The sequence below is a fragment of the Photobacterium galatheae genome, from assembly GCF_000695255.1.
GTDB lineage: Bacteria > Pseudomonadota > Gammaproteobacteria > Enterobacterales > Vibrionaceae > Photobacterium > Photobacterium galatheae.
In genome coordinates, this window is the sequence record NZ_JMIB01000004.1 from 287,175 (window position 1) to 339,038 (window position 51,864).

Genomic DNA, 51,864 nt, shown 5'->3' on the forward strand with positions numbered 1-51,864 from the left:
GGTTCATGTTTCGCTGTCGGGTGGCAGTACGCCGAAACAATTGTTTTCTGCGTTGGCGCAAGCGCCTTATGCCGAAGGGGTAAACTGGAAAAATCTGCATTTCTGGTGGGGGGACGAGCGTTGCGTCGCCCCGGATGATGCAGAAAGTAACTATGGCTGTGCGCAGTCACTGCTGTTTGATCATGTCGCCATTCCTGCAGAAAACATTCACCGTATCCGGGGTGAGGATGACCCTCAGGCGGAAGCCAAGCGCTTTGCCGAAGAGATGCTGGCTGTGATTCCGTCTGAACACGGCCTGCCAGTGTTTGACTGGATTCTGCTGGGTGTCGGTGATGATGGTCATACCGCATCTCTGTTCCCGGGACAGACAAATTACGATGAGCCTGCACTGAGTTTGGTGGCACCTCATCCGCAAAGTGGTCAGTTACGTGTGAGTAAATCTGCACGTGTGCTGGAAGCCGCAAAACGAATTTCTTATCTGGTCATTGGTGCAGGGAAAACTGACATTGTGGAAGAAATCCACACACAACCTGCCGAGACCTTGCCTTACCCGGCCGCAAAAATTCAGGCCCGTAACGGTAAAACAGAATGGTATTTGGATGCAGTAGCAGCCAGTAAGTTAGCGATTGGAGAATAAAAGAATGAAAGGTGATATTGGTGTAATCGGCCTTGCCGTGATGGGCCAGAACCTGATCCTGAACATGGATGACCATGGTTTTAAGGTCGTTGCGCATAACCGTACAGCTGCCAAAGTCGACGAATTTCTGAACGGACCTGCAAAAGGCACCAAGATTGAAGGTGCTTATAGCCTGCAGGAGCTGGTGGACAAACTGGAAGCGCCACGCAAAATCATGCTGATGGTGCGTGCCGGTGACGTGGTTGACAGCTTCATTGAGCAACTGATTCCGCTGCTGGATAAAGGCGATATCATCATTGATGGTGGTAACTCGAACTATCCGGACAGCATCCGCCGTGTGGATTATCTGAAAGAGAAAGGTCTGCGTTTCATCGGTGCTGGTGTTTCCGGTGGTGAAGAGGGTGCGCGTTTCGGACCTTCCATCATGCCTGGTGGTGATGCAGAAGCTTGGCCGTTCGTGAAGCCGATTTTCCAGGCGATTGCTGCCAAGACAGAACAAGGTGAGCCTTGCTGTGACTGGGTTGGCGAATCTGGTGCTGGTCATTTCGTGAAGATGGTACACAACGGGATTGAATACGGTGATATGCAGCTGATCAGCGAAGCTTATCACTTCATGAAGACCGGTCTGGGCATGACTCATGAAGAAATGGAACAAGCGTTCCGTGACTGGAATGCGACTGAACTGAACAGCTACCTGATCGAAATCACAGCCGATATCCTGGCTTACCGTGATGAAGATGGTGAGCCGCTGGTTGAGAAAATCATGGACTCAGCTGGCCAGAAAGGGACAGGTAAATGGACAGGCATCAATGCACTGGACATGGGTATCCCACTGACGCTGATCACTGAGTCTGTCTTTGCTCGTTGCCTGTCTTCTCTGAAAGACCAGCGTGAAGACGCCGAGAAGCTGTTCAACAAGACGGTTGAGCCAGTGGAAGGTGACAAGGCTGAGTGGCTGGAAGCGGTTCGTCAGGCGCTGCTGGCGTCGAAGATTATCTCTTACGCACAAGGCTTCATGCTGATGCGTCAGGCTTCTGAGGAGAATAACTGGAACCTGAATTACGGTAATGTTGCGCTGATGTGGCGTGGCGGCTGTATTATTCGTTCTGCATTCCTGGGCAACATCCGCGATGCTTTCGATAATGCTCCTTCACTGGCGTTCCTGGGCTCCGATCCATACTTCAAAGCGATTCTGGATAACAGCATGAAGTCATGGCGTAAAGTGGCAGCGAAATCTCTGGAAATCGGCCTGCCAATGCCATGCCTGACATCAGCACTGACCTTCCTGGATGGTTACACCACTGCACGTCTGCCAGCAAACATGTTGCAGGCTCAGCGTGACTACTTCGGTGCGCACACCTATGAGCGTATCGACCAGCCTCGTGGCCAGTACTTCCACACCAACTGGACCGGTACAGGTGGTGACACGGCATCAACAACTTACGACGTGTAAGTTGAACAATCTTCAGTGATGACAAAAGGAGCCCGCGAGGCTCCTTTTTTGTACTTGTACTTGTACTTGCACTTGTTGTACATGTACTTTGCTTTTGGAAATCGCTGTCTGGGGTTCAGAGAACGTACTGAGATGCAGGAAAAGAGAAAGGGGCCTTCCTGGCCCCTTTGAGGTTGCCTTCGCATGCGGAGATAAGGCAAGCAAAGACGGACGCGCTCTTGGATGGAGTAACGCTCGGTCTTAAGCCTTCTGATAGGCTTCGTTGTGGACGGCTGCAACGGCGCGACCTGATGGGTCTACACTGTTCTTAAAGCTTTCGTCCCACTCAATCGCCTTGGCAGAAGAACAGGCAATTGAAGGGCCACCCGGGACACATTTTGCTGCGTCTTCCAGCGGGAACAGCTCCTCAAAGATTTCACGATATACGTATGCTTCCTTGGTTGTTGGCGTGTTATACGGGAAACGGAAGCGGGCTGTTTCCAGTTGTTGATCCGTCACTTTCGCAGCAGCCACTTCTTTCAGGGTGTCAATCCAGCTATAGCCAACACCATCAGAGAACTGTTCTTTCTGGCGCCACGCGACTGACTCTGGCAGCAGGTCGCCGAAACACTCGCGAATGATGTGTTTTTCCATTTTCCCGTTACCGCACATTTTGTCCTGTGGGTTGATGCTCATCGCGACTTCCAGGAATTCTTTATCCAGGAATGGGACACGCGCTTCGATACCCCAGGCCGCCATGGATTTGTTTGCACGGGCACAGTCGAACATGTTCAGCGCCAGTAGCTTACGGACTGTTTCTTCATGAAACTCCTGAGCGTCTGGTGCTTTATGGAAGTACAGATAACCGCCGAAGACTTCGTCAGCACCTTCACCAGACAGAACCATTTTGATCCCCATCGCGCGGATTTTACGGGACATCAGGTACATAGGGGTTGATGCACGGATGGTTGTCACATCATATGTTTCGATGTGGTAAATCACATCCCGGATGGCGTCCAGACCTTCCTGAATAGTGTAAGTGAGTTCATGGTGGACAGTGCCAATATGATCGGCCACCTTCCGAGCGGCTTTCAGATCTGGCGCACCTTCCAGGCCAACTGCGAATGAGTGCAGGGTTGGCCACCAGGCATCCGATTGTTCGTTGTCTTCAATACGACGTGATGCAAATTGCTTGGTAATCGCAGAAATCACGGATGAATCAAGGCCGCCAGACAGTAATACACCGTAAGGAACATCGGTCATCAGCTGGCGCTTCACGGCACTTTCCAGTGCTGATTTCAGTTTTTCTTTGTTTGTTTCAGCATCGGTGACAGCGTCAAAGCTCATCCAGTCACGTTTGTAGTAACGAACAGGCTCACCTTTTTTGCTCCACAGGAAATGGCCGGGAGGAAACTCGCTAATCGTTTTACAAACAGGGACCAGCGCTTTCATCTCAGAAGCGACATAGTAGTTTCCATGTTCATCGTGGCCATGATAGAGCGGAATGATACCGATATGGTCACGACCAATCAGATAGGCATCTTCTTCGGCATCGTACAGAATGAAGCCAAAAATACCGTTCAGGTAGTCCAGTAGCTCCGGGCCTTTTTCTTTGTAAAGTGCCAGGATGATTTCACAGTCAGATTCAGTTTGAAACGGATAGTCAGCGGCCAGTTCTGCTTGCAAATCTTTATGGTTGTATATTTCGCCGTTGACGGCCAGCACATGCGTACGGTCGGCGTTGTACAGAGGCTGTTCACCGCTGTTCAGGTCGACAATGGCCAAACGCTCATGGGCAAGGATGGCTTTATCAGATGAATAAATGCCAGACCAGTCTGGTCCACGGTGACGCATTTTCTTCGACATGGCCAGCGCGGTTTCACGCAGGGCCGTTGGGTCGCTTTTAATATCTAGAATCCCGAATACTGAGCACATACTGACTACTCCAACACTTGGTTAAATTGGGTGAAACAAAGCCTGAATGAAGAAAGGGTATTGTTATTGTCCCTCAGCTTTTGTTCCGTTCTGATTGTTAAAATTGCGTATTCAACAAACAAAAGCAACCCAAAACCGCCAATCAATGTAAAAAACACGCCTTTGGTGAATAAATTCTAATAAATTTCGGGTATGCTGAATTTTATTTAGAATCGGTTGGTTTTTTGGGCAGAATTCCGAACGGCCGCTGTACGGCCATTCGGAGAATTCTGAGGATTGGAAAGTATCTGAGAGGTTAAAAGGATTGAATGTCTGCGGTGACTGATTCACAAACATGCCGGGCGAAGCCGTTGCCTGCTTCCCGATAGATGTTGAAAGCTGCATCAACACCCAGTTCGAGGAGTGCCGCTTCTTCATCTTCATATCGGGCAATCGCAGCAATTTTTCCCTTATAGCCAAGTTGGCGGATTTGCTCCAAAGCAAAGGTGTTCGCCTGACTGTGAGGCATTGCCAACAGGATCAGGCGGGTCTGGTGACGGGAAATGACCCGAGCCCAGAAGTCTGGATCGGTTGCATCTCCAAGGATGACGTGGCGGCCTTCTTGAACATGTTGTTCCACAGCTTCTTCGCGGTTTTCGATACCGACCACTTGAGGGCCGAAGCGACGAACCATTTCTTCATAAGCGCCGGTGCCGATCCTGCCCATTCCAAGGATAAGCACTTGCTTTTGGCCGAGATCAATCAGCCGGTCATTCGGGTTGAGTTTTTCTGGCTCAAATTCTTTTAACCAACGTGTGCTTTCCCGGTAGATACGGTGGCTCAGGCTGTTCAAAGGCGCTGACAACAAGAAAGACAGTGAAACGGCGATTGCAATCGCGACCAGAAAGTCGCCTGGTAACCACCCTTGTTGATAGGCAAGTCCGGCAACAATCAGGCCAAACTCACTGTAGTTGAACAGGGTCAGCGTGCCGAGTAATGAGGTCCGGACCCGGAAATGAAAATGGTGGAACACCAGATAGTACAGCAGGCCCTTCAGTGGCAGCAGTAACAGGAGTAGTAGTGCTAGCAGGAACCCTTCCCAGGTGGGGGATTCGGCAAGTCCGATATTGAGGAAAAAGAAAACCAGCAATAATTCTTTTAAGTTAAAGAGCGATTTCGACAGTTCCGATGATTTGGGGTGTGCAGCCAGCAACATGCCCAACACGAGAGCGCCGAGATCAGCCTTCATGCCAACCAGGCTAAAGAGCCCGGCTCCGGCAACCAGAGCCAGAAAAATGCCATAAAGGACCAGCATTTCACCATGTCCGGCTTTATCCAGAATTCTGAACAGAGAAGGACGGAGCAACGGTAAGGCAAACAGGGCCAGTGCGGTGATTTCAGGTAATTTACCCGTTGATGCGGTCAGGAAAACGACAGCGAAAATATCCTGCATGACGAGAACGCCAATGGCGAGTGTGCCATAGGTTGCATTGAGTTCGCCTTTTTCCTGTAACGCCTTGATTGCAAAAACAGTACTGGAAAAGGAGAGCGCGAAGCCAAGTAAGGCCAATTGCGTGAATTCAAGACTGTCGAGGATACCCAGCCCCAATGATTTGAGAGCAAATAGGGCAAAGGTAAAAACAGAGGTCGTCAGAATGTTGTGTATTGTTGCGCCGGCCCAGACTTCTTTTTGCAAAAGGGTTTTAATGTCCAGCTTCAGGCCAATACAAAAGAGCAGAATGGTGACCCCGAGATCTGCAATGGCTGTGATCGTGGGGGTTGTTGAATAGCCGAAAGAGTTCAGAACAAATCCCGCGACCAGGAATCCGACTAACGGGGGGAGTTTGCTTCTAAGTGCTAAATAACCTGCCAGAAAAGCGGCAATGATATAAATCAGGTCCATAATAAAGCTTCGTATCCAGAGCAATAAGAAATGAAATCATTTCAATTGGTTGCATTTATTGGGCCGAATATAACACAGGGTATGCCCTAAAAAAGACATACCCTGTCAACATAATCGTTTTCTAATTGTAACTGTTTTTAATCTTCAAGCAGGCGCTGCAGCAGTACCCCGTTGAGCATTGCCCGTTTGATCATCGAAAATGCACCAATGGTGGGCTGGGTATATAACTGGGATTCCACAATCGGTAAGGACTGATGGAAAGTCGAAAGAGATTGCGTTTCGATACAGCGTCGGATTGCTGGGAAGACGATGTCTTTCGCGAGCGTGATATTTCCGGCCACAACAATCTTTTGCGGGTTAAACAGGTTGATCGTCATCGCCAGGGCTTTGCCTAACTGGTAACCCACTTTCACTAAGGCTTGTGTGGCCAGTTCATCGCCCTGATTTGCCGCTTCACAAATCGCAGGCATGGTCACATCTTCCAGCTTTTGCAAGCTGCTTGGATAGCCTTGATCAAGCAGCGCTTTAACGTGACGAATAATCGCAGGGTCGGCAGCGACGGTTTCCAGGCATCCGAAATTGCCGCATTGGCACTTATCTCCCAGTGGATCAATTTGAATATGGCCAATTTCGCCCACATTCCGGTTATAACCCAGGAATACCTGGCCATTGACGATGATCCCAGCGCCTGTTCCACGGTGAACACTGACAAGAATTGAGTCTCTGCAATCCTGACTTGCGCCAAAGTAGTGTTCGGCCAGCGCCAAACCCCGGATATCATTCCCGACAAAACACGACACACCATATTTGTCTGTAATGATATCGGCCAGCGCCAGGGGAGACTCAATTGTAATATTCGGCATGTACTCGACAATCCCTTTTTCCGGATCGATGAGCCCCGGGAGGGTAATGCCAAATGCGATGAGTTCTTTGAGGATGGACTGATTTGCGCCGATGAATTGGCGGATATGCTCCAAGAGTCCATCAATGAGTTCTTGCTGATTTGAGTAAGGAAAGTGATGTGCCGTACCGGCCAGACTTTTACCGCTTAAATCGTAAAGGGTCATTTCGATATAATCGCGACCCAGCCGGACTGCAATGGAGTGAAAAGGCGCTGACTCTGTGGTGAGTGAAATTGCGCGGCGTCCCCCGGTTGAAGCCTGCTGCGCGACCTCTTTAATGAGGCCGCGTTCAAGCAATTGGCGGGTAATCTTTGTCACACTGGCTGGCGCTAATTGACTGACGTCTGCCACTTGGATTCGAGATATAGGGCCTTGCAAGTCAATGAGCCGGTAAACAGCTGCACTATTTAGCTGTTTTACCAGGTCGACATTACCGATTTGTCCGCCAGTCATAGTTAAGTTTGCTCGTATTTTCCGTTAACCACTGTCGCCCTGACACGGAAATCACGATCAAAAATAGCCAGGTTAGCCACCATGCCTTTTTTGACAGCCCCCAGTTTCTTGTCCACACCAATGGCACGGGCAGGGTAAAGGGTAGCCATACGAATCGCTTCGTCCAGGGCGATACCTACATGTTCAACACTGTTCTGAACGGCTTCAATCATCGTCAGTGCTGAACCGCCAAGTGTGCCGTTTTCATCAACACACTTACCATTTCGGTAATATACTTTCTTACCAACAAAAATAAAGTGATCTATGTCTGCTCCTGCTGGCGCTGTCGCATCCGTCACAAGAATCAGCTTTTCCCTTTTAATTCTGTGAGCTATACGAATATTGGCATAGTCAACGTGGAAGCCATCAGCAATGATGCCTGTGTATACCTCAGGCGTATCGTAAATGGCGCCTACCATTCCCGGCTCACGACCGGCAATGGGAGTCATTGCATTGAACAAGTGGGTGCTAAAGGTGATACCAGCGGCAAAACCTTTGCGAGCTTCTACGTAGGTGGCGTTCGTATGGCCTGCTGAAACCACAATACCGGCATGAGCCAGTTTCTCGATATGTGTCTCGGGTGTTTGTTCAGGTGCCAGGGTCACTTTGGTGATGATGTCTGCGTTTTCACACAGGAAATCAATCATGTCATCATCTGACCTGCGGATGTGCTCCACACTGTGGATGCCTTTTTTCATCACGTTCAGATAGGGCCCTTCAAGGTGAAGGCCTAATGAATGATTTTGATAGCTTTCTTCATATTCACGGGCAGCAAAAACAGCAGCTCTCATGTCTTCATCAGATGAGGTGATCAGTGTCGGAAGGAAGCTGGTGCAACCTGATTGGAGGTTGGCTTTGTGCATGGTGTGGATGGTCTCTGCTGTGATTTCATCGTTGAACATCACACCACCACAGCCATTCAACTGAAGATCAATAAAGCCAGGAGACAGATTTGCTCCATCCAGATCCTGGACAGTAATATCAGCAGGTAGCTTTGCCTCAGGGCATACAGCGTGAATGTTCACTCCGTCAATAATAACAGCGTGGTTATCCAGCACATCGCTCCCGGTAAAAATGCGGCAGTTGGTCAGCGCGTACATGAACATTTCCTATTGATTAAAGGTGTTTGATATTTTCAGCTTCGAGTTCCTGAAAATAGCGGACTGTTTTGACTTTCAGCTCCTGCGTTGCAGGCTCGTCACAGACAATCAGTGACTTCGGATGTAATTGCAGGGCTGAGACCGTCCAGAGGTGGTTCACACAGCCTTCAACAGCAGCTTCAAGTGCCAGGGCTTTGTTGTGGCCAGTGACCAGAATCATGATCTCTTCAGCATCCAGCAGTGTGCCCACGCCAATGGTCAAGGCGTATTTAGGAACTTGCGTCATATCCCCATCAAAGAAACGAGAGTTTGCGATACGCGTGTCTTCGGTCAGGGTCTTAATTCGGGTGCGTGATGCCAGCGAAGAGGCGGGTTCATTGAAAGCGATATGGCCATCATTACCAACACCCCCCATGAACAGATGGATTTTTCCGTAAGATTTAATCTTCTCTTCATAACGCTTGCACTCTGCTGCGTGATCATCTGTATTGCCGTTCAGCAGATTAATATTTTCTTCTTGAATATCAATGTGATTGAAGAAGTTGTTATACATGAAACTGCGGTAAGATTCAGGATGATCTGAAGGCAGACCGACGTATTCATCCATGTTAAATGTGACCACATGCTTAAAACTTACTTCACCTGCATTATAAAGCTCAATCAGGCGCTTGTAAGTTGCCAGAGGCGTACCGCCGGTAGGTAGGCCAAGTACGAAAGGACGATCAGCGGTTGGTTTAAATTTGTTAATACGATCAACAATATAACGTGCTGACCACAAACCAACTTCTCGTGCATTGTTCAGTGGGATAAGTCTCACGGTAACACCTCGTTGCGTTAAAAGAATACTTGAGAATTTTAGCTTTATATCTGATTTTTTTCGAATGGTAAAATAAGTTTTATGACCGAGCTAGCAAAATCGGGTAAACACTGCAAGTGCTGGTGATTAGGATCACAAATGATAACGTTTTAATTTGCGGGGCGAAATTAAAGGCATAAACTGCAACTAACTTAATCGGGTAACTAAAATAAGTTATCTAAACCGCATCTAAGAAAACCATAGGGGGAACTAAGGGTGAATATTCTTGGATACTTTCAAAAAGTAGGTAAGGCGTTGATGGTGCCAGTCGCCACGCTGCCTGCCGCCGCAATACTCATGGGTATCGGTTACTGGATTGATCCAAATGGCTGGGGGGCAAACAGTGCTCTCGCAGCTTTTTTGATCAAAGCTGGTGGGGCAATTATTGAAAATATGTCAGTGCTGTTTGCTGTTGGTGTGGCTTACGGTATGTCGAAAGATAAAGATGGTGCAGCGGCATTGTCAGGCTTCGTTGGCTACCTTGTTGTCACCACTCTTTGTTCTCCAGCGGCCGTTGCTCAAATTCAGGGCATTGACCCAAGCGCAGTTCCTGCGGCATTTGGCAAAATTCAAAATCAGTTCGTTGGTATCTTAGTCGGTATCGTTTCTGCTGAATTGTACAACCGTTATTCAGGTGTTGAGCTGCACAAAGCACTGGCTTTCTTCAGTGGTAAGCGTCTGGTTCCGATTCTGACTTCTGTTGCTGGTATCTTCCTGGCATTCATTCTGATGTACGTATGGCCGCATGTTTATGGTGGTCTGGTTCACTTCGGTGAAGGTATTCAGGGGCTGGGTGATGTTGGCGCGGGTATCTATGCATTCTTCAACCGCTTGCTGATCCCTGTTGGTCTGCACCATGCGTTGAACTCAGTCTTCTGGTTCGATGTTGCTGGTATCAATGACCTGCCTAACTTCCTGGGTGGCGCGAAGTCTATCGCTGATGGTGTGGCGGTTCCGGGGCAAACCGGTATTTACATGGGCGGTTTCTTCCCAATTATGATGTTCGGCCTGCCTGGTGCAGCTCTTGCGATGTACCACACAGCGAAGCCTGAAAACAAAGAGAAAGTCGCTTCTATCATGATTGCAGCTGCTTTCGCATCTTTCTTCACTGGTGTGACTGAGCCGCTGGAATTTGCTTTCATGTTCCTGGCGCCTGCGCTGTACGTTGTTCACGCAGTCCTGACTGGTATCTCCGTTTATATTGCAGCAAGCATGCAGTGGATTTCAGGCTTCGGTTTCTCTGCAGGTATGGTCGATATGGTTCTGCAATCTAAAAACCCGCTGGCGACACAGTGGTATATGCTGATTGTTCAGGGTCTGGTCTTCTTCGCGCTTTACTATGCAATCTTCCGCTTCGCTATCGTGAAGTTCAACCTGAAGACGCCAGGCCGTGAAGATGCTGATTCTGATGAAGTGCTTGGTGCAGGTTCACAAGAAACCGGTGAGCTGGCGAAACAGTACCTGAAAGCGTTGGGTGGTCACGGTAACCTGGAAAATATCGATGCCTGTATCACCCGTCTGCGTCTGACGCTGAAAGACAGCAGCCTGGCTGACGAGAAGACACTGAAAGCACTGGGTGCAATGGGTGTTGTGAAACTGGGTTCAAATAATCTGCAGGTTATTCTTGGTCCTCTGGCTGAAATTGTCGCTGGTGAGATGAAGAAAATTCCGGCATCAGAAGACCTGTCTGCGGTAAAACTGCCTTAACAGACGGCTCATCTGAGCAAAAAACAAGTGAAAAGTGAGGCCGGCCCAAATGGGCCGGTTTTTTTTCACTCTGATCATGAATCAATGCATACTAATTGTTGAGTCATGGCCTGTATTTGTGGATCATTACAGGTTTGAAGATCCTGTTCGCACACGAGGTGTTATTGATGAGTGAATCTGAAGCTCGTCCAAGCAATTTTATCCGTCAAATTATTGATGCGGATTTAGCCAGTGGTAAGCACACCAGCGTCCACACACGTTTTCCGCCTGAACCGAATGGTTATTTGCACATCGGTCACGCGAAGTCTATTTGTCTGAACTTTGGTATCGCTCAGGATTACCAAGGACAATGTAACCTGCGTTTTGATGATACGAACCCGGAAAAAGAAGACATCGAATACGTAGAGTCAATCAAGAAAGACGTAAACTGGCTGGGCTTTGAGTGGAGCGGTGAGATTTGCTACTCATCTAACTACTTTGATCAGCTCTATGCGTACGCTCTGGAGCTGATTCAGAAAGGACTGGCTTACGTTGATGAACTGACGCCTGAGCAGATGCGTGAATATCGCGGTACGCTGACTGAGCCGGGTAAAGCAAGCCCTTACCGTGATCGTCCGGTTGAAGAAAACCTGGCACTGTTTGATCAAATGAAGAACGGCGAAGTCGAAGAAGGCAAGATGTCTCTTCGCGCGAAGATCGACATGGCGTCGCCATTTATGGTCATGCGCGATCCTGTGCTGTACCGTGTTCGTTTTGCAACGCATCATCAAACGGGTGACAAGTGGTGCATTTACCCAATGTACGATTTCACGCACTGTATCTCTGATGCGCTGGAAAATATTACGCACTCATTGTGTACGCTGGAATTCCAGGATAACCGTCGTTTGTATGACTGGGTGTTGGATAACATCACCATTGAAAGTCGCCCGCGTCAGTATGAATTCAGCCGTCTGAATCTTGAATATACGGTGATGTCTAAGCGTAAGCTGAACCAGTTGGTCACAGAGAATCTGGTTTCTGGCTGGGATGATCCGCGTATGCCAACCATCTCAGGCTTACGTCGCCGTGGCTTCACATCAGCTTCGATTCGTGAGTTCTGTAAGCGTATTGGTGTAACGAAGCAGGAAAACACCATTGAAATGGGCTCTCTGGAATCCTGTATTCGGGATGATCTGAACGAAAATGCACCGCGCGCGATGGCTGTTTTGGATCCAGTGAAAATTGTCATTGAAAACTTCGGTGACACGGAAATTCTGAAAGTCGGGAATCACCCGAATAACCCAGAGATGGGTGAGCGTTACGTGCCATTCAGTCGTGAATTGTATATCGAACGTGAGGACTTCCGTGAGGAAGCCAACAAGAAGTACAAGCGACTGGTACTGGGTAAAGAAGTTCGTCTGCGTGGCGCTTATGTGATTAAGGCCGAGCGTGTTGAAAAAGATGCGGAAGACAATATCACGACAATCTTCTGTACTTATGATCCTGCGACGCTGGGTAAAAACCCTGAAGATGGTCGCAAGGTGAAAGGTGTGATTCACTGGGTTTCTGCTGAACAGGCTGTGCCAGCTGAAATTCGTTTGTACGATCGTTTGTTCAACGTGCCAAATCCAGGTGCTGCTGACGATTTTGCTGCGACGATTAATCCGGAGTCACTGGTTGTGATGCAAGGCTATGTTGAGCCAAGTCTGGTCAATGCTGAGCCTGAATGTGCTTTCCAGTTTGAGCGTATGGGTTATTTCTGCGCAGATAATAAAGACTCTTCTGCAGAGCATCTGGTGTTCAACCGTACTGTGGGTCTGCGTGATTCGTGGGCGAAAATTGCGGATTGATGCATTTCAGGCTGGCTCTGTCAGCCTGAATTTGCGTGTAATAAAAAACCAGCCTTCAAGGCTGGTTTTTTTAATTGGTGCTGAGACGGTTACTTCTTCTCGTTGTGAAGACTTTCATCTTTGTTGCAATCACCCGCAGTGCAATGACCATACAGATATAAACTGTGGTTTGTCAGGCGAATATTGTAGCTTTCAGCAATCTGCTTTTGTCGTTCTTCGATGAGATCATCAGAAAATTCAATGACTTTTCCACAGTCCAGGCATACAAGGTGATCATGGTGATGTTGGGTCGACAGTTCAAAAACTGACTTGCCGCCTTCAAAGTGGTGCCGAGTGACAATGCCTGCATCATCAAACTGGTTCAGTACGCGGTAAACAGTGGCCAGGCCAATCTCTTCACCAATATCGATCAACTTCTTGTACAAATCTTCAGCACTGATGTGTTGACATTCAGGATTCTGAAGTACTTCCAAAATTTTCAGGCGCGGAAGTGTGACTTTGAGTCCTGCTTGTTTAAGTGCTTGGTTGTTATCTGACATTCGAGTTTCCTTTGGCTAGCCGTAACATTGAAAATGGAGGGTTACGGTAGTCTTTCGCATATCTGTTCATTATAAGTGACGACAGCACAACAATAAACCTTAATGCCGAATGGGTCTAGGAAACTTGTGACTTTTATTCGCTTGATATAAATGTTAAAAAAGTGATCTATACTCATCGTACCAGATCATAAGGAAGTGAACGTGTGAATCGATTCTACAAGCCGGGCATTGTGAAATTTGCCCTGAATATTTGGCCACCTTTCTGGGGGGCAGGCATCCGCATCCGCCATATCAGTGAGGACTTTCGGCATGTAGAGATTTGCCTCAAGCTTCGCTGGTGGAATAAAAATGCAAACCGAACACAGTATGGCGGAAGTATCTTCTCGCTGACCGATCCTGTTTATGCATTGATGCTTATGGGAATTCTCGGAAAAGAATACTATGTCTGGGATAAGCAGGCAGAAGTGAATTTTCTGAAACCGGGCCAGACAGATTTAACGGCTGTGTTTACCATTTCAGATCAGTATGTCGATGAAATCAGACGTTCGACGGCGTCTGGTGAAAAGTTTTTCCCTGAGTTTATTGTGCATGTCATGGATGCCAAAGAGGAGGTCGTAGCTCAGGTGAAGCGGGTACTTTACGTAAGAAAAAAACCGCAATATCGGGGAGATGAGTCCGAAACGGCACAGGATAGAAATGAGACTCTGGTGAACGAATAATAAAAAACGCGCATCAGCGCGTTTTTTGAATTTGACGAATGTGTTGTTTAGTCAGCAAGTTCTGCCAGACACATTTCTTCGTAGATTTGTTTCACCCACTTTTCAACACGCTCATCCGTTAGTTCGGGCTGACGATCTTCATCAATACACAGACCGACGAAGTGACTGTCGTCGACCAAGGCTTTTGAAGCTTCAAATTCATAGCCTTCAGTTGGGAAATGACCCACAATCACGGCACCACGTCCTTCCACGATGTCACGAACTGTACCCATCGCATCACAGAAGTACTCGGCGTAATCTTCCTGATCACCACAGCCAAAAATTGCGACCAGTTTATTTTCGAAATCAATGCCTTCCAGCTCAGGGAAGAAGTCATCCCAGTCGCATTGTGCTTCACCGTAGTACCAGGTCGGGATGCCTAGCAGCAGCAGGTCGAAGTTTTCAATATCTTCTTTGCTGCTCTTAGCAATGTCTTTGACTTCAACCAGGTTTTTACCCAGCTGTTTTTGGATCATTTTAGCGACGGCTTCAGTGTTACCTGTGTCGCTACCAAAGAAGAGTCCTACACTCGCCATAGTAGAGATTACCCGTGTTTAAGTTGTTGGCCGCCAGCTATGGCTAACGGCATCAGAAAATGAACAGGCTGTCGGTCACTGTGGTGTTTATTACGCGCCTGAATTGATTCGTTGCAGCGATAGTGGCGTCGATTTTTGATGAACCAGAGTGATGACACTTTCATGTTTCGCTTTAGCTGAAGAAAGCAAGAAACGTTCGGTATTTAACCGATGCCGACGCCTTCCATCGTGAATTGAATCACACCTTTAGATATGAATCCGAAGCACCCTAAAAACAAGACCAGCCAGACGATTTTACGACCAAACGGAGGCACGTTGCCTTGCTTGAGGACATCTTTGATTGCCATACCAATGAAAAAGAAGATAGCAGCGAACAATAAATCCAGTCCAACTGATTCCAGCAGGTCCATGTGCTCGTATAACATCTGTTTCTCCTTCGCAAGTATCAATCTTGCATCCGGCGCGCACTATAGCATAGTGTGCTGGGCGTGTTAATTCTTAAGGCCTTGTAAAAAGCTCAGAATGATACGGTTCACGGTTTCTGGTTTTTCTGCATGCAGCCAGTGGCCAGTATTGGCAACCATGTGGGCTTTGGCATTCGGAAACTGACACGTAATGGCTTCTCTGTGTTCAGTCTGAATGTATTCGGAGTTTTGCCCTTTGATAAACAGCGTCGGGCCTGGAAATGGAGAAACGGGTTCCCAGCCCATGATGGTGCTGTAATTGGCAATCAGTGCGTCGACATGAAAGCGCCATTGGAAGCCTGTCTCCGTTTTATAAAGTGATTTGAGCAGGAACTGACGAACACCAGCTTCCTCAACATGCAGAGAAAGATAGTGTTCAGCATCTTTGCGGCTGGTCACAGTATGATGGTTGACGGCTTGCAGTCCGGCGAAGACATTTTCGTGGCGATGGACATGGTAAGCAACAGGCGCCATATCGAGAACAATCAGACTACTGAGGCGATGGGCTGCCAGTGTTGTCATGGCCATGGCGACTTTTCCGCCCATGGAATGGCCGATCACTGTGAAATTTTCAATATCCAGTTGGTTCAGCAGGTCAATAATATCTTGCGCCATTTCTGGGTAAGTAAAGTGCTCACTATGAGGGGAGCGACCATGGTTACGCAGATCAACACTGATAACCTGATAGGTGTCTTTCAGTGTTCGGGCCAGAATGCCAAGATTATCAGCGCTGCCAAAAAGACCATGGATGAGCACGACAGTCTGGCCTTGCCCCTGAATTTGATAATGAAGATTCACAGACTATTTCTCTTGTAGTTAACGCTTTGGCGTAGAGTATACCTTCGCTTCACGTTATAATCTCCCGGTGATTTTTTAACGGAACGATAATGAACACTACGATGAAAACTATTGAGGTTGACGAAGAGCTATATCGTTATATTGCCAGCCAGACTCGGCACATCGGTGAAAGTGCGTCAGATATTCTGCGTCGATTACTGAAGGTGGATGAGGCAAATCATCATCAGCCGGTCATGCCAGTTCGTCCTAAATCAGCGCAAGGTATTGTGGTTAGCAAAGATGCTGGCAATCTGCCACAGTCTGAAGACAGGGTCAAAGCGATGCGCTCTTTGCTGATTTCAGACGAATTTGCCAGCCAGGAGAAAGCTATTGGCCGCTTCATGCTGGTGCTTACGACACTCTATCGTATCGATTCTCAGGCTTTCACCGACGCGACAGCAATCAAGGGTCGTACTCGCGTTTATTTCGCTGATAGTGAAGAAAAACTATTGAACAGTGGTAAAACGACCAAACCGAAAGCCATTCCTGATACGCCATTTTGGGTGATCACCAATACGAATACTGATCGTAAACGTCAGATGATTGAGCAGTTGATGCAAAAAATGCAGTTTACTCAGGACATCATCGACAAAGTTTGCGGTGAAATTTAACCGCTGCTGATACAGCTTAAAACGTGCACAAGGGATAGGTTCATGGCGATTCATCCTCGGGCTGGGCAACGTGCTCAGCAAGAAGACATGCATAATATTCCGGCCTTGGTGGCCAATTATTTTTTGATCGAGCCGGATGCAGCTGATTCAGCTCAGCGTGTCGCATTTGGTACTTCAGGCCATCGCGGCAGTGCCGACAAAGGTACATTTAACCAATGCCATATCTGGGCGATTGCGCAGGCTGTGGCTGATGTGCGTCGGGAACAAGGGATTACAGGTCCGCTGTTTCTGGGAAAAGATACGCATGCGTTGTCTGAACCTGCATTATTTTCTGCTTTGGAAGTCTTGGTTGCCAATGATGTTCAAGTGATTGTTCAGGCTGAACAAGGCTATACACCAACACCTGGAATCTCTCATGCCATTCTGTCTTATAACCGCGAACACGCGAAAAAAGCGGATGGTATTGTGATTACGCCGTCACACAACCCACCACAGGACGGGGGGATTAAGTACAATCCGCCACATGGTGGTCCTGCTGAAGGTGCGATCACAACTGCGATTGAAAATCGCGCAAACCAGTTGATTGCGGAAGGTCTGATCGGGGTGAAACGTATCCCTGTTTCAGATGCATTGTTGAGTGAACTTGTTTCTGAGCAGGATTTAGTGTCGCCTTATGTGGCTGACCTGATTCACGTCATTGATATGACTGCGATTCAGCAGGCGAACCTGAAACTTGCTGTGGATCCGCTTGGCGGTTCCGGGATTGAATACTGGCGTGCGGTTGGCCGTCACTACGACTTGGATCTAACGCTGGTGGATGAGTCTATCGATCCGGCTTTCCGGTTTATGAGTCTGGATAAAGACGGCGTCGTTCGCATGGACTGCTCATCTCCATATGCGATGGCAGGACTGCTTGCGCATAAAGATCATTATGATCTGGCATTTGGGAACGATCCTGACTTTGATCGCCATGGCATTGTAACTCCAGCAGGACTGATGAATCCGAATCACTTCCTGGCCGTGTGTATTGATTACCTTTATCGTCACCGTCCGGAATGGAAAGAAAGTGTTGCCGTTGGTAAAACACTGGTTTCCAGTGCAATTATTGATCGAGTTGTTTCAGACCTGGGCCGTGAATTATGTGAAGTCCCTGTTGGCTTTAAATGGTTCGTTGATGGTTTGTACAGCGGCAAACTGGGCTTTGGTGGTGAAGAAAGTGCCGGAGCTTCTTTCCTGCGTAAAGATGGTACACCTTGGTCAACCGATAAAGATGGTATTTTACTTTGCTTGCTGGCGGCGGAGATCACCGCAGTCACGGGCATGAACCCGCAACAATATTACCAGGCTTTAACCGAAAAACATGGTGAATGTTGTTATAGCCGCTTACAGGCTGTGGCAAACAGCACGCAAAAAGCTGTGCTCAGCAAATTGTCGCCGGAAATGGTGAAAGCTGACATGCTGGCGGGTGATGAGATTACTGCTCGTCTGACGCATGCGCCTGGCAATGGCGCAGCGATTGGTGGACTGAAAATTACCACCCAGAATGGTTGGTTTACAGCGCGTCCTTCGGGAACAGAAGAAATCTACAAGATCTACTGTGAAAGCTTCAAAGGTGAGGAACATTTGCGCCAGATTGAAGCGGAAGCCCAGAAAATTGTCAGTCAAGTTTTTGCTGATGCAGGCCTGTAGCCTTCTGGTGAAGTGTGACCATGAAACCCGCAGATGACTGCGGGTTTTTTTATGGTTTTTGTATCGGACTGACAGCTGCGTTGCGGTGTTTATCTCGGTTATGCAATGGCCAGTGATCGGGCACAATGAACCAAACGCGATTGTTGTCATCGACACCCTGAGTGGGCACTGTGATCGCACTTGCATCCATTTCAAGTGATTGTGGAACAAAGGCTGGTGGCGTCAGCCACTCTCGTTTGGACAGTGCTCTTAAAGCAAGTGTGCTGGCCTGTGATTGGAAACACCATAAACCTTTGTTGACATGAGGGTTGATGGGTAAATCTGAACCTGACTCTTTATCCTGAAAGTGGTCAAAAAGCCTCCCTTGAACAATCAGGCGCTGGCAGACCGGCTGACCCAGGGTTTCCGCATACTGGTTTCGATAGGCTTGATGGCTCGTCATTGCCAGTTGATGGTCGATCATCCTGTTGATTTTTCGGTCTAGGTTGTCCGCTGAATTGGGGCCCAACCAGCGCTGCTGGTAAGCCAGATAAAATTTGATGGCTACTTCCCAGTGTTCCAGTTGATTCAGGGTCTTGTTGAAGACCAGAAAATCAATTGCGCCGAGCGTGCGTTTATTTTCATGAAGCTGCAACTCTTCAGCGACAAGTTCGTAGTCAGGGTGGTGAGTGATTAACTGCTGCCACAACCACTGATAATAAAATCCCAGTCGCTGATTTCCCGCGTACAGTACGTGAGCCGGAATGACAGCCCGGTCTCTGAAATCGGATAGCCAGCGATCATCAATCTGGTGATGAAGACCCTGAGTAAGGACAGGGATGGTCAGGACACGCTGAAAATCTCTGAAATGGATATCATGTTCTTTACTTTCAGTTTTTATGAAATTTGTCATCAATATCTGTCTGAATTCGGTTGTTTACCAGTTTTTAACAAGAATAAAACAAAATAAAAGTAGTAAAATTTCAAAAACGCGCTAAAGTGTAGAGGTATGACCAGTTACAGAATCAGGAGGCAATGATGTTTACACCTTTATCCACTCAACAAATTATCCTGCGCCGGGCTTTTGTTGTGATCGCGGGCGTGCTGAGCTTTCCGATTTTGATGTTGATGCCGACCTCTCTTAAGTCGCGAGTTTACAGCTATTTACATAAGGTCTGGTTGAAAACCAGCACAAAACCTGTTTGGCTGAAGCAGTCAGAGCATGGCGCTCAGGAACTCTACTAAGCATACCAGCATACTGGTGTTGTTGTTGAAATGCTGCCTTGGGCAGCATTTTTTATGACAAAGTGTAATATGACGAAGTTCCAGCGTGGTCATGACTGGTTCTATCCCGACTGAGTTGGTTAAAATGAATGTATCCGTTCTAAAGGAAGCACGCATGAACAACCTTAAACTTGAGTCAATTCTGAATACTTTACTGAGCCCACATTTGATCAGGGATTACTGTCCAAATGGATTACAGGTTGAAGGCAGAAGTGACGTTCAAACCATCGTGACTGGCGTGACAGCTTGTCAGGCATTGATTGATCGGGCAATCGAGATGAAAGCCGATGCGCTGTTAGTCCATCACGGATACTTCTGGAAAAATGAACCTGCAGAAATCCGTGGCATGAAATACCGTCGTATCAAGGCTCTGATTGAACATGGAATCAACTTGTATGCGTATCATCTACCTTTGGATGTGCATCAGGAACTCGGGAATAACGCTCAACTGGCAGAGTTGCTGGGGATCAAATATTTAGGTGGGATGGAGCCGGGAAATCCTCATCCTGTTGCCGTTTATGGCGAGTTACCGACCCCACTCACCGGCGAGCAACTGGCTACCCGGATTGAAAAAGCATTACACCGGAAACCGCTTCATATCAGCGAAAGTGGGCCAGCAGAAATTAAAACCGTTGGCTGGTGTACCGGAGGTGGCCAGGATTTCATTGATCAGGCGGTTGCGATGGGGTTAGATGCTTACATCACGGGTGAAGTTTCTGAACGAACGGTCCATACAGCCCGAGAGCAGGGGATTCATTTTTACAGTGCAGGGCACCATGCCACTGAACGTTATGGTATTGATGCTTTGGGCGAGTGGCTTGCTGACGAGCATCACCTGGATGTCACTTTCATCGATATTGATAATCCGGTATAAGCTCGAGAGCTGACGGGTCAAAATCATAAAAAAGGGAAGCGCAATGCTTCCCTCTTCTTTTATCTCAAGCCAATCAACGGGTTTTACTCACGCTCATGTAGCGGTTGGAAGTCACGCTGCTGATGGCCAGTATATAGCTGACGCGGGCGACCAATACGGTTGTTTGGATCGCTATGCATTTCGTTCCAGTGTGCTATCCAGCCAATGGTACGAGACATTGCAAAGATAACGGTGAACATAGAGATAGGAATACCAATGGCTTTCAGAATGATGCCAGAGTAGAAGTCTACGTTCGGATACAGTTTCTTATCAATGAAGTACTCATCAGACAGTGCAATTCGTTCAAGTTCCATCGCCACATCCAGCAGTGGATCCTCGATTTTCAGCTCTTGCAGCACTTCATGACATGCTTCACGCATGACCGTTGCACGTGGGTCGTAGTTCTTGTAGACACGGTGACCAAAGCCCATCAGGCGGAACGGGTCGTCTTTATCCTTCGCACGTTCAATGTACTCAGGAATATTTTCAACACTGCCGATCTCTTCCAGCATACGCAAACATGCTTCGTTTGCTCCACCATGTGCAGGACCCCACAAAGATGCGATACCAGCGGCAATACAGGCAAATGGGTTTGCACCCGAAGAACCTGCAAGACGCACGGTCGACGTTGAAGCATTTTGCTCGTGGTCAGCATGCAAGGTGAAGATCTTGTCCATTGCTTTCGCAACAACCGGGCTCACTTCGTACTCTTCACAAGGTGTTGCGAACATCATGTGTAAGAAGTTTTCTGCGTAGTCCAGATCGTTACGAGGGTAGATAAACGGCTGGCCAATGGAGTACTTGTAACACATGGAAGCCAGGGTTGGCATTTTAGACAGCAGGCGGAATGCAGTGATTTCGCGGTGCTCGTCGTTATTAATGTCCAGTGAATCGTGGTAGAAAGCTGCAAGTGCACCAACAACACCACACATCACGGCCATTGGGTGAGCATCACGGCGGAAGCCATGGAAGAAGCTGGCGATTTGCTCATGAACCATTGTATGGCGAGTGACCGTTTTACGGAAGTGCTCGTACTGGGCGCGGGTAGGAACTTCGCCATACAGCAAGATGTAACAGACTTCTAAATAATCAGCGTTATTAGCCAATTGGTCGATCGGATAGCCACGGTGAAGCAGCACACCTTTCGCACCATCAATGTACGTAATTTGAGATTCACATGATGCAGTAGCTAAGAAACCAGGGTCGAAGGTAAAGTAGCCAGATGCACCGAGTTTACGCACATCCAGTACTTCCGGACCTAGTGAGCCCCCGAGAATCGGCAGTTCGACCGGTGCTTTCCCTTCAATATGAAGAGTAGCTTTCTTGTCTGCCATAACAATCTCCTTTGTTATTTTATAATCCTCACCCGAAATCGGATGTGCCGTCTTTGTACAGCTCGGATATGTTGTTGTCAATTCCTCTTCATGGGAGTGTGCGCTTGTTAATAACTTTAAGTAAAAGCGGGCGAATATCTCAAACCGTGTTAGAGGTCATGTAACAGGGTTTGTAATTGATTGTTGCGAGGCGTATACTCGGCCGCAGGTCTCTGGTTCTGCCATCGCCAGAAACAATGATAAAGTTATTAGTAATATTAGCGACTTAAGCTGAAACGACTTTTGCTTTGCTGTACATAGACTTGTGCTAATTAAGTGTAGCGCAGTTGTTGTGCCTTTGTTGCGCTGTTTTGGCGTACGCATGCCGGAGGTTTTATAAAAATAAAACGCTTCTATGGAGCTGAGTGGGCAAAGACCGTGAAAGTTAACAAGACAAGACCTGTCAACCTCGACCTACAGACGATTCGCTTTCCGCTGACAGCGATCTCGTCTATCCTGCACCGTGTATCGGGCGTGATCACTTTTATTTCCCTTGCCATCCTGCTATGGCTGCTAAACCTCTCTTTATCTTCTCCTCAGGGATTTGCGGAAGCTGCTGATATCGTCGATAGCTTCTTTGTCAAATTTGTCCTGTGGGGTGTCCTGACAGCACTGTTCTATCACATCGTGCTGGGGATTCGTCACCTCATCATGGACATGGGATATTTTGAAGAGCTTGAATCCGGCACAACAAGCGCGAAAATCAGTTTTGCAATTGTGGCGGTTCTGGCCGTATTTGCAGGAGGCCTGGTATGGTAAGCAACGTTTCCACTGTCGGACGTAATGGTGTTCACGACTTTATCCTTGTCCGTGCAACCGCGATTATCCTCACTCTTTACACCATCTATATGGTGTGCTTTTTCGCTTTTGGCCCTGAGCTGAACTATGAAACCTGGACAGCGTTCTTTTCACAACTGAGCACCAAAGTCTTCACGATGCTAGCTTTAGTATCTGTGCTGATTCATGGTTGGATCGGTATGTGGCAAGTGCTGACAGATTACATCAAGCCTGCACTTTTACGTGCTGGTCTGCTGCTCGCGATTGTCGCTGTGCTATTTGGTTATCTGTTTTCTGGTTTCTTTATTTTGTGGGGTGCGTAAGTGAGCATTGCAGTTCGAGAGTTTGATGCCGTTGTAATCGGTGCTGGTGGTGCGGGCATGCGTGCAGCACTACAAATTTCTGAGCAGGGCCTGAAATGTGCGCTGCTGTCTAAAGTTTTCCCAACCCGTTCTCATACAGTATCGGCACAGGGTGGTATTACCGTCGCACTTGGTAACTCACATCCGGATAACTGGGAATGGCACATGTACGATACAGTCAAAGGTTCTGACTATATCGGTGACCAGAATGCGATTGAGTACATGTGTAAAAATGGTCCTCAATCCGTGATTGAACTGGAAAAAATGGGACTACCTTTCTCCCGTTTTGATAATGGTCGTATTTATCAGCGTCCATTTGGTGGCCAATCAAAAGAGTTTGGTGGTGAGCAGGCTGCGCGCACGGCAGCAGCAGCTGACCGTACTGGCCATGCGCTGTTGCACACGCTGTATCAGCAAAATATTAAGCACAAAACAACGATTTTCTCTGAGTGGTATGCCCTGGATCTGGTGAAAAACCAAGATGGCGCAATCCTGGGTTGTACAGCACTGTGCATGGAAACCGGCGAGATTTGTTATTTCAAATCCAAATCCACGATTCTGGCAACGGGTGGTGCAGGTCGTATTTATCAGTCAACCACGAACGCCCACATTAACACCGGTGATGGCGTGGGTATGGCACTGCGTGCAGGTGTTCCTGTTCAGGACATCGAAATGTGGCAGTTCCACCCAACCGGTATCGCAGGCGCTGGTGTTCTGGTAACTGAGGGTTGCCGTGGTGAAGGGGGTTACCTGCTAAATAAAGACGGTGAGCGCTTCATGGAGCGTTATGCGCCGAATGCGAAAGATTTGGCAGGCCGTGACGTGGTTGCACGTTCGATGATGGTTGAGATTCGTGAAGGTCGTGGTTGCGATGGCCCATGGGGTCCGCATATTAAGCTGAAACTGGATCATCTGGGTAAAGATGTTCTGGAATCTCGTCTGCCGGGTATCCTGGAGCTGTCTCGTACTTTTGCACACGTTGATCCAGTGAAAGAGCCGATTCCGGTGATTCCAACCTGTCACTATATGATGGGTGGTGTACCGACTCAGGTTTCTGGTCAGGCGATTAAGCAAGATGCAAACGGTCAGGATGTTGAGGTTCAGGGTTTGTTTGCCTGTGGTGAGATTGCCTCTGTTTCTGTTCACGGTGCGAACCGTTTGGGCGGTAACTCCCTGCTTGACCTGGTGGTCTTCGGCCGTGCAACTGGTCTGCACTTGGGTGAGACACTGGCTGCACAAGCAGAAGCGCGTCCGGCAACTGAATCTGACATTGAAGCCTCTCTGTCACGCCTCAACCGTTGGAACAATACGCAAAAAGGTGAAGATCCAGTTCAAATCCGTAAAGACCTGCAATCTTGCATGCAGAATAACTTCTCGGTCTTCCGTGAAGGTGAAGCAATGGCAGACGGTCTGAATCAGCTGAAAGAAATCCGTGAGCGTCTGAAAGAAGCGCGTCTGGATGATACGTCTTCTGAGTTCAATACACAGCGTATCGAATGTCTGGAGCTGGATAACCTGATGGAAACAGCTTACGCAACAGCTGTTGCAGCAAACTATCGTACTGAAAGTCGTGGTGCGCATGCTCGTTTCGACTTCCCTGAGCGTGATGATGCCAACTGGCTGTGTCACTCGATTTACAACCCTGAGACAGAGCAGATGTCTAAGCGTGATGTAAATATGACCCCAGTTCATCGTGAAGCATTTCCGCCGAAAGCGCGGACATACTAAGGGAGGTAAACAACATGAAACTGAATTTTTCTATTTACCGTTACAACCCTGACGTAGACAACGCGCCTCACATGAAAGGGTACACGCTGGAAGTGCCAGATGGCTCGGACATGATGGTTCTGGATGCACTCATCCTGTTGAAAGAGCAAGATCCAACACTGGCGTTCCGTCGTTCATGTCGTGAAGGTGTTTGTGGTTCTGACGGCATTAATATGAACGGTAAGAACGGGCTGGCCTGTATCACGCCGCTGTCGGCACTGACGGATAAGAAAACGATTGTGATTCGTCCGCTGCCAGGTCTGCCTGTTATTCGTGACTTGATCATCGATATGGATCAGTTCTATACCAACTATGCCAAGGTGAAGCCGTTCTTAATTAATGAGAGTGAGCATCCACCGGCACGTGAAAACCTGCAATCGCCGGAAGAACGTGCACATCTGGATGGTTTGTATGAATGTATCATGTGTGCGTGCTGCTCAACATCGTGCCCATCTTTCTGGTGGAACCCAGATAAGTTCATTGGTCCTGCAGGTCTTCTGGCGGCTTACCGTTGGTTGATTGACAGTCGTGATACAGCGACAAATGAACGCCTTTCGGATCTGGATGACGCATTCAGTGTCTTCCGTTGTCACAGTATTATGAACTGTGTCAGCGTTTGTCCGAAAGGGCTTAATCCGACGAAAGCAATTGGTAATATCCGATCCATGTTGCTTAAGCGTTCGGTGTAATTGAATAGAATTATCGATATGCCGGCCAAGACAGTTGGCTGGCTTTTCAGCCCGGTGAACGACCGGTGCAAGTGGCGATAACAAGTGGTTAAGGGAAAACAATGCAGAACGGCGTTATGAAGGCTTGGCTCGAGTCTTCACATCTGGCTGGCGCCAACGCAACTTATGTAGAAGACCTCTACGAGTTGTATCTAAGCGACCCAGAATTAGTTGGCGAAGAATGGCGTCACGTTTTTAGTGAATTGCCTGTTGTGAATGGTGTTGCTGTCGAACAGCCACATTCACGTGTTCGTGATTACTTCCGGCGTTTAGCGAAAGAAACGACCTTTTTAAGTGCTAACGTCAGCGATCCTGATGTTGATGCCAAACAGGTGAAGGTATTGCAGTTGATTAACGCATACCGTTTCCGTGGTCATCAGCATGCAAACCTGGACCCGCTGGGATTATGGCAACAGGAACGAGTTCCAGACCTGGATCCTGCTTTCCATAACCTCACAGCGGAAGATTTTGATCAAAGCTTCAATGTCGGTTCGTTTGCCGTAGGCAAAGAGACAATGAAGCTTTCTGAGATCTATGAGGCGCTGAAAAAAACCTACTGTGGTTCGATTGGTGCTGAGTACATGCACATTACCGACACGGAAGAAAAACGCTGGATTCAACAGCGTCTGGAATCTGTGATTGGTCAGGGCACATTTTCGCAGGAAGAGAAACTCACTTTCCTGGACGAACTGACTGCCGCTGAAGGCCTGGAACGTTACCTGGGTGCTAAATTCCCGGGCGCAAAACGTTTCTCGCTGGAAGGTGGTGATGCACTGATCCCGATGATGAAAGAACTGATCCGTAGCGCTGGTAACAGTGGTGTGCGTGAAGTTGTGATCGGGATGGCCCACCGGGGTCGTTTGAACATGCTGGTGAACGTTCTGGGTAAAAAGCCGCAGGATTTGTTTGATGAGTTTGCAGGCAAGCATGGTGAGTCCTGGGGGACTGGCGATGTGAAATACCATCAGGGTTTCTCTGCAGATTTCGCGACGCCTGGCGGTGATGTACACCTGGCACTGGCCTTTAACCCGTCTCACCTGGAAATCGTCAACCCTGTCGTTGTGGGTTCTGTTCGTGCCCGTCAGGATCGCTTGGGTGATAAAGATGGTTCTATGGTGCTGCCAATCACCATTCATGGTGACTCTGCAATTGCGGGTCAGGGTGTCGTAGCTGAGACCTTTAACATGTCTCAATCACGCGGCTACCGTGTTGGCGGTACGATCCGTATTGTGGTGAATAATCAGATTGGTTTCACAACATCAAACCCTTACGATACCCGCTCCACCCAGTACTGTACGGATATCGCGAAGATGGTTCAGTCACCAATCTTCCACGTGAATGCAGACGATCCGGAAGCGGTGGCGTTTGTGACCCGTCTGGCGCTGGATTTCCGCAATGAGTTCAAGCGTGACGTTGTGATTGATTTGGTGTGTTATCGCCGTCATGGTCACAACGAAGCGGATGAGCCGAACGCAACCCAGCCGTTGATGTACCAGAAAATCAAAAAACATCCGACACCACGGAAGATCTATGCAGATGCTCTGGTCGATGAAGCTGGCATTCAAGCTGAAACTGCCACGGCATTGGTCAATGAATATCGTGATGCACTGGATCGCGGTGAGTGCGTTGTGAAAGAGTGGCGTCCGATGACCCTGCATTCCGTCGATTGGTCTCCTTATCTGGGCCATGACTGGACGAAAGAATGGGCCAATAAAGTCGGCAGTCAGCGTCTGCATGAGCTGGGCCAGCGTATTTGCCAGTATCCTGAAAGCCATAAACTGCAAAGCCGTGTTCAGAAACTGTACAACGATCGCCAGTCGATGGTTGCCGGTGAGAAAGACGTCGACTGGGGTATGGCTGAAACGTTGGCCTATGCCACGTTGGTTGATGAAGGTCACCGTATCCGTATTACGGGACAGGATTCTGGTCGTGGTACCTTCTTCCACCGTCATGCAGTCTTGCATAACCAAACGGATGCCAGTACTTATATGCCACTGGCGAATATCCACGACAAACAAGGACCATTTCAGGTTTTCGACTCCGTCCTGTCGGAAGAAGCTGTATTGGCCTTTGAATATGGTTACGCAACAGCCGAGCCGGGCGGTCTGACAATCTGGGAAGCGCAGTTTGGTGATTTTGCCAATGGTGCGCAGGTTGTGATTGACCAGTTCATCAGTTCCGGTGAGCAGAAGTGGGGCCGTATGTGCGGTCTGACCATGCTGTTGCCTCATGGTTATGAGGGGCAGGGTCCAGAGCACTCTTCTGCACGTCTGGAGCGTTATCTGCAGCTTTGTGCTGAACAGAACATGCAGGTTGTGATCCCTTCAACGCCAGCACAGGTTTACCACATGATCCGTCGTCAGGTGCTTCGTCCGATGCGCCGTCCGTTGATTGTGATGTCACCGAAGTCGCTGCTGCGTCATCCGCTGTGTACATCGACGATGGATGATCTGTCTGACGGTAATTTCCAGCCGGCGATTGGCGAAATTGATGCGTTGGATCCGAAACAAGTGAAACGTGTTGTCCTGTGTTCAGGCAAGGTGTATTACGATCTGCTGGAACAACGTCGTAAGCGTGAGCAGACGGATGTTGCCATTATCCGAATTGAGCAACTTTATCCATTCCCGAAAGAAGATGTGGAAGCTGCTCTGGCTGATTATCAGCATGTGACTGACTTCGCATGGTGTCAGGAAGAGCCGCAAAACCAGGGGGCCTGGTACAGCAGTCAGCATAACTTCCGTGCCGCTCTGCCTGAAGGTGCGCAATTAGAATATACCGGCCGTCCAGCGTCAGCTTCACCTGCCGTTGGTTATATGTCAGTACACTTGAAACAACAGAAAGCGTTGATTGACGACGCGCTGAACACAGAACAATAAGCCCAGAGCTGGAACAAAAAGGACAAACTGAGATGACAATCGAAATTCTGGTTCCTGATTTACCTGAATCAGTAGCAGACGCAACCGTAGCAACTTGGCACAAGAAGCCGGGTGATGCAGTCAGCCGTGACGAAGTTCTGGTCGATATCGAAACGGATAAAGTTGTGCTGGAAGTGCCAGCCCCTGAAGATGGTATTCTGGAAGCCATCATTGAGGAAGAAGGCACAACAGTACTGACGAAGCAGCTGCTGGGTAAACTGAAAGCCGGTGCTGTCGCTGGTGAACCAACGAAAGATGTACCTGCCAGTGCTGAAGCTTCTCCAACCAAACGCACAACCGCATCGCTGACAGAAGAAACCAATGATGCACTGAGTCCAGCGGTTCGCCGTCTGATCAGTGAGCACGGCATTGATGCTTCTGCAGTGAAAGGGACTGGTGTGGGTGGCCGAATTACCCGTGAAGACGTTGAAGCTTTTGTGAAAGGCGGCAAATCTGCCTCAGCAGCTGTACCGGCGGCTGAAGCGAAGGTTGAAGCACCTCTGGCTCATCGCAGCGAAAAACGTGTTCCGATGACACGTCTGCGTAAGCGTATCGCAGAGCGTCTGCTGGAAGCGAAAAACAGCACAGCGATGCTGACAACGTTCAACGAAGTCAACATGAAACCTATCATGGATCTGCGTAAGCAGTACAAAGACATCTTTGAAGAGCGTCACGGTATTCGTCTGGGCTTCATGTCTTTCTACGTGAAAGCTGTCGTTGAGGCGCTGAAGCGTTTCCCTGAAGTGAATGCGTCAATTGATGGCGATGATGTTGTTTACCACAACTTCTTCGATGTCAGCATTGCAGTATCAACACCGCGTGGTCTGGTGACGCCAGTTCTGCGTGACTGTGACAAGCTGAGCCTGGCAGAAATCGAGAAAGGTATCCGTGAACTGGCGATTAAAGGCCGTGACGGTAAGCTGACTGTTGATGAGCTGACCGGTGGTAACTTCACCATCACAAACGGTGGTGTCTTCGGTTCCCTGATGTCTACGCCAATTATTAACCCGCCACAGGCTGCAATTCTGGGGATGCATAAGATCCAGGATCGTCCAATGGCGGTAAACGGTCAGGTTGAAATCCTGCCAATGATGTATCTGGCTCTGTCTTACGATCACCGTCTGATTGATGGGAAAGAGTCTGTCGGTTATCTGGTAACCATTAAAGAGCTTCTTGAAGACCCAACACGTCTGCTTCTGGACGTGTAATTACTGTGCTTTACCTGCCGCCACCCTTTTGGGTGGCGGTGTGTGAAGCCAGAATGACTGAAGAAGAAATGCCCAAGAGCATTTCAATGGATATAACACGTCCCACAGGGATTAGAGAACGGATAGAACATAATGAATCTGCACGAATATCAGGCAAAACAACTGTTTGCTGAGTATGGCCTGCCAGTTCCTGAAGGCTATGCATGTGATACCCCACAAGAAGCTGCTGAAGCAGCCGGTAAAATCAGTGGCAACAAATGGGTTGTCAAATGTCAGGTCCATGCAGGTGGCCGCGGTAAAGCGGGCGGTGTAGAACTGCATGACACCAAAGACGGCGTCAAAGAATTTGCACAGAAGTGGCTGGGTAAAAACCTGGTCACTTATCAGACAGATGCCAATGGCCAGCCTGTCACTAAGATTCTGGTTGAAGAAGCATCGAATATTGCCAATGAACTGTACCTGGGTGCAGTTGTTGACCGCGCAACACGTCGTATCGTTTTCATGGCATCGACTGAAGGTGGTGTTGAAATCGAGAAAGTTGCAGAAGAAACACCGGAACTGATTCATAAAGCGGCGATCGATCCACTGGTTGGCCCACAGGCTTATCAAGGCCGTGAGCTGGCGTTCAAACTGGGTCTGCAAGGCGACCAAATCAAGCAGTTCGTCAAAATCTTTATGGGTCTGGGTGAGATGTTCGCTCAGTACGATCTGGCGCTGCTGGAAATCAACCCGCTGGTCATCACCGGTGAAGGCAACCTGCTGTGCCTGGACGGTAAGATCAACATCGACTCAAATGCGCTGTACCGTCAGCCAAAACTGCGTGAAATGCACGATCCTTCTCAGGAAGATGCCCGTGAAGCACACGCAGCACAGTGGGAACTGAACTACGTCGCACTCGATGGTAACGTCGGTTGTATGGTGAACGGCGCAGGTCTGGCCATGGGTACGATGGACATCGTGAACCTGCATGGCGGCAAACCAGCAAACTTCCTGGATGTTGGTGGCGGTGCGACCAAAGAACGTGTGGCAGAAGCATTCAAGATCATTCTGTCTGACGACAACGTGAAAGCGGTACTGGTAAATATCTTCGGTGGTATTGTCCGTTGTGACATGATCGCAGAAGGGATCATCGGCGCAGTTAAAGAAGTCGGTGTGACTGTCCCTGTTGTTGTACGTCTTGAAGGTACGAACGCTGACTTGGGTCGCGAAGTACTGGCTAAATCTGGTCTGGATATCATTGCTGCTGAGTCGCTCACTGACGCAGCTCAGAAAGTTGTTGCTGCTGCGGAGGGCAAATAAGAATGTCTGTATTAATTAACAAAGACACCAAAGTTATCTGTCAGGGTTTCACTGGCGGTCAGGGTACTTTCCACTCTGAGCAGGCAATTGCTTACGGAACGCAAATGGTTGGTGGTGTATCTCCGGGTAAAGGCGGCACAACGCACCTGGGTCTGCCAGTATTTAATACCGTTCGTGAAGCCGTTGAAGCGACAGGTGCAACAGCATCTGTGATTTATGTTCCGGCACCTTTCTGTAAAGATGCAATTCTGGAAGCAATCGACGCGGGTATTCAACTGATCGTGACGATTACTGAAGGCATCCCAACCACAGACATGATCGACGTGAAAGTGAAGTTGGAAGAAACCGGTGTTCGCATGATCGGTCCAAACTGTCCGGGTGTGATCACGCCAGATGAATGTAAGATTGGCATCATGCCTGGTCACATTCACAAGAAAGGTAAAGTGGGTATTGTTTCACGTTCAGGGACACTGACCTATGAAGCGGTAAAACAAACCACGGATGAAGGTTTCGGCCAGTCAACTTGTGTTGGTATCGGTGGTGACCCAATCCCAGGCTCTAACTTCATTGATATCCTGAAACTGTTCCAGGAAGATCCTGAAACAGAAGCGATCGTCATGATCGGTGAGATCGGTGGTACGGCTGAAGAAGATGCAGCTGCATTCATCAAAGAAAACGTGACTAAGCCTGTGGTTTCTTACATTGCGGGTGTGACTGCACCTCCAGGTAAGCGTATGGGCCACGCGGGTGCGATTATCTCTGGTGGTAAGGGAACAGCGGATGAGAAATTTGCTGCTCTGGAATCTGCGGGTGTGAAGACTGTGAAGAGTCTGGCCGAGATTGGTAAAGCGCTGCGTGAAGTTACTGGCTGGTAATTAGCTGAGAGCTTTAGACAGATGGAACCCGCCTGATGGCGGGTTTTTTCTTTCTGTCTTCGCTCAGAATCTGACTTCGGTTCAGAAACAGTACGTTCCGAAACGAAAAGACTCAGCCTGAGGCTGAGTCTTTGAAAAGGGGGGGACTGCGCTCTTTTAGTATTTGAAGCGAGTAGTCAGCATGATTTGATCGCCGTAGACATCGTTGATACGGCCTTCTGCACCAACAGAGAACAGTTCGGTCGCATGGAAACGGCCATAAACGGAACCAAACGTTTCTTCAATTCGATGAACGTTCACATGACCAATTTTTGCACCAACTTCCAGTTGTGGACCTAACCATTGACGGACACCCAGGTTCACTTCCATGCCGGTTTTACCCACGGTCTCATCAAAACGGTCTCTGTTTTTGATGTTGCGAGCTTTCAGCTCACCGGTTAGATCGGCCCAGTTGTTGATTGGTGCGTGGAAGCCAACACCCAAAGCGATATCCCAGTCGTTTTCGAACTCAGAATCTACGTGGCCAGTTAAATGAGCATTTGGGTGGATAGACTTACTGAAGCCTGCACCATAGGTCAGCGGGCTCATACCAATGCGCACTTCAGTGTAGTCATAGCTGAAGTTGCTCATTGTGTTTGCCGGATTAGCTTGTGCTGCAGAAACACATGACAGCATCAGGGCAGCAGCGGTTAACGTTTTACGCATGAATCTTGATCCAAAGAACAAAAAAGAATTGGATTATTTTAATCAACTCGTCCCTGCAATAACAGGTTGGTATAGGCATAAGTGCTGTATTCCAGGGACAATAGCGTAAAAATGTAGCAAAAATCACATATTTGTGATCGTTGACAAATTTTTTATGTTCATAAATACAGGCACTGTTGCCAGTGTTTTTATTGTATGAGCTCGTTGCCCGATGTTTCCCCGTGCGCAAACTGACTGAGATTTGAGAGCGTCGTATCGGCAATATTTGCCAGAGCCTCTTCGGTCAGGAAGGCCTGATGCCCTGTAAATAGTACGTTGTGGCATGAAGACAGCCGACGGAAAACATCATCCTGAATCACATCATTAGATTTATCTTCGAAGAACAAATCTTTTTCGTTTTCGTAAACATCGACACCCAGAGCGCCAATTTTCTGGCTTTTCAGTGCTTCAATGGCATCTTTGGAATGGATCAGCTCACCTCGGCTGGTGTTTATGATCATCACCCCGTCTTTCATTTTGCCAAAAGAATTCGCATTGAGCATATGATAGTTCTCTTTGCTCATCGGGCAATGGAGGGTGATGACATCTGCTTTGCTGTAGATGTCTTCAAGCGTGGTATAGGTAGCCCCCAGTTTTAAAGCTTCCGGATTCTCGAATGGGTCATAGGCAAGAATGTTCATGCCAAGTCCTTTCAGAATGTGCATGGTGGCGATACCAATTCGGCCAGTGCCGATGACCCCAACGGTTTTGCCATAGAAGTTAAAGCCGGTCAGGCCATCTAGCGAGAAATTCGCATCCCGGGTACGTTGGTAAGCGCGGTGAATTTTACGGTTCAGGCTCAGCATCAGGCCAATGGTGTGCTCTGCAATGGCCTGAGGCGAATAGGCGGGTACACGTACAACTTGCACACCAAACATTTTTGCGGCTTCTAAATCGACTTTATCAAATCCGGCACAGCGCATGGCAATGATGCGTACGCCCAGTAGGGACAGCGCCTCAATGACAGGCTTACTCAAATCATCGTTCACGAAAGCACAAACGGCATCGTAGCCGTGGGCCAGTTTGACCGTTTGCAGATTCAGCTGAATATCAAAGAAGTCGAGGTCCAGATTGAATTGCTGGTTACTTTTGTTGAATGAAATCTGGTCGTACTTTTTTGCACTGAACACGGCGACTTTCATTGTGGTCTCCCGGAGAAGTAAAATTGTGATCCAGCCGCAACTTTCCCACAGTCGATGTAGGATGACAAGCAGAATAGTCGTGTCGATCGGGCGTGAAAAGTCTTTGATCCGTAGAGCAAAGATAGGCTTTGTAATACACTCTTTGCATTCAACCCGGAATAATGATTGGAAACTGACATGTTAGGAAAAATTGGGGCGGTCGCCGGTGCGGTAACTGTTGCGTTGTGCTGGCCACTGGCTGTTGGCCAGATTGGTGAGCGTATTTATCAGGACACCGTCGGAGAATACGACAGTCCTTATGTTGCAGTGACGACAGAAAGCTATGATCGCGGTTATCTGAGTTCGCATGCTATTTCCAAAATTGCGCTGAAATCCAGTTGGAAAGATTTGTTTGAAGAGCAGGGCTGGCCAACTGAATGGCACATTGCCCACGACATCCGGCATGGTTTACTTGGTCTGACGTCAAACAGTACCTTGGTTGTTGATGACTCCGTGGCACCTCAGGTGACAGCTTGGTGGGGAAGTGAAGCTGTGCCGCTGACACTGAAGACAACCACGTTGCTGACCCGAAAAACAGACCTGAGTTTAACGCTGAATCCGTTTGTTTATCAGGATGAAGACGGCAATAGCTTCAAGTCGGAGCCTTGGACATTTACTGGTGAAGTCTCTGCCGATGGCAATGGGCATTTCAGTTATGCCCTGAAAGATGCGCAATTCAAAACGGTTGCGGATGAAAGTATGCAGCTGTCGGGCTTGCAGGGCGGAGGAAAAGGCCGCTGGGATGGGGGATTCTGGATTGGTGATCAGCATCTCCAGCTGGATAAGCTGCAGTTTTCAAATCATCTGACCGAGGAATCCGTTGATCTGGAGACAATCAAGGTGTCGTCGGTCAATACATTGATGCCAGGTGAGCAAGCGGCCGAAGAGAAGGCAACCACCAACACGACGCTGGATAACAGAAACCAGTTGAGTGTGTCTTCCCTGATCAGCCTGGACGGTCAGAAATACCAGAATTTCAATGTGGATTTGTCGGTGACGGATCTGAATTACGACGCCGTGACCCGTCTGAGCGTTATGGGTGAAAATCTGGATGGGGAACTGACGAAGGCGCAAGCTCAGGATGTGATGCTGGCGTTGGATTTACTGATTGCCAAAGGACTGACGGTAAATCTGAAGGACATCAGCATTGAGGCACCAGAAGGCCCGCTTGCTGGGCATGTCCGGTTAACCGTACAGCCCGGATTAGCAAGAGCCTCTCAAAACCTGTCGCAAATCACTACAAAACTGGATGGTGAGCTCTATTTTGAATTTCCGTCTGTGTTGCTGAATATTGTTGAAGGCATGGAAACGCAAACCGAAGGGTTGGTGCAGAGCGGTGTGCTCACTCTGAAAGAAGACAGAGCCTATCTGTCGGTCAAACTGGAAGGTGACAAGGTGATTTTGGGGAATGGTGACCAATTGCCATTGGCCATGTTCATGATGTTGCTTCTTTCTTAAGACGCATTCATCGGCAACAGCAATGCATAAAATAGAATGTTTCGATTTAGACATTTTGTGGAGATCGACGACACTTAAGTTATCGGCGCAGGGATAAGAAGTAAGTGAACGTCCTGCCTGCGAGTCTAAAAAATCATTCAGGGGGATGCATGGAGTCGATAAAAGTCAGAGATTACATGAATACACGGCCAGTCACCTTCGAAGCGAAAATGTCACTGTCTCAGGCATTGGACAAAATGTTGTCATCCAAGCAGATTGGTGGGCCTGTGGTTGATGAATATCGAAAAGTTGTGGGCTTTGTGTCGGAACAGGATTTTATTCAGAAGCTGTTGAAAGTGGGCTATCACTGTCAGGATACGCATACAGTGGGTGATGTGATGCGTACGGAAGTGCTCACGGTTACGCCGGATACCAGCATTATCGAACTGGCCGACACAATGTCAGGCCAGAAACCGAAGCTTTACCCTGTTGTTGAGAGCGGACGTCTGGTCGGCATCATCACCCGCCGGGATGTGCTGTCAGCGATCAGTGATCAAATCGGTGATTGTTTCAAGCATCCGGTTTAGCCCTAACAATCCGTAGAGTCTTATATTTCAAGGCGCCGAAAGGCGCTTTTTTTACGTTTTCAGTCGTTGAATGACAGTGTAAAAGGTTTCATAAAAAACAGGCTTGACCTTGGAGTCGGCTCCAAGGTTTATAGTGAAGGGAACACAAACCAGTATTGAGTCTTTGAAGGAGAAAAGCATGTGTCACCAATGTAATAACAAAAAAATGCATGTTCATAGCGTGAAACCCGCTGGCAACAAAACCAGTGTTCGTGTTGAGCAAGGGGCTGCCGCTTCAACAGCCGTATCAAACAGCGCTTCAGTGTCAGTGGGGGCAGGCGATTGCTGCGGTGGTGCTTGTGGTTCAGGCGATCCTGAAGACAGCGATCCTGCCAGAGGTCCCATTTTGCACCCACCTGTCCGCGTGGCTGAACCGAGAGTTTCGTCACTGTCGAGAATTCATCACCTCAAACCTGCCCGCTTATCCCCCGACTCCGCGATTCTGAGTCCGGACTATCGCTTTGATCCGCTGAGTGACCTCGCAACAGAATCATCTGCATCTGATCTATACACAGCTTCAGACCAGCAACTGACCTGGCAAATTCAGGGCATGGACTGTCCGAGTTGTGCTGGCAAGCTTGAAAAGGCGGTTCGGGGAATCGAGGGCGTCAAACGTGTCTCTGTTGCCTTCGCGACGGAAAAACTGCTTGTGTCAGGATCTTCTGCCAGCCTGATGACAGATGTTGAAGCGGTCGCAAAGGCAACCGGATTCCCACTGTTACGGCCACAGGAGAAAGAAGCTGAGTCGGACAGTATTCTGAAAACCTACGGCATGCTTATTCTGACCACGGCACTGGTTGTTCTCTCTTATCTGATTTCGACCCAGTCTGAAACGCTTGGACTGGCTGCATTCACGGCCACCACGCTGGTCGGTTTGGTACCGATTCTGCGCAAAGCCTTTCAACTGGCTAAAAATGGATCGCCTTTCTCCATTGAAACTCTGATGAGTGTGGCGGCTATCGGTGCCTTGTATCTTGGTGAAACGGCCGAAGCGGCGATGGTGTTGCTTCTGTTTCTGCTGGGGGAACAACTGGAAGGTTATGCAGCTTCCCGTGCCCGAAGTGGCGTGAAGGCCTTGATGGCTCTGGTGCCGGAAACCGCCAGACGCGTCAACCCTGACGGTAGCATAGAAGCGGTGCCAGCAGATCAACTACAGCCGGGAGATGTGATAGAAGTGGCGCCGGGGGCCAGGTTACCTGCTGATGCAATTTTGATGGTTCAGGCGGCCAGCTTTGATGAAAGTGCGATGACCGGAGAGTCTGTGCCGGTTGAGCGTTTTTCGGGAGACACTGTTCTGGCGGGTTCACTGTCTGTGGAGCATCTGGTTCGGCTGAAAGTTCACTCAGAACCGGGCGAGAATGCGATCGACCGTATCTTGCATCTGATTGAAAATGCAGAAGCCAGTAAAGCGCCGATCGAACGTTTTATTGACCGTTTCAGCCGCTGGTATACGCCTGCCATGATTATGCTGGCCACCCTGATTGTTCTGATTCCGACGCTGTTGCTGGGACAGTCCTGGGATGAATGGTTATACAAAGGCCTGACTTTGCTGTTGATTGCCTGTCCATGTGCTTTGGTGATCTCAACGCCTGCAGCCATTACTTCCGGACTGGCTGCTGCGGCACGACGTGGTGCATTGATTAAAGGGGGGGCGGCTCTGGAGCAATTGGGACAGGCTCAGGTGGTGGCCTTTGATAAAACCGGCACCTTGACCCGGGGGAAACCTCAGGTGACCGATGTCCTCGCTTGGCAGGGTGAAATGTCTGATGTACTGGCGCAAGCGGCAGCCGTTGAAATGGGATCTCTGCATCCGCTTGCCAATGCGGTGATTGAGAAAGCCCAGCAGTGTGGTGTTTCTGTCTTGACCGCAGCACATCGTCAGGCGCTGCCGGGACGCGGTATTCAGGGAATGGTGAACGGTCACACGATTCGACTGCTGGCTCCGGATCGACTGGAAGCGGGAATCCTGCTATCTCAGCAACATCTTGAGGATATTGACCGTTTGGGTGATGAAGGGAAAACGCTGGTGGTGGTACTGCGTCATCAGGAACCGATTGGCCTGATTGCCTGGCGGGATAATTTGCGTGAAGATGCCGTGGACGCGGTGAAACAACTGACGGCAATGGGTGTGAAATCTTTGATGTTGACCGGGGACAACCCGCGTGCCGCCCGGGCGATTGCCGCTGAAGTCGGGGTGGATTTCAGGGCCGGACTTTTACCGGAAGATAAAGTCAGAGAAGTTGCCGAGTGGAGTCACAGTCAGCGCGTGGCGATGGTGGGTGACGGCATTAATGATGCGCCCGCGATGAAGATGGCTCATGTGGGTATCGCGATGGGCAGTGGGACGGATGTCGCATTGGAAACCGCGGACGCGGCACTGACGCACAACCGCCTAAGTGAGCTGCCGGAGATGATCAGTCTGTCGCGAAAAACACTGGCCAACATCCGCCAGAATATCACGCTGGCACTGGGGCTGAAGCTGATCTTCCTGGTGACCACCTTGTTCGGCTGGACCGGTCTCTGGCTGGCAGTGCTCGCTGACAGTGGGGCGACCGCTTTGGTGACGGTGAATGCGCTGCGGCTGTTGCGGTTTCAGCCGGCACAATCTGAAGAGCAGTAATTGATTTTGAACCGATGCAGATTGCATCGGTTTTTTACCTTTGATTGTCGGAAGAGAGTGACAAGCAATGAAACATGATTCACGCTTTCATCAATATTGTGATCAATGATCTCTTTTTGTGTTTCGGTTACATTTTGCTGTCATATTGTTGTGATCACCATCAATAATGTGTGGGCGACAATCGGCTATGGTTAGCGGGTATTCGAGAGTTCAAGTTGTTGAATAAGACCCAGGCCACCACAGAGTGAGCCGCACAATGAAGGATAGAATTATGTCTGAGAACGCTGTTTTCCATTTGGGTGTTACAAAATCTGATCTTCAAGGTGCTGAGATTGCCATTATTCCTGGTGATCCAGCTCGTGTTGAAAAAATTGCAAACCTGATGGATGAGCCAGAGTTTCTGAACAGTGCTCGTGAGTACACCCTGTACCGTGCAAAACTGGATGGTCAGTCTGTTGTTGTGTGTTCTACCGGTATCGGTGGTCCGTCTACGTCTATTGCTGTTGAAGAGCTGGCACAACTGGGTGTGCGTACCTTCCTGCGTGTTGGGACAACAGGTGCAATTCAGCCACATATCAATGTTGGCGATATGATTGTGACCACAGGTTCGGTCCGTCTGGACGGTGCTAGCCTGCACTTTGCACCGATGGAATTCCCGGCAGTTGCTGATTTTGAAGTGGCCACGGCAATGAAAGAAGCCTGTGATGCGGAAGATACCGCGGTGCACACGGGTGTGACTGCATCAAGCGATACTTTCTATCCGGGTCAGGAGCGTTACGACACATTCTCTGGTCGTGTAGTTCGCCGTTTCCAGGGCTCGATGCAAGAATGGCAAGACATGGGCGTACTGAACTTTGAAATGGAATCAGCAACCCTGCTGACCATGTGTGCAAGTTCGGGTCTGCGTGCAGGTTGTGTGGCGGGTGTGATTATCAACCGTACTCAAAAAGAGACACCGGATCACACCACACTGAAAGAAACGGAAGCCCGTGCGATTCGCGTTGTCGTTGATGCTGCGCGTCGTATGCTGAAGAAATAATTGCTTTGCAGTTGATACAAAGCGGATACAAAAAACCGATGCTTGGGCATCGGTTTTTTTTTGATTTTGAGTCATGCCATTACAGCATTCGGTTGGCCTGACCCCCGGCTGCTTTAAACCAGGTATGCAGATGCTGTTCCAGATCGCCTAACTGTTCAGGACCGATGATGGCGAGTCCTAAATCCTCAGCCCGGACCAGATCGTGATGGCGCAGCGGACGAAAACTCACCAGCATGGCCCGGGCTTGCAGACCGCCCAGTAAATCTCGCAGAGATTCCAGTTTATACAGGGTATCGTCGCCGTCGTCGCGCATCCCCTTGGTTTTGCATTCGATAATATGCAGTTTGTTGTTCACCACGGTTGCAACATCCAGTTCGTTCCGGACTTCCCGATCGCCAATCTGGCGGTAAACCTGAACGCCAAGCGAGTGATCCTGAATGGTCGGCAGTTTGCTCTGAATCGCTCGTACGGTACTGTGAACCAGATTCTCCAGCCATTCTCCGTTGGCAAAACGGCGGGCTTCTTCGTGTTTGAACGCCAGAACGCCGTTGTTGTAACTGGCCAGACCGGTTTCCTGCAAGTCATTGATTAGCTGAGCCAGTTCTTTGTAACCTTGCTGTTTCTCGCTCAGTTCGACGTCCAGCTTTTGCTCTTTCCGGCAGGTCGTTGCCAGATAATTCAGGGTCGCCAAACCCGGCCCCAGTTCCAGCGCGGAGCTGGCCCAGCGTTGTCCTAAATCCCACAGTTGCTGGTTCAGTGCTTCCGGGACCAAGGTTTCCGGGAGTTCTGCTCGCGCACCAAAGATCGTCAGATAATCCGTGAGCTGAATACGGTCTTCTACCTGTTGTTGTTCACGGTCTGCCGGGAATAACCAGCACATTTCATCGCTGAAAGGTTCGATGACATAAATTGGCCACTGATAACTGCGAAAAACCTCATAGGCAGACAGCAAGCGGTGGCGCAGGCCGCAACTGGCATTAAACCAGACTTCGCTGTTGCTCTCTTTCAGGCGGGCAGCCAGCTCATTCAGTCGGCAACGAATGGTGGTGATATTGATAGAGTCGGGAATCGTGAAAAATTCAGTCTGGATATCGCGGGGGATCAGAATGGAGCTGAGTCGCTCATAAGTTTCCCGCTGTGTTTCTGTACCCACAAAGATCATTTTTCCGGCAGGGACGCCGTGGTCTAAAAGCGGAGTGATTAACCGGACCGGGTCCTGATCAATAATGCCAACATGAGTAATCATAATTATCCTTTTGTGCTTCGGCAGATACCGGCTAAAAATGAGGGAACAGAAAACGGCCGATACCTGCTCCTGAGTAAGCTTTTAAGTTATATGGGTGCATCGAAAACTTTTTTCAAGCACTTAAAAAAAGTATCGGATATCTCAGGGATTTTTGTTGGCATCCTGTCAATTCATTGCATTTTTTCTGTAAGGTCCTGTTGCAGGTCACTGGCAAGACAGTGACAATACGGCATTGACTCAGCAGTCTTTTTGAAAGCTTCACGATGATATTTTATGGCACAAAAACTCACTATTCTTGATATTGCGAAGCTGGCCGGTGTGGGAAAATCCACGGTTTCCCGGGTGTTGACGCAAGATCCTCGTGTAAAGCCAGCGACCCGTGAAAAGGTTGAGCAGGTGATTCGCGAATCGGGCTATGTGCCGTCAAAATCGGCGCAGTCGATGCGTGGCGGTACCAGCAAAGTAATTGGCGTGGTGGTATCGCGTCTTGATTCACCTTCCGAAAATAAAGCGGTGCGGGGCATTCTGGCGGTGATCTATGCGGCCGGATACGATGCCGTGATCATGGAAAGTCAATTCAGCGCTGCGAAAACCCGGGAACATCTTGCCGTGCTGGAGAAGCGCAATGTCGATGGCGTGATTGTGTTCGGTTTTTCCGGTTTTGACGACACGATTCTCGATGGGTTTGCGCAACGTGCTGTGGTGATTGCCGTAGATACGGATTCTGTTTCATCGGTGAGTTACGACAATAAAGGGATGATTCATCTGGCAATGCAACAGCTTTCTGAGCAGGGGCTGACGCATATCAGTTATATCGGTGTGGATCCGGCCGACCGGACCACGGGTTTATTCCGGCTGGATGCTTATCTGGAAGCCTGCCGGGAACGTCACATTGAACCCTGCTATCAGACTGGCGAACTCAGTTATGAGAGCGCTTACAAACTGACGGATAAAGTTCTGAATGCACAGACGCAAGCCATTGTCTGTGCCAGTGACACGCTGGCGATGGGCGTCGCCAAGCGTCTTCAGGAAATTCAGCGGACTGAGGTGGTTGTGTCTGGGGTCGGGGCGACTGATCTGCTGAGCTTTATGTTTCCCAATACGTTCAGCATTGACCCGGGGTACTTTGAAGCGGGCCAGCGTGCCGCTCACTTATTATTTCAGCATTTGCAGCAGGGCGCACCGGTGACCCATCTGACCCAGCAAGCCTGCACGCTTCTCTGAATAACATCCGCATGATCTGACAACCCGGAGCACGTTCGCGAACACATCCGTGAACGCTTCGCGAACGTGTCCACGAACACATCCGTGAACGCTTCGCGAACGTGTCCACGAACACATCCGCGAACGTGATCCGGGTTTTATGTCTATCCTCAAACAGGACGCAGTTCGTGAGTTGCGACACAGTTTGGGAACATTCCCATTTTCAATTCTTTTTGTCAGGTTCATCATTAGCGCCATGGGTTGGGAACATTCCCAAATCAGAAAAGACAATGACAATATCCCCCTGTGTACCGACGACCCTGTGTACCAATGACTTAGACGGATACCGGCATGAGTAAAATCGACAAACAGCAGATAGAACAGCTCGTCGCCCGCATCGGCGGCGAGACGAACATCGTCAGTGTCAGCCACTGCCTGACACGATTACGCTTTGTGTTACAGGACCCGAAACAGGCCGACACGGCCGGGCTGGAAGCTTTGCCTATGGTGAAAGGCTGCTTTACCAATGCCGGCCAGTTTCAGGTTGTGATTGGGACCGAGGTCGATCAGGTCTACAAACAGATGAATGCCATGATGGGCGGCAAAGCAGCCAGCAAAGATGAAGCCAAAGTGGCTGCCCGTCAGAACATGAGTTTGCTGGAGCGCGGTATTTCCCATCTTGCCGAAATTTTTGTGCCGTTGTTACCAGCCATTATCACCGGGGGCCTGATTCTGGGCTTCCGCAATGTCATCGGCGACATTGCCATGTTCGATGGTAAAACTCTCACACAAATCAGTCCGTTCTGGGCGCAGGCACATGCATTCCTGTGGCTGATTGGTGAAGCAATTTTCTTCTTCCTGCCGGTCGGTGTGTGCTGGTCCACCGTGAAAAAACTGGGCGGAACGCCGATTCTGGGGATCGTACTGGGGGTGACACTGGTATCTCCCCAACTGATGAATGCGTACCTGATCGGGAAACAAGTGCCGGAAGTGTGGGACTTTGGCTGGTTCGTGATTGAGAAAGTCGGCTATCAGGCGCAGGTCATTCCGGCGATGCTGGCGGGGATTGCGCTGGCCTTTATCGAAACACGGCTGAAGCGCATTATTCCGGATTACCTCTACTTAGTGGTGGTGCCATTTATTTCTCTGATTACGGCGGTCGTGCTGGCCCATGCTCTGATTGGTCCGTTTGGCCGCATGCTGGGCGATGGTGTGGCTTATATTGCCAAAGCGGCCATGACCGGTGACTTTGCCATTCTGGGTTCTGTACTGTTTGGTTTCCTCTATGCACCCCTGGTAATTACCGGGATTCACCACACTACCAATGCTGTGGATCTGCAACTGATGCAGGACATGGGCGGTACGCCAATCTGGCCGTTGATTGCGTTGTCGAATATTGCGCAGGCGTCGGCTGTGGTCGGTATTATCATCATCAGTAAGAAAGAGAACGAGCGTGAGATTTCCGTCCCGGCGGCTATTTCAGCCTACCTGGGGGTCACGGAACCTGCGATGTACGGCATCAATCTGAAATACAAGTTCCCGATGTTGTGCGCAATGATCGGTTCAGCGCTGGCAGCAGCGATTTGCGGCGCATCCGGCGTGATGGCGAACGGCATTGGTGTCGGCGGTCTGCCGGGTATCCTTTCAATTCAGCCGCAGTACTGGCTGGTTTACCTGCTGGCGATGGTGGTGGCCATTGTAGTGCCACTGGTCCTGACGCTGGTGATGTACAAACGCGCTGCGGCAAAAGGTCAACTGAACAATCAACAACCACAAACAGCATAACGTCATTGAACGGCAGCAAAGCTGCCGTTTCTTTTCAAGGCTAGGTCACATGACAAAAACAACTCAACCCTGGTGGCGGACAGCCACGGTTTATCAGATTTATCCGAAAAGCTTTGCTGACAGTGGTGACAAAGGCACCGGCGATCTCAATGGGATCACGCAGCGGTTGCCTTATTTGCAGACACTGGGTGTTGATGCCATCTGGCTCACACCAGTCTATGCATCGCCGATGATTGATAACGGGTACGATATTTCGGACTACTACAGTATCAATCCGGATTTCGGCACCATGGCTGATTTTGATCGTTTGCTGGATGAGGCTCACCAGCGAGGGATTCGCATCATTATGGATATTGTCGTGAATCATACCTCCACAGCACATGCCTGGTTTCAGCAGGCGCTGGCGGATAAGCACAGCCCATACCGGGATTACTACATCTGGCAGCATGCGGTAGACGGTCGGGAGCCGAACAACTGGCAATCGAAGTTTGGCGGGAACGCCTGGGAATGGCATGAACCCACACAGCAGTATTATCTGCATCTGTTTGCCAGAGAGCAGGCGGATCTGAACTGGGAAAACCCGAAAGTTCGGGAGGAAGTGAAACAGGTCATCAGTTTCTGGGCTGAAAAAGGGGTCGATGGTTTCCGGCTGGATGTGATCAATCTGATTTCCAAGCAGCAGGATTTCCCAAGCGATGATCACGGAGACGGACGTCGTTTTTATACCGATGGCCCTCGTGTCCATGAGTATTTGCAGGAAATCAGTGCAGATGTGTTCCGGAAATATGGGTCAGTCACCGTGGGTGAAATGTCATCAACAACACTGGAACATTGTCAGCAGTACTCAGCAAAAGACGGTAAAGAGTTGTCGATGGTCTTTAACTTCCATCACCTGAAAGTGGATTATCCGGATGGTGAAAAATGGAAACTGGCCCCGATGGATTTTTTGTCGCTCAAGCAGCTGTTCAGTCACTGGCAGCACGGCTTGCACGATCAGGGCTGGGGGGCACTCTTCTGGTGTAACCATGATCAGCCCCGTGTCGTCAGCCGCTTTGGACAGGATGGGGTGTACCGGGAGCAGTCTGCGAAGATGCTGGCAACCTCGCTGCATATGATGCAGGGCACACCTTATGTGTATCAGGGCGAAGAGCTGGGGATGACCAATCCGGGCTTTACCCGGATTGAACAGTATCGCGATGTCGAAAGTATCAACATGTTCCGTATTCTGACCGGTGAACAGGGCCTGAGTGAAACAGAAGCGCTGGCGATTCTGGCTGAACGTTCCCGGGATAATTCCCGGACACCGATGCAATGGGATCATACGGCACATGCCGGGTTTACTCAGGGCACCCCCTGGATTGACGTGGCCGAAAATTATCCCCGCATTAATGCTGAGCAGGCACAGGCCGACCCGCAGTCTGTTTTCCACTATTACCGAAAGCTGATTGCGTTACGCAAAGCGGTCGCTGTGATTGTTGAAGGCGATTACACCGATCTGCTGCCTGAGGATAAGTCACTGCATGTGTACCGTCGTCGGACTGGGGAGCAGACTCTGATCTGCCTGAATAACTACTCGGCTGAGCTGGTGAATTTCGATCTGAGCACTGTGATTGGATCGGATAGCACGCTGGATATCAGTCGGGGTAAAACGCTGTTGTGCAATTACGAGGATGCAGAATCGTCGACGGTCAGTCTGACCGGTCAACTGTGTCCTTATGAAAGTCGCGTTTGGTTGTTTGAAACCGCTTGATCGGACAGGAAAAGCAGACTGAATCAGAAAAAATGGCCTCCCGGTTGGGAGGCCATTTTTGGATTGAATCGTTCAGACTTGCGGGAGTTGGGAAAGCAGCAGCCACAGCGCCAGCAGAATGAAGATACAGCCCATAAACTTGTTCTGATTCGCCCGGAACTTTGCATTCCTGAGCAGCGGCTGACCCAGTGTGCCTGCCAGAACCACCAGCAGCAGGTTGAATGCCAGTCCCATGACATTCAGCAGCAGCCCGAGCGCCAGCATCTGTTCGCCTGAACTGGCTTCAATCTGGCTGGAAACAAACTGCGGCAGAAACAGCACAAAGAAAATCAGTGCTTTCGGGTTCAGCAGGTTGCTGAAGACAGCACGGCGATATAAAGCGCGGGCTAACCCTTTCTGTGCTTCCACCGTTGGCGATTCTGCCGGCTGGCTGCGCAGGCAGTCCCATCCCATTTTCAGCAGGTAAGCCCCGCCCAGATAGCGCAGAACCTCCAGCGCGATTGGGCTCATGGCAATCAGCGCTGAGACACCCATGGCGGCCAGAAAAGTTAAAATCAGGCCCGAAGTGGCATTGCCAAGACTGGCAAATAACCCGACTCGTTTGCCGTAACTCAGGCTTGAACTGGCAATCAGCAGCATATCTGGCCCGGGAACCAGCAACAGGGCAACCACCGCGGTCAGGTAAAGTGGCAGTGTCGTGAAATCAATCATGGTATTCAGTCAATAGAACAGGAACGAGGAATGGGCTGGATTCTATACCATTACAGGCATAATTGAAGATAAATTATGCCTGAAGTGGTTTGATTGGCTGAATGTTTATCAGTTTACGGATGATATATCTATTAATGTGCATCAGCCGTTTTGGCGGCCTGCTGCGTTCGGGCGGCCAGTTTATTGGCGAGCGAGTGCAGTTCCGGCAGCATCCGCTGAATCAGGAAGAGCTGTTGCAGGATCAGGCGGACAGAGTGATCATCCCCCTCTCGCCAGGTCGCCAGTGCCTGCTCCAGACTGCTGTCTGTTTCCGGCGGCTGAGCACAATGCTTGTCAGACAGCTGTTGTGCCAATGCCTCTAACTGAAGATGGATTTGGCTATGCGCCTGAGCGATCAGCCTGTGGGTCTTGTGTTCATCCAGCTGAGTCCGGTGTGCGCCCAGCGTCGAAATGTAATTCAGCATGGCATGGTTGAGGGTGAGAAAGCGGAAACATTCCTCAATGGCCAGTCGGTATCGGCCCGGTTCGGCCAGCATGTTGCTGATGGCCGTGCTGAGTTGAGCATCGGTGTTGTGCGCTTCACGTCGGGCGACCCGGTAGCTCAGGCTGTCTTTCTTGCCGATCCGGTACTGGCCGATGATCTGAGCCAGATAATCCCGGTTGGTGGTGACGGCGACAGCCATTATTTTGTGCAGCCGGCGGGATTGCCAGTCGGGCAGAATAAAGGTGACGGCCAGGACTGCAAGCACACAGCCGACCAGGGTATCGCCTAAACGGGGCAGCATGACCGCAAAACCGGCACCCAGCTGATTAAAGCAGAACAGAACCAGCAGGGTAATAAAGCCGGTCGCCAGCGTATATTGCTGATTGCGTAAAATAAAAAAGGCCACCCCTGCGAGCACCATGAGCACCAGTTGTCCTTCCTGACCCGGAAACAGAATCAGTAAAGGCAGGCCGATGAGCAGGCCGCCCAGTGTTCCGATGATCCGTTGCGTCAGTTTCTGACGGGTGGCGCTATAGTTGGGCTGACAGACGAAAAGTGTCGTCAGCAGAATCCAGAAGCCATGCTTGAGTTCCAGGAGCTGGATCACGCCGTACCCGACAGTCAGCGCAATGGCAATGCGCATGGCATGACGGAACAATTGGCTGTCGGTATGTAACTGACTTTTCACCCTCAGCCACAACCCGGACAGGGTATGGGCTTCGGAGTCTGCCAGTTCGGTGTCTTCCTGTGGCTCGACATCCGGGTTATTGAGGTTTGCGAGCTGACGTTCTACGGTTGCCAGGTTGCTGAACAGGTAGTCCAGCTGAACCAGAAACGAACGCCAGTCCGGATTTTTCTGCGCTTTCAGATAATCCAGCGATTCCTTGAGTTCATCCAGTGCCAGACTGTTGTCAAGGCTGTGACGGTAGTGGTGTCCCATTGCCAGACAGTGGCTGATCTGCCGGCACGCCACGGCCTGCTGATGCATCAGATCCTGAAAACGGAACAGGATGTCGCTGCGGCGAAATGCTGCGGCTAAATCCTGATAGCGCTGGTGAGAGGAACTGATTCGTTCATGAATATCCTGCGCGTGAAAATACAGACTCAGAAAGCGATGCCCGCGTTGATTGGGCTGGACTCTTTTGGCCCGGTTCAGCAGCGTCATTTTGACCTGATTCAGCGCCGAGACAACTCTTGCGTTGCTGCTGGCAGCCTGAATGCGCAATTGCTGGGGATCCAGATTTTCGACCGGCCGGAACCAGCGGCTTTTATCTTCCAGATAATCGGCCAGTGCTTCGAAGACGTTGGCTAGGCTGTGCTGAACGGCCTGATTTGGCCAGAGCATCTGCCAGAGCAGGGACAGCAGGCCATAGCCGCTGGCACCCGCTAACAATAAGACAGGCTGATACCATAAATCCTGGCTGTTTTCGGCACCGAGCATGGTGTAAATCGCCAGCAGCAGGGAAGCAAAAGCAATGCTGGCATAACGCGTGCCCATGGCACCCAGCATCATGAAGGTGAAGCTGGAAGTAAACAGGCCAATGGCAAAGAGAATCGGGGTATCAAATAACAGCTCGACCGACAGAGATGCCACCAGAAAGCACAGCAGCGTCATGGCCAGCGCTTTCAGTCGTCCGGTCAGATTGTCATCAGTTTCAGCCAGCGCCGACGCAATTATCCCAAGGACTAAGGGCGTCACTGCTGTGGATGCATTCAGATACCAGCAAGGCACAACCGCGCCAATCAGGGCAATAGCGACACGGGCACTGAGCTGGAAGCGTTCTTGGGCCCAGTAGCGGCGAAAAGGGGTGAACAGGGAGCGTTTTATCATTGCATATCCGGTAAGTGCCGAGTCAGAACACAGTTTTGAAGCAGCAGACATTTTTGTCCCAAATTTTACGTAAATAAGACGCTTACCGCTATGGTCAGTGTACAGTTCTTGATAATCTTCTCGCTCAGTAAAACAAGGTGTCAGGATACAACATGCGATTAACGGCCAATTGGCTTGCACAATGGTTGGTGCAGGGTGACTTTTGCAGTATTGAGCTGAGTGAAGAACAGGTGCTGCTTGAGAGCCTGGAAGGCAGCGAAGTCCTGTCGTTTGATGACTGGGATGGTTCCGTCACGCTTCATCGCGGGATGATGTGGGGGACGATGGAACTGACCTCAGCCGATCAAAGTGCCTGTTGGACCATTCACGGTCTGCCTTGGCGAGCCTGTAAGGATTTCGCTGAACATCTTGTCAGTACATACCGCCAGTGGGCGAGAGGCCGGGTAGAAACCTTAGATCAGCATCTGCCAAAGATGTTGTCTGACATTGAAGCCTTTATGACTGAGCCCGGTTATAAACGCCGTTCCGCACATCTGAATCTTCAACATGCTCTGCATACGGCCCTGAATGACGCCGGACTGACCGATGAGCTGGCCGCTTCCTTCCGTCCGATGGCCTTCGAGCGTATTTCTCCCTGGCTGGAAGATGATCCGGCCTGGGTTGAGGCAGAGAATCAATCCTGGATGCAGACGGAAACTGACAAGTGGTCTTCCTGGTTTGATCGCATTGAATCGTCGCCGCTGAATGCTGCGCAGCGTCAGGCGGTGCTGCTGAATCAGGATCATAACCTGATTCTGGCTGGGGCCGGTTCAGGGAAAACCAGTGTGCTGGTGGCCCGGACCGGATATCTGCTTGCCAGCCAGCAGGCGGAGCCGGAAGATCTGCTCATGCTGGCCTTTGGCCGCAAAGCAGCTGAAGAAATGAGTGAGCGCCTCACGGAAAAAGTCGGACGTGGCGTCCGGGTGGCAACCTTTCATAGCCTGGGTTGCCAGATCATCCAGGCCGTTGAAGGCGAACTGCCTGCGGTGTCCCCTTTGGTTTTGGATGAACAGGCCCGCAACGAATGGCTGTCGGCTTTACTCAAAGATCAGTGGCAGAATGAGACGGCCGCCAAACGCTGGCAGAAACACCTGACTCAATGGCGTCTGCCGGGTGTCCGTGGTGACAATTCCATGGAAGAACAGGCCCGCAGCGAAGCGCTGTTGAATTGGATCTGGCGATATATTGAACTGATCGGTCAGCATGGCGGGAATAAATCGGTGTTGTCAGCGCTGGTGGACAGTGCGCTTGGCAATGACGATAAAGCCCAGATGAAGAGTGAACTGGCGTTGTTGTGGCCTTGCTATAAAGCTTACACTCAGTATCTGAAGGCCAATCGACAGATTGATTTCAATTCAATGATCCAGACGGCCGCCGATTATGTCAAACAGGGGAAGTTTGTACCGGACTGGCGTTTTGTGATGGTGGATGAATATCAGGATATCTCACCGCACCGTCTGGCGCTGATTGAAGCCATCTGCCAGCCGACCCGGGAGGGCGAACTGGCACCGACTCTGTATGCGGTTGGCGATGACTGGCAGGCCATTTACCGTTTCGCCGGCGCTGACGTGAATCTGACGACCGGCTTTGAACAACGCTTTGGCGCCAGTCATGTGATGGAGCTGGACACGACCTATCGTTTCAACAGCATGATTGGTGAAGTGGCGAATCAGTTTATTCAGCAAAATCCGCAACAGCTGAAAAAGTCTCTCAAGAGCTTCAAAAAGCAAAAGCGTAAAGCCGTGACGCTGCTGGCGCAGGACTTACTGGAGCAGGAACTGGTGCAGTTGGCCTCAAAAGTGAAAAAAGAAGTCACGGTACTCCTGCTGGGCCGTAATCATGATCATCGACCGGAAAAACTGGCTGAATGGCAATCTCAGTGGCCGCAGTTAAATCTGCAGTTTATGACCTGCCATGCCAGTAAAGGCCGGGAAGCTGATTTTGTGTTTGTCCTGAACGTCAATCGAGGCGTTTTCCCGTCACCGGACAGAGACCGGGGGTTACTGGCCTGCCTGCAATCCGGTGGCAATGAAGGGATTGCAGATGCAGAAGAGCGTCGCTTGTTTTATGTGGCGATGACCCGGGCCAGAGAGCATGTCTGGATTTGTGCCAACCCGGAAACGATATCGCCTTTCATTCATGAAATGATTGAAGATCGCTATCCGGTCAACAATAAGATCAAGAAGCTGGGCCGCTGACCTGAACGCAGACGCTTGCGGCTCGCTAATCCAGCACAGCCACCAGTTTGCCGCTATGTTGCTGGTCGCGCAGCAGGACCAGCCCGTCTTTCAGTTGCGTAAAGGGAAAGAGCTTGTCCAGCATGGGGTCCAGCTTTCCTTCGGCCACCAGATTACTCAGGCTGTTACCGATATCGGCCAGATGATGGATATCTTCCGGCGCGCCATGAGCATAAGTGCCGTGCAGAGCGACTTCGTGCAGGCTGATGGCTTTGGTCGTAGCGAGCAGCGGCACTTGGTTGAACTGATCGGCGACCATCACAATCTGACCGTTGTAACGGAGCAACGTACTCATCGTACTGCCCGAACGGGCGGAGACACAGTCAATGACAGCGTGTAACAGCCTGTCTTCGGTGAGTTCAATGAGGCGCATGGCGACATTTTCTTTGTCTGAATCAATCACAGCATCCACGCCGTAACTTTGTAATCTGGCATGATGCCGTTTGGCCGCAATGGCATAAACGGTCGCATCGGTCAGTTTGGCTAGCTGTGCTGCAAAGCCTCCGACACCGCCCCCCGCGCCAGTGATGGCAATTCGTTGTCCTGGTGCCAGCCGAAGCTTGTCATGGATAGCCAGCCAGGCCGTGTAGCCTGCAGATGGCAGTGCTGCGGCCTGCTCAAAGCTGACGGAAGGCGGTAAACGGCTCAGCGCCCCGGTGTTGCAGCAGACATATTCCGCAAAGCCACCGCATTTGCGTGGGTCAAGAAAGGTAAAAACCCGGTCTCCGGGTTTGTATTGACTGATATTGGCACCAACAGATTCAATGGTCCCGGCGATATCCATGCCGATCACTTGTGGGTAGTTCCAGGTGGCATATCCCCAACTGGCAAGTTTGTAATCAATGGGATTGAGGCCAACGGCTGCAACCTGAATCCGGACTTCGGCCGGGCCGGGTTTGGGGCGGGTGGTTCGGGTCAGTTGCAGAGAATCCAGTCCCTCGGGTTCAGTAAGAGTCCATGCTTTCATAGGCCACCATGCGGTAACAGTTTGTTTTTGGTATTGATTGAAAGCATATACCGAAAAATGGGGCTTTGCCTGAGGATCCCCCCGTTTTCACCTGTCTTTCCTACACAAAGCCTTCGATGAAAAATCGATATATTCTCGTTTATAATCAACAAATTACCGTCATTCCCGCGCAGGCGGGAATCCACTGGGCACGAGATGAAAGCAATCTGCCAGAATCATTCTGCCCCTCATTTTCTGCGTCGTTCTTCCTCAAAAGTCACTGGATCCCCGCCTTCGCG

At 49.8% G+C, this 51,864-nt stretch carries 42 protein-coding genes (1 of these 42 cut by a window edge); 25 read left to right on the forward strand and 17 right to left on the reverse strand.

Going from position 1 to position 51,864, the window contains the following annotated elements; translation table 11 throughout:
- Positions 1 to 637, forward strand: the 3' portion of a protein-coding gene (pgl, locus tag EA58_RS03045; protein WP_036748786.1) for a 6-phosphogluconolactonase. Its footprint begins 89 nt before the window's first position; 637 of the gene's 726 nt are visible here — the last part of the coding sequence; its start codon lies off the left edge, out of view; the stop codon is at positions 635 to 637.
- Between the two features lie 4 nt (positions 638 to 641).
- Positions 642 to 2,090, forward strand: coding sequence for a decarboxylating NADP(+)-dependent phosphogluconate dehydrogenase (gnd, locus tag EA58_RS03050; protein ID WP_036748787.1), 1,449 nt, complete (start codon positions 642 to 644; stop codon positions 2,088 to 2,090).
- A 240-nt stretch (positions 2,091 to 2,330) separates the two neighbouring features.
- Here gnd and asnB read toward each other — a convergent pair whose 3' ends face one another.
- The 5 genes from asnB to nagB form a co-directional block, all read right to left on the reverse strand.
- Positions 2,331 to 4,004 (reverse strand): asparagine synthase B, encoded by a 1,674-nt coding sequence (asnB, locus tag EA58_RS03055; RefSeq protein ID WP_036748789.1) that lies wholly within the window; start codon positions 4,002 to 4,004, stop codon positions 2,331 to 2,333.
- 295 nt (positions 4,005 to 4,299) lie between these two features.
- Complete coding sequence (locus tag EA58_RS03060) at positions 4,300 to 5,886, reverse strand: cation:proton antiporter family protein (protein ID WP_036748791.1); 1,587 nt, start codon at positions 5,884 to 5,886, stop codon at positions 4,300 to 4,302.
- 137 nt (positions 5,887 to 6,023) lie between these two features.
- Complete coding sequence (gene nagC, locus EA58_RS03065; RefSeq protein WP_036748793.1) at positions 6,024 to 7,241, reverse strand: DNA-binding transcriptional regulator NagC; 1,218 nt, start codon at positions 7,239 to 7,241, stop codon at positions 6,024 to 6,026.
- Positions 7,242 to 7,243: 2 nt separating this feature from the next.
- Positions 7,244 to 8,380: an N-acetylglucosamine-6-phosphate deacetylase gene (gene nagA, locus EA58_RS03070; RefSeq protein ID WP_036748795.1), complete on the reverse strand. Its 1,137-nt coding sequence runs from the start codon at positions 8,378 to 8,380 to the stop codon at positions 7,244 to 7,246.
- Between the two features lie 16 nt (positions 8,381 to 8,396).
- A complete protein-coding gene (nagB, locus tag EA58_RS03075; RefSeq protein WP_036748797.1) occupies positions 8,397 to 9,197 on the reverse strand; it encodes a glucosamine-6-phosphate deaminase in 801 nt (266 codons plus the stop codon).
- A 255-nt stretch (positions 9,198 to 9,452) separates the two neighbouring features.
- Between nagB and nagE the strand changes: the two genes are divergently transcribed.
- Both nagE and glnS read left to right on the forward strand, forming a co-directional pair.
- Positions 9,453 to 10,943, forward strand: coding sequence for an N-acetylglucosamine-specific PTS transporter subunit IIBC (nagE, locus tag EA58_RS03080; RefSeq protein ID WP_036748799.1), 1,491 nt, complete (start codon positions 9,453 to 9,455; stop codon positions 10,941 to 10,943).
- A gap of 167 nt (positions 10,944 to 11,110) precedes the next feature.
- Entirely contained in the window at positions 11,111 to 12,772 is a 1,662-nt protein-coding gene (gene glnS / locus EA58_RS03085; protein ID WP_036748903.1) for a glutamine--tRNA ligase, read from the forward strand.
- 89 nt (positions 12,773 to 12,861) lie between these two features.
- Here the strand turns inward: glnS and fur are convergent, their stop codons facing one another.
- A complete protein-coding gene (gene fur / locus EA58_RS03090) occupies positions 12,862 to 13,311 on the reverse strand; it encodes a ferric iron uptake transcriptional regulator (protein ID WP_036748800.1) in 450 nt (149 codons plus the stop codon).
- A 203-nt stretch (positions 13,312 to 13,514) separates the two neighbouring features.
- On the opposite strand from fur, the gene EA58_RS03095 reads away from it, so the two are divergent.
- A complete protein-coding gene (locus EA58_RS03095; RefSeq protein WP_036748803.1) occupies positions 13,515 to 14,030 on the forward strand; it encodes a DUF4442 domain-containing protein in 516 nt (171 codons plus the stop codon).
- A gap of 47 nt (positions 14,031 to 14,077) precedes the next feature.
- Here the strand turns inward: EA58_RS03095 and fldA are convergent, their stop codons facing one another.
- The 3 genes from fldA to EA58_RS03110 all read right to left on the reverse strand — a co-directional run bounded on the left by fldA (position 14,078) and on the right by EA58_RS03110 (position 15,867).
- Positions 14,078 to 14,605 (reverse strand): flavodoxin FldA, encoded by a 528-nt coding sequence (gene fldA, locus EA58_RS03100; RefSeq protein WP_036748804.1) that lies wholly within the window; start codon positions 14,603 to 14,605, stop codon positions 14,078 to 14,080.
- Positions 14,606 to 14,808: 203 nt separating this feature from the next.
- Positions 14,809 to 15,030 carry a DUF2788 domain-containing protein gene (locus EA58_RS03105; protein ID WP_036748805.1) on the reverse strand — a complete coding sequence of 74 codons (222 nt, stop codon included), beginning with the start codon at positions 15,028 to 15,030 and terminating at the stop codon, positions 14,809 to 14,811.
- Between the two features lie 66 nt (positions 15,031 to 15,096).
- The gene (locus EA58_RS03110) at positions 15,097 to 15,867 is read right to left on the reverse strand and encodes an alpha/beta fold hydrolase (RefSeq protein WP_036748806.1); all 771 of its coding nucleotides are present in this window, start codon (positions 15,865 to 15,867) and stop codon (positions 15,097 to 15,099) included.
- A 101-nt stretch (positions 15,868 to 15,968) separates the two neighbouring features.
- On the opposite strand from EA58_RS03110, the gene seqA reads away from it, so the two are divergent.
- Positions 15,969 to 16,517, forward strand: a complete 549-nt coding sequence (seqA, locus tag EA58_RS03115; RefSeq protein WP_036748808.1) for a replication initiation negative regulator SeqA — start codon at positions 15,969 to 15,971, stop codon at positions 16,515 to 16,517.
- 42 nt (positions 16,518 to 16,559) lie between these two features.
- Positions 16,560 to 18,206 carry a phosphoglucomutase (alpha-D-glucose-1,6-bisphosphate-dependent) gene (gene pgm / locus EA58_RS03120; protein WP_036748809.1) on the forward strand — a complete coding sequence of 549 codons (1,647 nt, stop codon included), beginning with the start codon at positions 16,560 to 16,562 and terminating at the stop codon, positions 18,204 to 18,206.
- Positions 18,207 to 18,255: 49 nt separating this feature from the next.
- Here the strand turns inward: pgm and EA58_RS03125 are convergent, their stop codons facing one another.
- A complete protein-coding gene (locus tag EA58_RS03125) occupies positions 18,256 to 19,098 on the reverse strand; it encodes a DUF1853 family protein (RefSeq protein ID WP_051641866.1) in 843 nt (280 codons plus the stop codon).
- A gap of 125 nt (positions 19,099 to 19,223) precedes the next feature.
- Here EA58_RS03125 and EA58_RS03130 point away from each other — a divergent pair, with 125 nt between their 5' ends.
- Positions 19,224 to 19,430: a DUF2517 family protein gene (locus EA58_RS03130; protein ID WP_036748810.1), complete on the forward strand. Its 207-nt coding sequence runs from the start codon at positions 19,224 to 19,226 to the stop codon at positions 19,428 to 19,430.
- Between the two features lie 154 nt (positions 19,431 to 19,584).
- Positions 19,585 to 20,343 carry a Nif3-like dinuclear metal center hexameric protein gene (locus EA58_RS03135; protein WP_036748811.1) on the forward strand — a complete coding sequence of 253 codons (759 nt, stop codon included), beginning with the start codon at positions 19,585 to 19,587 and terminating at the stop codon, positions 20,341 to 20,343.
- 83 nt (positions 20,344 to 20,426) lie between these two features.
- On the opposite strand, the gene EA58_RS03140 is transcribed toward EA58_RS03135, so the two are convergent.
- A complete protein-coding gene (locus EA58_RS03140; RefSeq protein ID WP_036748812.1) occupies positions 20,427 to 21,716 on the reverse strand; it encodes a citrate synthase in 1,290 nt (429 codons plus the stop codon).
- A 417-nt stretch (positions 21,717 to 22,133) separates the two neighbouring features.
- Between EA58_RS03140 and sdhC the strand changes: the two genes are divergently transcribed.
- From sdhC to sucD, 8 genes are all read left to right on the forward strand, one after another.
- A complete protein-coding gene (gene sdhC / locus EA58_RS03145; RefSeq protein WP_036748813.1) occupies positions 22,134 to 22,514 on the forward strand; it encodes a succinate dehydrogenase cytochrome b556 subunit in 381 nt (126 codons plus the stop codon).
- A complete protein-coding gene (gene sdhD / locus EA58_RS03150; protein WP_036748814.1) occupies positions 22,508 to 22,855 on the forward strand; it encodes a succinate dehydrogenase, hydrophobic membrane anchor protein in 348 nt (115 codons plus the stop codon). The genes sdhC and sdhD overlap by 7 nt, the downstream gene beginning before the upstream one ends.
- Positions 22,856 to 24,622: a succinate dehydrogenase flavoprotein subunit gene (gene sdhA / locus EA58_RS03155; RefSeq protein ID WP_036748815.1), complete on the forward strand. Its 1,767-nt coding sequence runs from the start codon at positions 22,856 to 22,858 to the stop codon at positions 24,620 to 24,622.
- A 14-nt stretch (positions 24,623 to 24,636) separates the two neighbouring features.
- Positions 24,637 to 25,350 (forward strand): succinate dehydrogenase iron-sulfur subunit, encoded by a 714-nt coding sequence (locus EA58_RS03160; RefSeq protein WP_036748816.1) that lies wholly within the window; start codon positions 24,637 to 24,639, stop codon positions 25,348 to 25,350.
- A gap of 101 nt (positions 25,351 to 25,451) precedes the next feature.
- Complete coding sequence (gene sucA, locus EA58_RS03165) at positions 25,452 to 28,265, forward strand: 2-oxoglutarate dehydrogenase E1 component (RefSeq protein WP_036748817.1); 2,814 nt, start codon at positions 25,452 to 25,454, stop codon at positions 28,263 to 28,265.
- Between the two features lie 32 nt (positions 28,266 to 28,297).
- Entirely contained in the window at positions 28,298 to 29,512 is a 1,215-nt protein-coding gene (gene odhB, locus EA58_RS03170) for a 2-oxoglutarate dehydrogenase complex dihydrolipoyllysine-residue succinyltransferase (RefSeq protein ID WP_036748818.1), read from the forward strand.
- A gap of 132 nt (positions 29,513 to 29,644) precedes the next feature.
- Positions 29,645 to 30,811 carry an ADP-forming succinate--CoA ligase subunit beta gene (sucC, locus tag EA58_RS03175; protein ID WP_036748819.1) on the forward strand — a complete coding sequence of 389 codons (1,167 nt, stop codon included), beginning with the start codon at positions 29,645 to 29,647 and terminating at the stop codon, positions 30,809 to 30,811.
- 2 nt (positions 30,812 to 30,813) lie between these two features.
- Positions 30,814 to 31,686, forward strand: a complete 873-nt coding sequence (gene sucD, locus EA58_RS03180; protein WP_036748820.1) for a succinate--CoA ligase subunit alpha — start codon at positions 30,814 to 30,816, stop codon at positions 31,684 to 31,686.
- Between the two features lie 156 nt (positions 31,687 to 31,842).
- Here sucD and EA58_RS03185 read toward each other — a convergent pair whose 3' ends face one another.
- Together EA58_RS03185 and EA58_RS03190 are read right to left on the reverse strand one after the other, a co-directional pair.
- Positions 31,843 to 32,391 carry a hypothetical protein gene (locus tag EA58_RS03185; RefSeq protein ID WP_036748821.1) on the reverse strand — a complete coding sequence of 183 codons (549 nt, stop codon included), beginning with the start codon at positions 32,389 to 32,391 and terminating at the stop codon, positions 31,843 to 31,845.
- A gap of 188 nt (positions 32,392 to 32,579) precedes the next feature.
- Entirely contained in the window at positions 32,580 to 33,572 is a 993-nt protein-coding gene (locus EA58_RS03190; protein WP_036748822.1) for a 2-hydroxyacid dehydrogenase, read from the reverse strand.
- Positions 33,573 to 33,749: 177 nt separating this feature from the next.
- Between EA58_RS03190 and EA58_RS03195 the strand changes: the two genes are divergently transcribed.
- From EA58_RS03195 to udp, 4 genes are all read left to right on the forward strand, one after another.
- A complete protein-coding gene (locus EA58_RS03195; protein ID WP_036748823.1) occupies positions 33,750 to 35,069 on the forward strand; it encodes a DUF945 family protein in 1,320 nt (439 codons plus the stop codon).
- Positions 35,070 to 35,218: 149 nt separating this feature from the next.
- Positions 35,219 to 35,635, forward strand: a complete 417-nt coding sequence (locus tag EA58_RS03200; RefSeq protein WP_036748824.1) for a CBS domain-containing protein — start codon at positions 35,219 to 35,221, stop codon at positions 35,633 to 35,635.
- A gap of 178 nt (positions 35,636 to 35,813) precedes the next feature.
- Positions 35,814 to 38,294: a zinc/cadmium/mercury/lead-transporting ATPase gene (locus tag EA58_RS03205; protein ID WP_036748825.1), complete on the forward strand. Its 2,481-nt coding sequence runs from the start codon at positions 35,814 to 35,816 to the stop codon at positions 38,292 to 38,294.
- Between the two features lie 271 nt (positions 38,295 to 38,565).
- Complete coding sequence (udp, locus tag EA58_RS03210) at positions 38,566 to 39,333, forward strand: uridine phosphorylase (protein WP_036748826.1); 768 nt, start codon at positions 38,566 to 38,568, stop codon at positions 39,331 to 39,333.
- Positions 39,334 to 39,412: 79 nt separating this feature from the next.
- On the opposite strand, the gene EA58_RS03215 is transcribed toward udp, so the two are convergent.
- Positions 39,413 to 40,579 carry a Card1-like endonuclease domain-containing protein gene (locus EA58_RS03215; protein WP_036748830.1) on the reverse strand — a complete coding sequence of 389 codons (1,167 nt, stop codon included), beginning with the start codon at positions 40,577 to 40,579 and terminating at the stop codon, positions 39,413 to 39,415.
- Between the two features lie 273 nt (positions 40,580 to 40,852).
- Between EA58_RS03215 and treR the strand changes: the two genes are divergently transcribed.
- The 3 genes from treR (at position 40,853) to treC (ending at position 45,317) form a co-directional block, all read left to right on the forward strand.
- Complete coding sequence (gene treR, locus EA58_RS03220) at positions 40,853 to 41,803, forward strand: trehalose operon repressor TreR (protein ID WP_036748832.1); 951 nt, start codon at positions 40,853 to 40,855, stop codon at positions 41,801 to 41,803.
- A gap of 330 nt (positions 41,804 to 42,133) precedes the next feature.
- Positions 42,134 to 43,567 (forward strand): PTS trehalose transporter subunit IIBC, encoded by a 1,434-nt coding sequence (gene treB, locus EA58_RS03225; protein WP_036748834.1) that lies wholly within the window; start codon positions 42,134 to 42,136, stop codon positions 43,565 to 43,567.
- Positions 43,568 to 43,616: 49 nt separating this feature from the next.
- Positions 43,617 to 45,317 carry an alpha,alpha-phosphotrehalase gene (gene treC, locus EA58_RS03230; RefSeq protein WP_036748837.1) on the forward strand — a complete coding sequence of 567 codons (1,701 nt, stop codon included), beginning with the start codon at positions 43,617 to 43,619 and terminating at the stop codon, positions 45,315 to 45,317.
- Between the two features lie 72 nt (positions 45,318 to 45,389).
- Here treC and EA58_RS03235 read toward each other — a convergent pair whose 3' ends face one another.
- Both EA58_RS03235 and yccS read right to left on the reverse strand, forming a co-directional pair.
- The gene (locus EA58_RS03235) at positions 45,390 to 46,028 is read right to left on the reverse strand and encodes a LysE family translocator (RefSeq protein WP_036748839.1); all 639 of its coding nucleotides are present in this window, start codon (positions 46,026 to 46,028) and stop codon (positions 45,390 to 45,392) included.
- 131 nt (positions 46,029 to 46,159) lie between these two features.
- Entirely contained in the window at positions 46,160 to 48,343 is a 2,184-nt protein-coding gene (gene yccS, locus EA58_RS03240; RefSeq protein WP_036748841.1) for a YccS family putative transporter, read from the reverse strand.
- 152 nt (positions 48,344 to 48,495) lie between these two features.
- Here yccS and helD point away from each other — a divergent pair, with 152 nt between their 5' ends.
- The gene (helD, locus tag EA58_RS03245; protein WP_036748843.1) at positions 48,496 to 50,580 is read left to right on the forward strand and encodes a DNA helicase IV; all 2,085 of its coding nucleotides are present in this window, start codon (positions 48,496 to 48,498) and stop codon (positions 50,578 to 50,580) included.
- A gap of 25 nt (positions 50,581 to 50,605) precedes the next feature.
- On the opposite strand, the gene EA58_RS03250 is transcribed toward helD, so the two are convergent.
- Entirely contained in the window at positions 50,606 to 51,586 is a 981-nt protein-coding gene (locus EA58_RS03250; RefSeq protein ID WP_036748844.1) for an alcohol dehydrogenase catalytic domain-containing protein, read from the reverse strand.
- Positions 51,587 to 51,864: the final 278 nt, after the last annotated feature.

Coding starts and splice junctions, on each gene's coding strand:
- gnd (WP_036748787.1), top strand. CDS start 642: ATGAAAGGTGATATTGGTGTAATCGGCCTTGCCGTGATGGGCCAGAAC.
- asnB (WP_036748789.1), bottom strand. CDS start 4,004: ATGTGCTCAGTATTCGGGATTCTAGATATTAAAAGCGACCCAACGGCC.
- EA58_RS03060 (WP_036748791.1), bottom strand. CDS start 5,886: ATGGACCTGATTTATATCATTGCCGCTTTTCTGGCAGGTTATTTAGCA.
- nagC (WP_036748793.1), bottom strand. CDS start 7,241: ATGACTGGCGGACAAATCGGTAATGTCGACCTGGTAAAACAGCTAAAT.
- nagA (WP_036748795.1), bottom strand. CDS start 8,380: ATGTACGCGCTGACCAACTGCCGCATTTTTACCGGGAGCGATGTGCTG.
- glnS (WP_036748903.1), top strand. CDS start 11,111: ATGAGTGAATCTGAAGCTCGTCCAAGCAATTTTATCCGTCAAATTATT.
- fur (WP_036748800.1), bottom strand. CDS start 13,311: ATGTCAGATAACAACCAAGCACTTAAACAAGCAGGACTCAAAGTCACA.
- fldA (WP_036748804.1), bottom strand. CDS start 14,605: ATGGCGAGTGTAGGACTCTTCTTTGGTAGCGACACAGGTAACACTGAA.
- EA58_RS03105 (WP_036748805.1), bottom strand. CDS start 15,030: ATGTTATACGAGCACATGGACCTGCTGGAATCAGTTGGACTGGATTTA.
- seqA (WP_036748808.1), top strand. CDS start 15,969: ATGAAAACTATTGAGGTTGACGAAGAGCTATATCGTTATATTGCCAGC.
- pgm (WP_036748809.1), top strand. CDS start 16,560: ATGGCGATTCATCCTCGGGCTGGGCAACGTGCTCAGCAAGAAGACATG.
- EA58_RS03125 (WP_051641866.1), bottom strand. CDS start 19,098: ATGACAAATTTCATAAAAACTGAAAGTAAAGAACATGATATCCATTTC.
- EA58_RS03130 (WP_036748810.1), top strand. CDS start 19,224: ATGTTTACACCTTTATCCACTCAACAAATTATCCTGCGCCGGGCTTTT.
- EA58_RS03135 (WP_036748811.1), top strand. CDS start 19,585: ATGAACAACCTTAAACTTGAGTCAATTCTGAATACTTTACTGAGCCCA.
- EA58_RS03140 (WP_036748812.1), bottom strand. CDS start 21,716: ATGGCAGACAAGAAAGCTACTCTTCATATTGAAGGGAAAGCACCGGTC.
- sdhD (WP_036748814.1), top strand. CDS start 22,508: ATGGTAAGCAACGTTTCCACTGTCGGACGTAATGGTGTTCACGACTTT.
- EA58_RS03160 (WP_036748816.1), top strand. CDS start 24,637: ATGAAACTGAATTTTTCTATTTACCGTTACAACCCTGACGTAGACAAC.
- sucA (WP_036748817.1), top strand. CDS start 25,452: ATGCAGAACGGCGTTATGAAGGCTTGGCTCGAGTCTTCACATCTGGCT.
- odhB (WP_036748818.1), top strand. CDS start 28,298: ATGACAATCGAAATTCTGGTTCCTGATTTACCTGAATCAGTAGCAGAC.
- sucC (WP_036748819.1), top strand. CDS start 29,645: ATGAATCTGCACGAATATCAGGCAAAACAACTGTTTGCTGAGTATGGC.
- sucD (WP_036748820.1), top strand. CDS start 30,814: ATGTCTGTATTAATTAACAAAGACACCAAAGTTATCTGTCAGGGTTTC.
- EA58_RS03185 (WP_036748821.1), bottom strand. CDS start 32,391: ATGCGTAAAACGTTAACCGCTGCTGCCCTGATGCTGTCATGTGTTTCT.
- EA58_RS03190 (WP_036748822.1), bottom strand. CDS start 33,572: ATGAAAGTCGCCGTGTTCAGTGCAAAAAAGTACGACCAGATTTCATTC.
- EA58_RS03195 (WP_036748823.1), top strand. CDS start 33,750: ATGTTAGGAAAAATTGGGGCGGTCGCCGGTGCGGTAACTGTTGCGTTG.
- EA58_RS03200 (WP_036748824.1), top strand. CDS start 35,219: ATGGAGTCGATAAAAGTCAGAGATTACATGAATACACGGCCAGTCACC.
- EA58_RS03205 (WP_036748825.1), top strand. CDS start 35,814: ATGTGTCACCAATGTAATAACAAAAAAATGCATGTTCATAGCGTGAAA.
- udp (WP_036748826.1), top strand. CDS start 38,566: ATGTCTGAGAACGCTGTTTTCCATTTGGGTGTTACAAAATCTGATCTT.
- EA58_RS03215 (WP_036748830.1), bottom strand. CDS start 40,579: ATGATTACTCATGTTGGCATTATTGATCAGGACCCGGTCCGGTTAATC.
- treR (WP_036748832.1), top strand. CDS start 40,853: ATGGCACAAAAACTCACTATTCTTGATATTGCGAAGCTGGCCGGTGTG.
- treB (WP_036748834.1), top strand. CDS start 42,134: ATGAGTAAAATCGACAAACAGCAGATAGAACAGCTCGTCGCCCGCATC.
- treC (WP_036748837.1), top strand. CDS start 43,617: ATGACAAAAACAACTCAACCCTGGTGGCGGACAGCCACGGTTTATCAG.
- EA58_RS03235 (WP_036748839.1), bottom strand. CDS start 46,028: ATGATTGATTTCACGACACTGCCACTTTACCTGACCGCGGTGGTTGCC.
- yccS (WP_036748841.1), bottom strand. CDS start 48,343: ATGATAAAACGCTCCCTGTTCACCCCTTTTCGCCGCTACTGGGCCCAA.
- helD (WP_036748843.1), top strand. CDS start 48,496: ATGCGATTAACGGCCAATTGGCTTGCACAATGGTTGGTGCAGGGTGAC.
- EA58_RS03250 (WP_036748844.1), bottom strand. CDS start 51,586: ATGAAAGCATGGACTCTTACTGAACCCGAGGGACTGGATTCTCTGCAA.